Origin of the sequence: Paenibacillus polymyxa M1 (assembly GCF_000237325.1) — a bacterium.
Classification (GTDB): domain Bacteria; phylum Bacillota; class Bacilli; order Paenibacillales; family Paenibacillaceae; genus Paenibacillus; species Paenibacillus polymyxa_C.
Map to the genome: position 1 here is coordinate 4,480,001 of NC_017542.1, position 57,671 is coordinate 4,537,671.

Sequence of the window (57,671 nt, forward strand, 5' to 3'; positions counted from 1 at the left end):
ATGTTCTGCAAAGGAAGTATTCACAGGAGCATTCCCCCAATTCTGAGGAGATCCAATCCCCGGATACCACGAGTTCGGCATAGCATTTATTGGCGGACTGTAATCAAATGCCGGTTGCTGTAATGGCCATGAGGAATTCTCCATCGGCTTCGAGCTGGTGCAGCCACAAAACTTTTCGGTTACGGGTTGCTTCTCGATATGAACTGGAAACTGCGGTTTAGGTGCAATCGGTTGGGTGACTATAGGTTGCATTTGTTGAGGTGGGGCAGGTTGAGTAATTATGGGCTGCAATTGAGGTGGAGCAGGATTTACGGGCGCCATATTGACGGGTGCCATAGGAACTTCAGGCAGTTTTAATTCAGGAAGCTTAGGAGGATTCACTGTTTCTTTCGGCTGTGTCATTTCTTCTTTAGGACTAGGCATATTCTCCGGTTTAGGCTGTGTTAATTCCGCCTTGGGCTGGGTAAGCTCTTCCTTGGTTGGGGATTCAGGTTTAGGCTGTGTCATCTCTTCTTTCACTGCGGTATTTTTCTTATTCACAGAAAGATCAGATACGCTTTCTTTGTAGTGTGGAATATTAACTGTTTCTCCAACCAAAAGTGCATTCGGGTTTTTAAGCTGGGAATTGGCATCAATAATTAACTTAAGCGGTACATTCCACGCCTTGGACAACTTCCACAACGTATCACCTTGCTTAACTTTGTGTTGATAGACCGTTGACGGCTGTGTTTCCATCGTAACAGGATCTGTCGGAATTTTGATTTTCTCGCCGATGCTCAACTGATTAGGGTCTGCCAATTGGGGATTGGCGGCAATAACTTTCTCTAGTGTCACATTATACTTCTGTGCCAGTAAGTACAGAGTGTCACCTTTTTTGACGATGTGTATTTTCACAGGTCACAAACCTCCTAGACTTTCGTTCGGGCGGGATAAACGCCCGGCTTCTGTTATTACATCCTATGCACCTCCCGGGCGAATGACCCCCTACAAACAAAAAAATCCTCTCAACCGAATACTCTTACAAGCATTCAGTCAAAAGGATCTCGTATTCTTTTAGTCCTGCCACACTTTATAGCCATCCTGATCCACAATCTTCCGGAACTCGGCCAGGAGCTCTAAAGTCACTGGACCAGCAACACCGGAGCCGATCGTACGACCATCTACTTCATAAGCTGCAATCACTTCTGCAGCGGTTCCCGTAAAAAACACCTCATCCGCCACATATACATCATGCAATGTAAAAGGTTGCTCCTTAAGCGAATATCCAAGCTTGGCACACAAATCGATGATAGCATTACGTGTAATCCCCTCAAGCGCTCCCAAATAACAAGGCGGTGTATATAACACTCCATTTTTGACAATGAAAATGTTATCAGCAGAACCTTCCGTCACATATCCTTGGGAATTGAGCATAATAGCCTCACCTACACCAGCATAATTAGACTGGATCTTCACCAGGATATTGTTGAGGTAGTTCAATGATTTTATCTTTGGATTCAAAGCATCCGGGATGTTGCGACGTTGAGAGACAGAAATTGTCTTCAGACCTGTCAAATAAGCTTCTTCCGGATAAATGGCGAGCTGCTCGACAATAATGATGACACTCGCCTTTGCACAACGAAGGGGATCCAAACCTAGATTTCCAGCACCCCGGGATACAACCAATCGGATATATCCATTGCGCATTTCGTTAAGACGAATCGTTTCAGCCATTGCTTCCAACATTTCATCAGGAGACAACGGAATGTTCAACTGAATAGATTTCGCAGAATCATACAGCCGCTCTAAATGCTCCTTACATTTAAAAATATTGCCGTTATAAATACGAATACCCTCAAATATACCGTCTCCGTACAGGAAACCATGATCATATACGGAAACCTTTGCGTTCTCCTTAGTCACATGCTGTCCATCCAGATAGATCCATTGTTCTGCCATTACAACCACACCTCCGATTAATGTTCCTTCAAAATAGGTTCGATTGCTGCTTCAACATACTTGTAGCTTGGATAAGAGCCAAGAATACGTACATGGCACCCCAAAGCCTCGATCTCTGCAAAGGCTGCCGGAAGCAAAACGGAATGCAGAGATTCCAGAACTTCAATGTAAAAATAATAATTCCCCAATTGCTTTTTGGTCGGACGCGATTCAATACGAGACAGATTTAACCTGCGCCATGCAAATGCGGATAAAACCTGATGCAGCGCTCCTGGGAAATCCTGCGGCGGCGTAACCAGAATACTGGTTCGCTGGCCTTCAGGCGTACGCGGGAACCTTACAGGTTGATGTCCAATCAAGACAAAGCGGGTGAAATTGTTATCATGATCCGTCACTTTGCTGGCCAAAATATCTAATCCGTGTTTGATAGCCGCAAGCTTGGTTCCAAGTGCGGTCCAACCTTTACCTGGGTTATGTTTAACAATTTCGACGGCCTCTGCCGTACTTCCTGCACTCTCCAGCTCGGCTTGAGGAGCGAAAGTTTGTATGAATTCTTTACATTGGGGAAGCGCTACAGGATGGGACATAATTTTGACCACTTTGCTCAAATCAAGCTTGTCCTGATCCCCGAGAAATTCACTACGATGTCCAATAAGATTTTGAATTGAAGGATATACCCATTCCGCCTGCATTGGAATGTCTACCTCATGCACAAGCCAGTCCATATGCAAACTTACAGAGCCATCAATCGTATTTTCTATAGGAATTACACTATAGTCTGCCTGTCCCTTGTCTATTGCCTGAAATACGTCTGCTATATGCTTGTAAAACAGTAGTTCACAGGGTGTATCTCCTAACAAATATTTAATTGCTTCATGAGAAACAGTCCCCTCAGGAAGAAGTGCAATTCGCATCATATCGTAAGTTCCCCTTTAATCATATCCATAAAAGGGTGTGTATTCCCTTCCGTATATACTTTAGCCCCTTCAATCTCCGGGCGCAAATTTAAAACAGACGCCGTGATCCCTTCTTTGTTCATTGTCTCCGTTAAATACTGTTCAAGCTCCGCTTTACGATTTTCCCGTTGATCCGTCAATGCCAGCAATGTCGGTCCAGCACCGCTAAGGGCCACGCCCAATGCACCATAATGGTACGCATTCTGTAGGATCTCTGTCATACCCGGTACAAGTGCCGCGCGGTAAGGCTGATGAAGCTGATCACGCATCGCTTCGGCGATTAGATCTGTTCGCCCCGATGCCAATGCCGCTACCAGCATTGAAGCATGGCTAATATTATATACAGCATCCTTCAAGGATACATGGGTAGGCAGGACCTCTCTGGCCTTCGACGTGGACAGTTGAAAATCTGGAATAACTACCATTACCTCTAGATTAGCATCCGGTTCAATCCGTAAGTGCTTGGCATGTTTGCCATCCCACACGGCAGTAATAATACCGCCAAACAAAGAGGCCCCGACATTGTCCGGATGCTTTTCAATAGCGCTTGCCATATCAAATAGCTTGGAATCCGACAGGGGCGAGCCAATCAGCGTATTAGCAGCCACCAAGGCACCTACAATAGCGGAAGCGCTACTGCCCAAACCACGGGTAAGCGGAATATCCGAGTACATCGAAATTTCCAGCTCAGGAACAGATACACCTGCTTCACGAAAAACCATTTGTGCTACCTTGTAAATCAAATTGGTTTTATCTTGGGGAACGCCATTCATTTGATCCCCGTACAGATGGAAAGCTGTCTGCTCGGCCTCTTTTAATTCAATCCATGCGTATAGAGACAACGCCATGCCCAATGTATCAAAGCCAGGTCCTAGGTTAGCCGTACTCGCAGGCACGCGCACTCTTGCTGTTTTCAAAACGGTCATACAGATGATTCCTCCTGCTTTTATTAACTATCCCTCTACCCGATATACACTCTTGATGCGGCGAATCACGTCCAAAGTTTCAAAATGCTCCAAAACCTTTTTCATACTTGCTTTACTAGCTAAATGAGTCACGATAATAATCTCAGCATCGGGATTAGTCTCATTCGGCTGCTGCACGACAGATGCCAAACTGACATTGAATTCAGCAAATACCTGCGTAATCTGTGCCAATACCCCTGCTTTATCATCTACGTGTAAAAGCACGAAATTTTTGAAATACACGTCTTCGTCATTGCAAATTTTTTTAGGATTGTAGGGTACGATTGCTTTTAGCCCATTTACGCCAAGTTTGAGGTTTTTCACTACAGCTACCAGGTCAGCCACTACTGATGTAGCTGTTGGCATTTCGCCTGCACCTGCACCATAAAACATGGTTTCTCCCACTGCTTCACCATGTACATAAACTGCGTTGAATACCCCGTTCACCGATGCCAATGGATGCTGCTTGCGCACCATAGTCGGCTGAACATTAATCGTAAATTCATCACCTTGGCGTTCTGCAATACCAAGCAACTTCATTTGATATCCTAGTTTTTTAGCAAAGGCAATATCTTCACTGGTTACCTTTGAAATACCGCTCACGCTTACATCCTTGAGCTCTACATTAGAGCGGAAACCAAGGGTTCCCAGTATTGCCATCTTGCGCGCCGCATCCAATCCTTCGACATCTGAGGTCGGATCAGATTCTGCGTATCCAAGTTCTTGAGCTTCCCTAAGAACCTCCTCGTACGAGGCTCCTTCCTGACTCATTTTAGTTAAAATAAAGTTTGTTGTACCGTTCACAATCCCCATAATGCGGGTAATACGGTCAGAGGAGAACCCTTCAATGAGTGTACGAATGATCGGGATACCGCCTGCCACACTAGCCTCATAAAAAATATCACATTGTTTTTCCTGTGCTTTTGCCAATACTTCAGAACCGTGCAATGCCATTAAGTCCTTGTTGGCTGTCACAATGTGTTTGCCTCTCTCTAGCGCTTCTAGAATGTACTCCTTCGTCTGATCAATCCCACCCATGACTTCGATAATCACATCAATTTCAGGGTCTCGAATGACTTCCCACGGGTCCTCAGTAAGTTTGGCGGTGTCTACTTCTATGGAACGATACTTATCTATGTTTTTTACAGCTATTTTTTCAATGATGATCGGTGAACCTACTTGTCTGCTCAAGTCTTCCTGATTGCCCTCAACGATTCGAACGACTCCCGTACCTACAGTCCCTAAGCCTAACAATCCTACTTTGACCGGTTTCATCCATTCCCCTCCTGCTAACTTTTATCTAACGAACTGTATCGCCTCAGCCTTGCCCAATCAGGCGGACCCGCTTGACTCCAGAAATGCTTTCCAAGCCCTCCAGCAGAACACCCAATTCATCACTAAGCCTGGACATTTCGACTGAGATAACTACATTGGCTCTACCTTGCAGTGGAATACTTTGCTGGATCGTCAGCACATTACCTCCGTAATCCGCCACTCTGCCGAGCACCCTGGACAGCATGCCGGATTGATGCTCTAGATCGATAGAGATATTGACAATTCGCTCACGCTCCAACTGGTTAACCAAATGTATGCCATCTTTATATTTATAAAAGGCGCTTCGGCTTAGCCCAACTTGCTCCACAGCATCATGTACGGTTTTAACATCTCCCGAAGCCAGCAGCAGTTTTACCTGTATGGTCTTAACAATAGCTTCAGGCAAAATATCTTCCCGTACCAAGTAATAGCGCTCTTTCAAGAACGTCCTCTCCTCAAAGACTTATGTTTTTGTATAGAGGACATTATATCTAAACTCATGAAAATCGGCAAGCTAACAATACAAAAAAACGGCTACTGCCTTCTATAGAATTCCCTATAGTACAGTAACCGTTCAGGTTTTAAAGCTTTATTTAATTTTTAGTAGTAGCTGCTGCCTTCTACGAATTCGAACTCGAAATCAGCGATGCGTACAGATGTACCATCTGTGGCACCACGTTTGCGTAGCTCAGCATCCACACCCATATGACGCAATGTTCTTGCTAATTTCAAGATGGCATCATGCGAATTCATCTGCATGCGCTTCATCATGCGCTCAATTTTGGGGCTGTGCACCACGAATGTGTCGTTTTCACGTACAATCGTAAAGCCCTCGTCTTCGGCCGTATCCAACTTAAATACCTTGCGTTCATTGACTTCTGCTACTTCCTCAACAACCGGCTCGTCCGGTATTTGATCCAACAGATCAGCAGCCCGATAGAGCAGTTCCTTTACACCCTGACGTGTCAGAGAGGAAATAGGCATGATTTCAAGGTCAGGACGTATCGTAGCAATCTGCTCTTTGAAGTGAGCAAGATTTTCTTCAGCTTCCGGCATATCCATTTTATTGGCCGCCACAATTTGTGGACGCTCAGCCAGAGCTGCATTATATTGCTTTAATTCATCGTTTATTTTGGTCCAGTCTTCAAACGGGTCACGTCCTTCAGAGCCGGCCATATCCACAACATGGATAATAATTCGCGTCCGCTCAATGTGCCGCAGGAATTCATGGCCCAGTCCAGTACCTTCATGGGCTCCTTCAATCAAACCAGGCAAATCGGCCATCACAAAGTTCCGCTGATCGCCCACATCCACGACGCCCAGATTTGGGGTAATCGTTGTAAAGTGGTATGCGCCAATTTTGGGTTTTGCAGAAGATACAACTGACAACAAGGTAGACTTTCCTACACTAGGAAATCCGACCAAGCCTACGTCAGCCATCACTTTTAACTCAAGCGTAATATAACGTTCTTGCCCCTCCGCACCGTTTTCAGCCAATTCAGGCGCTGGATTACTCGGTGTTGCAAAACGAATATTGCCGCGTCCTCCGCGTCCTCCTTTAGCTACAACGACCTGTTGGCCATGACGAGTCATATCTGCCAGTACTTCACCTGTGTCATCATCCATGATAACTGTGCCCGGTGGTATACGGACAATCATGTGCTCAGCGTTGGCTCCGTGTTGGCTTTTGTTGCGACCTTTTACCCCACGCTGGGCTTTAAAATGCCGTTGGTACCGAAAATCCATCAAGGTACGCAAACCCTCATCTACACGAAAAATTACATCTCCACCGTTCCCTCCGTCACCACCAGCTGGGCCGCCATTAGGAACATATTTTTCACGGCGAAACGCAATTAATCCGTCTCCACCGTCACCGCCTTTAACAAAAATCTTCGCTTTATCTACAAACATGGTTACACCTTCCTTATGTCTGGCACTGCATTCGAATTTGAAGCATATCGCCCGTAGGGAGCTTCTCTGTTCGAAGGCGTTCACTTCCAAGTACGGATCTGACCTGCTTTAGTATATTTAAATCGGCAGGTATGTCACTTCCTTCAAACCGGACGATAACATCATCCTGATCCATACCGAAATAAAGTGTCAATCTGCGCACTTCTCCCCAGGACGACCGGCCCCCGCCATATTGATACGCACGCACCGTTTGTATGACAGCCGAGGCAAGCGACTCGCCGTCTTCGGGAGACATGACAGCGTCTAACTTTAAATCCTCCTCAACCTGTACCGACAATTGTAAATTTCCGGCGTTCACGCGAAAAGACTGCAAATAAAACACCAGCGAGGGAATACCCAGCTTAGATATTTTACTGTCTTCCGACACCCGCCCCTTTATTGTTTCCACATAAGCAGCTGATTTATCATGCTTATTCATACGAATATAGCCATAAAGCACCTGTAAATCATTCATCCAGTCATGCCGATGATGGTTAAGCGTTGCTATCGCTGTACGCTCAAAAGAACGCAAAGCAGCTTTCCGCTCATGTTCAACCTGTCTATGTGTATACCACATACCAAAACAAGCAGCAGCTACAGCCCACACAGCTAGTATGATAATCGTTAATGCTTTGGGATAGAGCAGTGAAAAAACCAAAGGAATCAGAATGGAACCCAACGCCAGATAAGGCGCTCTTTTCCGCTGGAACATGGCTTCTCTCCGTTCTGCGATAATTAAATGGACTAGTCAACAACCTTTATCCAGTATAGCACAGACTAACTTTCCAGTTCATTACCATCATGCAAAAAAGCCTCCGACAAAAGTGCCGGAGGCTTTTCAGCGTGTCTAAGCCGCTATTAAGCTTCTACAGTAGCTGCTACTGGAGCAACGTCGATCGGGTAGATGCTCACCTTTTTGCGATCACGGCCCCAACGTTCGAACTTCACAACGCCGTCCACTTTCGCGAACAGAGTGTCGTCCTTACCGATGCCCACGTTCGTGCCCGGGTGAATTTTCGTTCCGCGTTGACGAACCAAGATGCTACCGCCGGTAACTGCTTGACCGTCAGCACGTTTCACTCCAAGACGTTTCGATCTGCTGTCACGTCCGTTTTTTGTGGAACCTACACCTTTTTTCGATGCGAATAACTGAAGATCCAATGTCAATTTCAACATGATGTCTACCTCCTTCTTTGTTTATTTTCTATTTGAATATACTTACCGTATGATTCAGCAATGCTTGTCAGCATAATCACCATGGACTCCAACAACAGTTGGACCTGTGCGTTCGCATCATGATAATTTTCAGGAGAAAGATACGCGCTTAAAAAGCCGTTTTCCATTTCCGTTTCCATTTCAACGTCCGTAAGAGCTACAATCGAATTGACAGTTCCTACTGTTACCGCTGAAACACCAGCACATACGATATCCTCGCCAGATTTGGCAAAATTCGCATGACCTTTAACAGAAAACCCCTGTATGCTGCCATCCTCCAGCCGTATAATACGCACGATAATCAATTATCGCACCCTCTTACGCTTGGATTTTTTCAATCGTCACTTTCGTGTACGGTTGACGATGACCTTGCTTCACATGGTAGTTCTTTTTAGGTTTGTATTTGTATACAACGACCTTTTGACCTTGACCATGCTTCTCAACTTTAGCTGTTACAGAAGCTCCAGAAAGAAGCGGTGTACCTGCTGTCAAGCCATTGTCGCCGGACACTGCCAGAACACGATCGAACGTTACAGTTTCACCATCATTAGCTTCCAACTTCTCGATGAACAATACATCGCCCTCTTGAACTTTGTATTGCTTACCACCAGTTTCGATAATTGCGTACATTTGCTTGCACCTCCTTATGTCTCAGACTCGCCTAATTGCAGGTGGCAGTTTCCTTAGGATACTGCACTTCAGTACCTGATTGGAGCGGTTACAGCATGTGCAGCCAATCTTACGCATCACACATACTAAATGATTATAGCACAAGCTTCGTACACATTCAACCTTTAGTTTTGAAATAATTTTGATTACGCACGTTCTACACGAGAGTCTTTTCTTCACGCACTTTTTTGCGGGTCATTTCCAGTAAACCTAACCGCGTCCAACCGACAACATATGATTTAGTCCGGTCCTTTTTTAATCTTGCCTCCAGCACAGAAGATACTTCCCTACGATTCTCCTCTTGTTCCATATCGATGAAATCAATGATGATAATACCTCCAATATCACGTACACGTACCAGGCGGGCAATCTCTTCTGCTGCTTCAATGTTAGTCTGGGTCACCGTCTCTTCCAGATTACTGCCGCCCGTAAACTTCCCAGTGTTCACATCAACGACGGTCAATGCCTCCGTATGATCAATGACAATGTATCCGCCACCCTGAAGCCATACCTTTCGTGCAAAATCGCGCTCCAGCTGCTCATGAATGCCATAAGCTTTGAAAATCGTTTCTTCTGCACTGCGAAATATACTTACATGAGCTTTCGCAGAACCAATCTGCTGCAGCATTACTTCTGCATCCTTTGCTTGCTCCTCACTGTCAATGACCAGTTCATCCTGCTCAGGTGTAAACACATCGCGAATTAAACGCTGAACGATACTCAGATCTCGGTGCAATTCACACGGTGCGGAGTGTTCACCCGCTTTGCGCTGAATAGCCGCCCATTGCTTACGTAGTTGATTCAGATCATTTTCAATCGCCTCTATACTCATTTCCTCTGAAACCGTACGAATGATGACCCCTTCCTCACCCGTGCGCAGTTGCTCTCCCATGGCTTTCAAACGGGCACGTTCTCCCTCACGCTCAATCTTCTTGGATACGGCCACATAATCAGCACGGGGCATGTAAACAATCCAGCGGCCCGGAAGTGAAAAATGAGTGGTCACCCTGGCTCCTTTGCTACCAACTGCCTCTTTTAATACCTGTACTACGATTTCCTGCCCCACCTTTAACAGTTCAGAAATGGACGGCTTTACCTCTGGCTGCTTGTCCAAATGAGCATGAAGTACGTCATCCACATACAAAAAGGCATTCTTGCGCTGTCCAATGTCAACAAAGGCGGCTTGCATTCCTGGTAGCACATTGACCACCCTCGCTTTGAAAAAAGAACCTAGAATTCCCCGTTTTCGCGGTAGTTCAGCCGCATATTCAACCAATCGTCCCTCTTCCAACAGTGCCATTTGGGTCATCTGCTGTTGGCATTGTACAATCATTTGCTTCATGGTTTTTCAACCTCTCTGAATACAGCCTCTTCCTTATTTCATAAACATTATTTTGGTTTGGATTCTCCACCATTTGGCGGGCGTGCCGCAAAATAAGAACGTATAAGTCGTTGTTCCGGCAATACAGCTACAATCCGTCCCTGTTCATTCATAACGTAAACCATATGATATCGATCTCTTCTGAAAAGACGCAAAACAGGCTCCAAATGTTTCACGGGCAGGGATACAATAGGTAAGGCAATGCTTCCTTTAGCCGCTTCGCGGTAAAAAAGCTCGTCCCTCCCCAGCAAAAAACGTATAAAACGGTAAGGGATATTCCGATAATCCACAATATTAGAATAAAGCAAAAAAATCCCTACCGCCAGCAGATTTAAATGTAAAGGCTCATCTTGCCTTAATAACGGCGAAATACCATACAGGCAAAATAGCAGACTTGTTATGATACTGGCTCTAAAAGTCCATACTAATGTGCGGTGATAAGAGAAGAATAAGCTAATCAGCGACTGCAATATTTTTCCACCATCAAGCGGTAAAATTGGCAACAAATTAAACAATGCAATAACAGCATTTCCCTGAATTATATAATTTACATAATCATGCTCCAACCCACTCACATTCCTAAGCCACAAAAGAATGATGATCATGATTCCGTTTTGCAGGGGGCCTGCTAGAGCAATGACAATCTCCTTCCACGCATTGAGCTTCCCTTGATCCTCAATGACAGCCACTCCTCCAAAGGGTAACATCTGTATGGAAAGTAACCGCGCCCCCAACAACGAAGCAGCTGTCGCATGACCTAGCTCATGTATAAACACCAGTGTAAATAAGGTCATGATCTCGATGAAATGTCCAGTTAATACAGAGGTCAGCATAACCAGTACAAACAGTGGATGCAGTGATAAGGTCACCCCTCGGACATTAATCAAGGGCTACCACTTCCGACGGGTCAATGTATTGATCCCCTCTTTGAATTGCCAAAAATAAAGTCGCCGCCTCGCTACCGCCGTGACTTGCTGGCAATACACCGATCTCTTCACCCTCCTGAACCCAATCGTTCACTTTTAAGGTAGAGCGTGAGAGCCTTCCGTAAGTTGCTGTGATACCGCCAGTGTGACGAATTGTAACTGAAATCCCACTTTTGGGATGGTTTAATACGTCTAATACACGTCCTGCATCTATACTTTTAACAGCGATTGCCCCGTTATCGGCAACATTCGGCGTAATCTCTACTCCTTTAAGACTCAGTACAAACGGCTGTGTTATATTGCCTTCAATCGGTGGAGAGCCCTTTCGACTTGCGTCTACCTGTTTCGTTTCATGCTCCTCGCCAAAAATCGGTAAGAAGGAAGGAGCTCCGTCAAAATAAGTTTTATACCATTGTCCGGCGGCTGCAAAATCCATGTCCTTATTCAAGGCATCCGCGACAAACATTCTCAAATTTACTGCATAGGGAATATCCCAGCGAAATAAGCCCCACACCACTCCAAATAACACTGCTGCTATGACAGTTCTACGCCAAAAGGAACTCCAAAAAGACGGACCACGATTTGCCCCAAAAGATTGCTGCCAACGTTGTCGATCATTTTTCCACTCAGTTTCTGGGTCTCTGGGCGAGTTGGCACTGACTACAGGCATCGATTTCATTTCTCTGTACCCGTACCTGTTCTGATCTATGCCTGAGGAATACGCCTCCGCTTTGTTTCCCTCGATTAGCTGCTGTATACGTTCTTTTCTGCGCTGCTTGATTCCGGAATTTTTGTCCATCCTGTTCAGCCCCCTCAGCGAGGTAAGTTTATTACATCTTATGAGGACGGGCTTCAACTTATGTTGTCCGGTTGGGGATTACATACCCTAAAAATCAAAAAAACCGGCGCTAGCGCACCGGATATGTTTTGCATTTATAACATTTATGTAATGATCTAAATTTACGAACCAGAATCATAGAAATTTAAAAAAGCAAACCAAAAACACTTAAATAAGTGGTGACTTATTTAAGTGTCTAGTATTACAAATGAATGCTACTGTAACACTTCCCTTAGAAATCAGTGAAAATATCTCACTAGAAAGGGCCAAGCAACCACCAGCAATAACTTCCTGTTTTCCTTATCCACCCATACCAAAAAACTTCTTAAAGCGTGTCATCACACTCTTCTTCTGGTCCAGCTGCATAAGAGGCACAGTATCGCCCAAGATTCGTCTCGCAATGTTCCGGTAGGCAATCGCTGCCTGCGCATCCGGATTCATAACCGTAGGCTCTCCTGTATTAGCTGCTTTAATTACCATTTCATCATCCGGTACAATCCCAATAAGGTCTATGCTAAGCACTTGTAAAATTCCGTCAATATCTAACATATCTCCGGATTTAACCATACTATTGCGAATGCGGTTAACCACCAACTTAGGTGATATCACATGTGAACTTTCCAGTAAACCAATTACCCGATCTGCATCGCGTACAGCAGCATTTTCTGGAGTAGTCACAACAATGGCCTGATCCGCACCGGCAATGGCATTTTTAAAGCCTTGCTCAATACCCGCAGGGCAGTCGATCAATATATATTCAAAATCCTTTTTAAGCTCCAAAATAATATCCTTAACCTGCTCCGGCGTAACAGCACTTTTGTCCTTGGTTTGAGCAGCTGGTAGCATATACAGCTCCTCAAAACGCTTGTCCTTAACAAGTGCCTGGTTCAGACGGCAACGACCTTCCGCTACATCAACAAGGTCATAAATAATCCGGTTTTCCAGACCCATCACAACGTCTAGATTACGCAAACCGATATCCGTATCCACCAAACACACCTTTTTGCCGAGCAGTGCAAGCGCTGTTCCTATATTGGCTGACGTCGTCGTTTTGCCGACGCCGCCTTTTCCTGAAGTGACGACGATAGCCTCTCCCATGTGCTACACCCCTTTGAACACGTTAAAATCGCGGCCCAGACGCACAATATTGCTCATTTTATCTATTTGCATAGCGCCATCCTTGAGATACGCAAATTCCATGCCGGATTCACGTGTCTCCCATTCATCTGGTGGACGGCTAATCATTTCGGAAATTCGCAGCTGTGTTGGTGCAAAATAGGAGGCCGCGATAATCGCTTCACTATTTCCCTCCATCCCTGCATGCGCCATACCCCGCAGAGCGCCAAGGACATAGATATCACCGGTACAAGTTATAATTCCACCCGGGTTAACATCTCCCAAAAAGAGTAAGTTTCCATCGTGATGAAGCACTTGTCCTGAACGGATAATCCCTGTCACCGTGTGAATGGGGGGCTTGCCCTGCACTACCACAGGCAATCCGGGTGATTCTACAGACCTGATGAGCAGATTCCCCTTCTGCTTCAAAATCTCCAGAATACTTTCCTTTTGCTCCTCAGTTACTTCCCGACTTCCCAGTTTAATATCCACATGAATGATCGGACCAGTTAAAATATTTTGATGACTGTGCTCCAGCTTAAAACGCAGCTCACCCAGCAAATCCTCAAATTCGCATTGATCGTCCAGCAGGAATACCAGGCCATCTTTGATGCCTTTAATCGTGACATGATTCGATTTCACCGCCATTAGCCTGTCCCTCCTATCTCAATCATTTCGTCCCCGGGACGTCAAATCCCTGCTAACCCGGACAAAATGTGTGTAAAAAGACCTAGACAGTCTCTTCCTTTTTCACACGGGTACCCAAACGCTGCAATTGCTTGCGAACTGGGACATAAATGATGAGGGCGAACAGAAAATGGATAAACAAATCAGGAATCATATACTGAGCAAGTGCCCAATTGAAAGTCTGATGATTCAGTTGAAACAGCTGATCAATGGCAAAAAGCATAGAATCCAGCAGGAAACTACCGATCAATACGGCCGCCATCATAATGGGCATCGGTGCACGTCTAGCAGTAAACACAAGCCCTAATAAGTATGCAGACAACCCCATTGCAAAAGAATAAGGGCCAATGATAAACCCGTAGTACACTACATCATGAATAAGTCCAAAAACAATACCTAGCACCAACGCTGTATGACGGCTGTAATACACAGATACAAACAAAATTACGACATACACAAAATTTGGAACCATTCTTGAATGCCAACTATCCGGGAGAAGCCACGGAAGAATCGTTCCTTCAGCTATAAACAGGACAAACAGCAGCAGTATCAGAACCTGACCGCGCATCTTCATTATTCCGGTACCTCAGGAGTGTAGAGGACGAGCAGTTCTTTCCAATCCACAAAGCTGGCTGCCGGTTTAATAATCGCTGTCCGTGTTTTGCCGAACTCTCCAACCTGAATTTTCTCCACCGTTCCAATCATTAGGTTTTTGCGGAACTTCCCGCCTGCACCAGACGTAATAATCTGATCACCCTTTGCGATTGGATCTTTTTCTTCAATGCGAGTCATTTGAAATGTGTTCGTACCCGGATCATAGCTTTCAATCATACCAAACGATTGATTTTCCTTACCCAAGACTGTCGCTGCAATGGCATAAGAATTCGGATTTTTAGGATCCAATGTAGTCAACAGCGTAACGGTAGACGTAAAATTCCCCGTGCGGCTAATGACCCCAACAAACCCTTCAAGTGAACTGACCTCCTGACCGACCTTGGCTCCGTCCTTCTCACCAATATCAATCACGAGTGTTTTGGAATCATTGCTAACACTGTTCACTTGTGCAACACGATAATCATAATTATTTTTCGCCTTTTGCGTTTGGGTGAACTTCAGTTCATTCTGCAATCTAGCATTTGTTTCAACATAATTATGAGTCTGAATCTGGTCACGAGTCAGCTTGGCCACGGCTATTTTTAAGCGCTCATTTTCTTCGTAAATACTACGCATATTACCGATATCTTCAAAGAAGCCCGCTATTGCTGAAGCGGGCCTGTAAAAGATACCTTGCACAAAGCCAATTGAATCTCTGGCAAACTTCTCGGGCCAGGTTAAGGAATTTCTCTGTCCAAGTGTAATCCCCATAAGGGCAATAAACAGAACGATTCCGATCAATAGAACAAATAGTCTTTTATTGCCAAACAGCTTAAACAGTTCCTACACCCCCGATTCAACGTTTGGAACGGACGGCAGAACTGCTGCGCGATTTGAACAAATGGATATTTTCCAGTGCTCTACCCGTACCGATTGCCACACAATCCAGAGGATTTTCCGCTACGATCACCGGCATTCCGGTCTCACCTGCCAACAGCTTATCCAGGTTGCGCAGTAGTGCTCCACCACCAGTCAGTACAATTCCTCTATCCATGATGTCCGCTGCCAGCTCAGGAGGGCATTTTTCCAATGTTACTTTAACTGCATCCACGATCGCATTAACGGTATCCGATAATGCTTCGCTAATTTCATCGGAGGTAATCGTAATTGTCTTCGGCAAGCCTGTTACCAGATCGCGTCCGCGGATTTCCGATGTTTCCACTTGCTCTAATGGCATAGCTGAACCAACTTCCATTTTCAGCTGCTCAGAAGTCCGTTCACCAATCATCAGGTTGTATTGACGTTTCACGTATTGAATGATGGACTCGTCCATTTCATCGCCAGCTACACGTACAGAACGACTTGTTACGATCCCTCCCAAGGAAATGACCGCAACTTCGGTTGTACCTCCACCGATATCGACAACCATACTGCCTGTAGGCTCCCATACCGGCAGATCAGCGCCAATTGCCGCTGCAAACGGCTCTTCAATCGTGTACGCCTCTCTTGCGCCTGCTTGCTTGGTCGCATCTTCAACAGCACGCTGTTCCACTGCAGTAATGCCCGAAGGCACGCAAACCATCACGTTCGGATGGCGCGGAAACAATGAACGTTGTGCTTGCGCCTGACGGATGAAATATTTGATCATCGTTGCAGTCGTATCAAAATCAGCAATGACACCATCCTTCATTGGACGAATTGCACGGATATTTCCCGGTGTGCGACCGATCATTTTTTTCGCAGATTCCCCAACAGCCTCAATGGTTTTTGTATCTGTACGCAAAGCAACTACAGATGGTTCACGAACCACGATTCCCTTACCTCTTACGTATACAAGCGTGTTTGCCGTTCCTAAGTCAATTCCCAAATCTTTTGTAAAGCCACCCAGCATGATGTTAATCTCCTTTTCTCTTCCCTGAAATCTGTTATCCCTGTATAAACGGTTTATTCAGGCCGGTTTATCCGGTCATGTTTAAATGTTTGATTTAAATATTATATTATATCAGACCTTGTTCCTTCAAACTTACAAAGGTCCCGTCCCCGATCACAATATGATCAAGCACGTCGATGCCCACGATGTTGCCCGCTTCCATCAGGCGGCGAGTCAACTGGACATCTTCCGGGCTTGGCTTCGGATCACCGCTCGGATGGTTATGAGCGCAAATAATCGAAGCACTGCTACACTTGATTGCAGCCCGAAATACTTCACGAGGATGCACGATGGCGGAATTCAGGCTGCCCATAGATAGCGTTTCCTGAGCAATGACATGGTTTTTGGTATTTAAAAACAGGCAAACAAAATGCTCTTTCTGCAAATAGCGAAGCTGTTCAAACAGCAGATCTGCCACATCCCGTGGGCAACTAATCACCGGGGTCTCCAAGTGGCGTGACAATGCTAATCGACGCCCGAGTTCGATCCCCGCTTTTAGCTGTATCGCTTTAGCATTTCCAATGCCCTTAATCTGGGTCAACTCGCTCAGACTCATATCCACCAGTTGACGCAAATTCCCTGCTTGCTGCAAAATACGCTGCGCTAAATGCAGAGATGATTCACTTTGTGTTCCTGTACGCAGTAGTATTGCTAGCAACTCCGCGTTGCTCAAGGCATCCGCCCCATATGTCATCATGCGCTCTCTTGGTCGTTCTTCATGGGGGAGGTCGCGAAGCATCAGTATTGGCGACTCCAGCATATGTTTATCCCCTTTTATGGACGCAGCACATTCACTCCAAAATCGGACAGCATGTCCGACAGCAAAGAAAGCGGCAATCCTACGACGTTAAAATAACAACCCTGAATAGATTCCACCAACGTAGCACCCATGCCTTGAATGCCATACGATCCTGCTTTGTCAGACGGTTCTCCAGTATTTACGTATGCCACAATTTGCTCTTGGTTCAGAGGCTTCATTGTGACCTCCGTTTGGCGATGTCTAACAAGCATCTTGCCGGTTCCGGTATGTATGCAGGCTACCCCAGTGTACACACGGTGTGTTCTTCCCTGCAATGCAGTCAACATACGAACCGCGTCCGCATGGTCAGCAGGCTTGCCCAATACCGAATCCTCCAGCACGACAATCGTATCACTGCCAATCACCAATCCAGCTTCCTCGGACTGTGCGGCAGTGCGCACGACCGCTTCGGCTTTGCGGGCTGCAAGGGTCTCCACGATTTGCTGAGGCGTCCAGCTCTCAGGCGTGCTTTCATCCGCATGACTCGGCACCACCTCAAAGGGGAGTCTCAAATATGCGAGTAATTCCTTCCTTCTTGGTGAAGTCGATGCCAGAATAATGCGGGGCGTAATTTTCCCGTCCATAAGGGAAGCTCCTTTTCATCAGTTAGAGCCTGCGATACAGCCAGAATGCGGCGATGATGCCGATCAGACTAAGCAGGCTCAATTCAAAATTTATCGTTATGTTGTAGCTGATAATATCCAGATCCGCTCTCGGCGACCAAGATATCGTAGTGGGGTGGGTCAGAAAGGAAAGGACTTTGACCGATTGAAGGGCCTTAGCAATCCAGGCACCCAAAAGCCAACCGAGCAACAAAAACAGTATAAGCATTCCTACATTTTTTTTCATCCTGATCTTCCCTCGCCATTTTTTGACACCTTCATTATTATACGGTGATTTGTACTGCAATACAAACAGAAATCCGGCATGGGGAACTATTTCCAGTTCCTTGCCGGAAAGTATGGTTAGTCTACTGTTTTATGAATTGGATAAATTCCTTCTCACGCAAAACATATTCCATCATGGAGGACTGAATCTCCCAAATGTGTTCCTTGGCTGTGTTCTTGTTATATTCTCCAAGTGCAGAGACTGCGCTGTTCATCGCCTTTTCAAGCGAAGTTGCGGTGGCAGCCGCTTCCTTCGGAAGACCAGTGGGAAGTGCAGCGATATTTTGTGTCCACTGCTGATGCAGGTCGTTCAGCTCGCTCATGTCGGAGGCTGGCACCGTACTTGGGCCTTCTTCTCTGAGCAAAGTTGAGGAAAGTCCGCTCAGCTTGCCCACTAATGAGTTGCTTAACTGAAAAAAGGTAGTGAGTTTATCACCATTACCTCCGTAAGCCGCTTTTTCGAATCCGGGTAATTCGAGCTCGCGGACATACAATTCCACTCCTTGTGTCTTCAGTTGATTACTAAGCAACTTGGCTTGCTCCCTATCCGACGATATTCCTGCATATACTCGGTTTTGATCCTCGCTATCCCCTCCTGCTGCAATGCCTGCCTTCAACAGTTCTTCCTTTGCCTGTAAAGCCCTCTCTGGAGTGCTGAAAACCCCGTATTGCAGCAAGTAATAGGTTTGTGGAGACACTTGAGTAGCTACGACGGCGACAGGGGCAGCATTCTCTTTTGCAGACGTTGTATCGACATCAACAGATTCTTTGAAAACGGGTACAGCCTCATTATCCAAAGAATCAGATCCCGGGACCATACTACCTCCGTTAAACAGTAACAACATAATATATCCGAACATGCCCCCAGTCACCAACGCACTGGCTACAGAACCGATTAACCTCCATCTGGAAGGGTGAGGTGGACGCTTTCTATACTCTTGACCGGAATAATAGGCCTCCTCAACCTCAACATCATCCTCTTCTGGACTTTCCGGTAGAACGTCCGCATCTGACCAGGAAGCTGCCGAACGACCAAAAGGGTCGTCCCATCCCTCTTGTACCCTCAATGTTGGAGTAAAACGCCGAGTTGCAATGCGTTTATTCGTCTCCACAGGTTTGCCGAGCTCTGAATGTTGTGTAGTTCGAGTATGTTTCTCCATACTACTAGTCCGTTCCATTCCTTTACGCTGGTTATCAGTTTGATAAAGCTCATCATCGTGGTGTAACTCCGTATCTCTAATCATGTCACGCTGTCCGTTCGTAAACGACTCATTTTTGTTCGGAAGCACCTGTAGCTTATCCTCCCGGCTTGTTTCCGGCAACTGTTGATCGAACCGGAATGTCATCTTGGCCTTGTTCATGGATGCACTCCCTCCTTGTCCCATACTTCCTCATAGTCTGTTGTATGAATTAAAGCAAGGAATTATGTCCCGACATTACAAAAAAAGGGTATCCCGCCACTTTCGTGTTCGGAATACCCTTTTAAAATATTTAAAATTCATTAGTGTAATAGCTGCTGCTAATACGTATTACACTTGTTGCCCGCGAAGATGGCGTGCTAACGCGTCGCCAGCTTTCCAAATATCCCCTGCTCCCATTGTCAGCACTAGATCACCCGGCTGTAACCGATCTTTCAGCTCTTCGATCACGGCTTCTTTGGTCGGTAAATAGATTGCATTCGCATTGCTGTTTTGGACGATTAAATCCACCAGTTTGGAAGAATGCACACCTGCAATCTGTTTTTCTCCCGCTGGTGAATAAATATCGGTAATGATCACTTCATTAGCCTCGCTAAACGCACGGCTGAACGCATCCAACAGGAAAAAGGTACGGCTGTAGCGTTGTGGCTGGAACACGGCAATAATACGCTTCCCAGTCGCTCTCGCTGCACTGATCGTAGCCTCAATCTCTGTTGGGTGATGCGCATAGTCATCAATAATCAAAATGTCATTGCCTTCACCTAGCACTTGAAAACGACGTTTTGCTCCGTGAAATTCCACAATAGTTGCAGCAATTTGATCAAATGGAATCCCTGCTTCCAAACATGAAATCACGGTAGCCATCGCATTATACATGTTATGTTTACCCGGTACAGACAATTCAATAGTTCCGAGTGCTGTTCCCTTACGACTCATCGTAAAGCTTAATCGGCGGTCACCTAGTTGGATATCTGTCGCCATGTAATCCGCTTCATGCTCTACTCCATAAGTAATGACCCGAGTTTGGAGCTGAGGCAACATCTCTCGGATGTTCTGATCATCTGCGCATACAATAGCTGCTCCATCCGGCCGAATTTGACTTAAAAACTGTACGTAAGCACTTTTCAGCCGATTAAAATCTCCATCGTAATTTTCCAAATGATCCGCTTCAATATTGGTTACGATACCCTGCCAAGGATGATATTGCAGGAAAGAACCATCGCTCTCATCCGCCTCGGCAACGACAAACTCGCTTTTACCCGCTTTGGCGTTCGTTCCCAAATTCGTGATTTCGCCGCCAATAATATACGTTGGATCAACGTTACATCTCTCCATAACCAGAGCGATCATGGAAGAGGTCGTCGTTTTCCCGTGCGCACCCGCAACCGCTATTCCCTTACGTTCGTTAAGCAAGCGAGCCAGCATCTGCGAACGGTGCAGTGTTGGAATATTCAATTCTTCCGCTGCCACCCGCTCTACATTGTCACGTGACAATGCTGTTGAATAGACAACAATATCTGCGCCTGCAATATGTTCAGGCGTGTGTCCAATATATATTTTCGCGCCTTTTGCCGCCAGTTTTTCTGTCAGCTCCTGTGATGCCACATCTGAGCCAGTCACGGTATAACCCATCTCCAGCATGACCCGAGCAATCGCGCTCATCCCGTAGCCGCCGATACCGATAAAATGAACATGTTCCGAAGTAATCAACAAATTTCACCAACCTTTTTCCGAATCGGTTTGATACATAAGGGTAGCCCGTACATCCGCAATAAGATACAGCGTGCCGGACACCACCCCCAGATCTTCCGCTTCCGTATGTGACTGAAACAGACTTAAAGCCTTTTTCCAGTCACCTTCTACAATAATTTTTAAATCCGTTTTGGCATAAGACGGCCGCAGCTTCTCCACGAGATGAGCCAAATCAGCGGCATTCATTTTGCGGCGAAAATCGGGCTCGGTCAGTATAAGCGTATCCACTAGTGGCAGTATATGCTGCAAGTATGCCTCATGATGCTTGTTTGACAGCATTCCCATCATTAAAACCAATTTTTTGTACGAATACACTTGTGGGAGACTCTTGGCCAGCGTCTGAGCCCCTTCTGGATTATGAGCCCCATCAAGGACAATTCTCGGCGAGGTACTGACTTGTTCGAGACGCCCTGCCCAGGCAGCTTGCCTAAAGCCCTCCAGCAGATCCGCATCATCCAACACAAAAGCCATATACTGACGTAGGACTTCAAGTGCCATCATAGCTCCTGCCGCATTAGAACATTGATGCTCGCCTAACAACGTGATGTCGATTTCCATATGCCGGAAGGGTCCAGCGAATGAAAAGGTCTGACCTGTTTCATTCCCATTTAACCGTTCATACGTAAATTGTTCTCCTGCCAGGTACAAGGTAGCTCCTTGCTTGGCCGCCGTTTTACGTATGACCTGAATAGCCTCGGGCTGGGAAACACAACTGACGACAGGTACACCTGGCTTGATGATCCCAGCCTTTTCTCTTGCAATCTGTTCCAGTGTATCTCCCAAAATGTCCGTATGGTCATAGCCGACATTCGTAATGACCGAGACGATAGGACTCACGATATTAGTTACATCCATCCTTCCCCCGAGACCTGTCTCCCATACCACAACATCTGGAAAAGCTACCGTAGCATAGTACAAAATAGCCAACGCTGTGGACACCTCAAACATCGTGGGTGATCCCAACTCACTATCAGCGATTTCTTTCACCAACGGATACAAGCGATTGGCGAGTGAAACCAGCGTTTCATCTGGAATATCGGTCCCGTTGAATTGAAAACGGTTCGTAAATCGGGTGATGTACGGAGAAGTAAAGGTCCCAACATCGTATCCACATTTCAGAAGCACAGAGGTTAGAAAGGCACAAGTCGAGCCCTTACCGTTGGTTCCCGCAATATGAATAAATTTCAGATGTCGTTGGGGATCACCCAGTCTACTCATCAGCTGTTCGATTCGTTCCAGTCCGGGTCTAATGCCAAACGGAATCAACCCGTTAATCCATTCCACTGCTTCATCATAACTTTGTAAAGGGGCTATGTCGCCGCCCCTGATCGTATCTGACATCCTCTTCACCTTCAGGTCATTTTATTGTGAGTGAAATTATCCCTTGAGTTCTTCAATACGTGCGATAACTTTAGCGCGCTTATCTGAGTAATCGGCTTGCTTGGCCTTCTCTTCCTCGATGACTTTGGCTGGTGCCTTTGCCACGAAGCCTTGGTTGGAGAGCTTTTTCTCCACGCGCTCCACTTCACTGTTCAAATGCTGAAGTTCTTTTTCGAGTCTGCTAATTTCCTGGGCAATATCTAGCAGTCCGGCTAACGGCAGGTATAGCTCTGCGCCGCTAACAATAGATGTCATGGCTTTATCTGGAGCGGTGAACTCTAATCCCGCGTCGAATTCAGACGTATTACAGAATCGACGTACATACTCCCCATTGCGGTTAATGATATCAAGAACGGCTTGATCGCCAGGTTTTATGAGCAATTCAATTTTTTTACTCATCGGCACGTTGACTTCAGCGCGGATATTGCGCACAGCACGAATCACGTCGATCAGCAAATTCATTTCAGCGACCGCATCCTTATCCTCGAAAGCAGGATCGTAAGCAGGCCAAGCAGCCAGTGTGATCGTTTCTCCCTCATGCGGAAGATGCTGCCATATTTCCTCGGAGATAAAAGGCATGAACGGATGAATCATGCGCAGTGTCCGATCCAAAACATAGGCAAGGACGGATTGTGTTTTCTTTTTCGCCTCTGCATTATCGCCATATAGGGAAAGCTTCGCAAACTCAATGTACCAGTCGCACAAATCATCCCAAATAAAGTTGTACAGAAGGCGGCCTGTCTCGCCAAATTCATAAGCATCTATTAGACGCGTGATGTCGCGTGAAGTTTCGTTTAGACGGTGCAGAATCCAACGATCAACGGTGCTCAAGTCACCGGTAATGTCTATATCTGCCGCAGTGACGCCTTCCAGATTCATCAGCGCAAAACGTGATGCATTCCAGATTTTATTGGCAAAGTTACGCGCCTGCTCCACACGTTCCCAGCGGAAACGAAGGTCTTGTCCTGGCGTGCTGCTGGTGGAGATCATATAACGCATAGCATCGGTACCATATTGTTCGATCACATCGAGCGGATCAACACCATTGCCTAGGGATTTGGACATTTTTCTTCCGTCCGCGTCACGAACCAGACCGTGCATAAGTACGTCCTTGAACGGAATCTCTTCCGTAAATTCCAGCGCGGTAAAAATCATACGCGATACCCAGAAATAAATAATGTCGTAGCCTGTAACTAGAACATTAGTCGGATAATAGCGTTTGAGATCCTCTGTCTGCTCAGGCCAACCCAGGGTCGAAAACGGCCACAAAGCAGAGCTGAACCAAGTATCGAGTACATCCTCATCCTGTTTGAGCTTTCTACCAGCATATTCAGGCAAAGTGGTAGGGTCCTCCGCCGATACAATCACTTCTCCGGTTTCTTCATCATACCAAGCCGGAATACGGTGTCCCCACCATAATTGACGGGAAATACACCAATCTCGCACATTTTCAATCCAATGCAGATAAGTACGCTCAAAGCGATCCGGCACAAAGTTTACACCGTTGCCAGCCTTCTGTGCTTCAATCGCCTTAGCTGCCAGAGGCTTCATTTCCACGAACCATTGGGTGGACAGATAAGGTTCTACAACTACACCTGAACGCTCACTATGGCCTACTTGGTGTACATGCTCTTCAATACGAATTAGTACACCCTGCTCTTTCAAATCAGCGACGATTTGCTTACGGCAATCGCTGCGATCCAGTCCCTGATATTTGCCTGCTTCAGCATTCATGGTTCCCGTCTCGTCCATCACCGTAATTTGTGGCAACTGGTGACGTTGTCCCATTTCAAAGTCATTCGGATCGTGAGCCGGTGTGATTTTAACAGCGCCGCTACCGAAATCTTTATCCACATAGTCATCCGCAATGACCGGAATTTCACGCCCGATGATTGGAAGCACAAGCGTTTTGCCGATCATTTGCTTGTAGCGTTCATCTTCCGGATGTACAGCTACAGCCGTATCGCCCAGCATCGTTTCTGGACGTGTGGTGGCTACAGTAATAAATCCGCTACCGTCTTTCAGTGGGTATTGCAGGTGATACAGATTTCCATTCACCTCTTTGTATTCCACCTCAATATCCGACAACGCAGTACGTGCAGCAGGGTCCCAGTTAATGATGCGTTTACCGCGATAAATCAGGCCCTTTTTGTACAGTTTAACGAATACTTCGCGTACCGCTTTGGACAGTCCCTCATCCAATGTAAAACGTTCACGAGAATAATCGAGAGAAAAGCCCATTTTTTCCCATTGGTTGTGGATATTGTCCAGATAAAGATCCTTCCACTCCCACACTTTTTCCAAAAACTTCTCACGGCCCAAATCATAGCGAGTCAGGCCTTCTTCACGCAGCTTCTGCTCTACTTTTGTTTGAGTAGCAATACCTGCATGGTCTGCCCCTGGCAGCCACAAGGCATCATAACCCTGCATCCGCTTGGCGCGGATAATAATATCCTGCAAAGTAAAGTCAAGAGCATGTCCAATATGCAACATACCCGTAACATTGGGTGGTGGAATAACGATTGTAAAAGGCTCTGCCTCTGGATGTTGCCCGGCGCGGAAATAGCCCTTCTCCATCCACGTTTTGTACCATTTTTGTTCTGCTGATTTGGGATCATACGTTGTTGGCATTTCCAAGGTTGTCTTGTTGTCTTGTTCTGACATATCAGGATACCTCCATGATTTTTCAATTGGCAAATAAAAAAAGCCCTTCATCCTCAAAGGACGAAAGGCTGTTCTCTCGCGGTACCACCTTTGTTTCACCCCTAGTGTATGTATCCACTGATCCATTACACATGGTGTGACACTTTATGCAGATAACGGTTGCGGACCGGCCTTATTCTACCGTGAACCTCTTACCTTCCGAAGGAATGAAATGAGGAACCGTTCAAACAGGCGACTCCCGGGTGACTTCGGCCAGTAGCTTCCTGCGGAACCTCACAGCGCTGCAATTCCACTCTCTGAAGGGCTTGCTGCCTACTCTTCCCGATCTCAGTCTTTCAATAACTATACCACATCATACATTTCCCATTGACTATAGTCAACACCCATTTCTCATTGACTATAGTCAGCACTTCGTCGCATGTTTCAGCAACCGAATCAAGGGATGTACAATACTTGCCCTTCTTCTACATGATGCTCTGCCAATCTGTTATACAATTGAAGCTCCCGTGTGCTGAGTTGATAACGGTCTGCTATCGTTTCCAGTGTATCCTCGCGCTGTACAATGCATAACCTTACCTTGCGGAAAGGCGTTTCATCCTGTGTATGGAAAAAAAGATTTTTCCACTTGGCATCCTCACGCTCTTCGTCGACTTTCTGATCCTGACCTTGCGGTTCATGTTCCAGCTGCTGCTGGTGTTCCGCTTCTTTTACCGAACGGCTGGATTGAAGCAATGATGAGTAGACAACCGGGTCCGGCTCGTCTGCTCCTTCATCCTTTTTACTGTTAAAAGCCACGCGCATCTCTGGCTTTTCCTCAGTAAAGGTATCATGAACTTCATGGTTTACCTGTTCTGACGCCTCAGGCCTGAAGTCAAAGTCATTCCCCTGACTTGCTTCCAACTGCGGCTCCAAATAAATCTCCGACTCTGTGTCAGAATGCGGCTCCGACAGCAAAGAGTCGTATGCTACATTGGGAGATGTAGAAGATACTTTAGGCTCATCTCCTACCGTCCCTACTGCCTCTTGCTGAATTCCCCACACTTCCGGTGACTCCTGCTCATGCTTCACTTCGGAAGAACTGTCTTCAATTGCTTTTCCCGTCCATGGCTCATAATATCGATTCGGATCTACTATCGGGTCATAAGTCTGCTGCTCCAATGATGACATCTGTTCAAGTTGATCCTCTGACGACTGTTCCCAGTAAGCTGACTCCTGTTGCGCTGCTACTGTGTATGAAGTTTCCGAGTCTGTATAGTTGTTGAATGCCGAGTCTTGGGTAGAATAGGCCTCTTCGTGACGATGCTCCCCATCGCCGGAAAGAGATGGAGCCGGATGTTCAGGTGCATGCACCACAGTAAACTCCTCATCCAGCCAAACCGCTGTCTCCTCTGCATGAGAGCTTTCCACCCCATGCAAAGAAAGAACCCCTGTAATGTTTAGACTGCGTAAAGAGAGCAGGTCCACATCAAAATTTTCAATCTCCACAGAGATATCTTCCAATCTTCCTACCCGATTTAGCGGAATGGTAATTTCCACAGGGATCAAATGATGAAGCTCGCTCGTGATCTGTTCAGGTGTGCGGTACACGCCCTCCAGCAGCAAATGCCCTCGCAAAGCGGCATGGTCGCCGTGGGTTACAACCTGAATGCGTGGCAGAAGCTCAATTTCCTCCAACTCGGCAATCCCGGCAGCTTCCTCCGTCAAATGAATGCGTTCATAAATATCAAAACGCAAGCCTTGCGGCTGATCATTCTGTTGTTTATTCAAGGATGGCATCCTCCTTTGGGCAGCCTCCGCACATCCTCTGACTCGTGTCAGGCGCACGGAAACTCCATATTGCAAACCGTTTCTAGGTTCAAGTATATGCGCCAAAATAGAAGGCATGCCATCTTTTATAGCTGTTTGTGCAGCTTTTGAAAATCATCCGGCCAAGCATCCTCCACGGTTATCGTTTCGCCGCTCAGCGGATGACAGAAGGTAAGGCGCTCTCCGTGAAGGGCCTGCCTACCAAAATCAACAGCACGACCGCCGTATAAAACGTCCCCAAGCAAAGGATAACCAGCATGACTAAGATGTACGCGTATCTGGTGCGTCCGGCCTGTCTCCAGCGTCAGATACACGAGACTGACCGCACTCGGACCACTCCCCCATACTTCACCAACTTCCACATGGGTAACCGCCTTCTGCCCGGTTGGGGATACACGGCGGCGCTGTTTATGATGCCTATCCTTGCCAATCGGCCAATCCAACGTCCGCAGCGATGGAGGTACTTTCCCTCGTACCAAAGCTACATAACGACGACCGATGTCCTTAGCTCGCATTTGTTCGTCCAGCTTGAGCAACGCAAATTCATTTTTGGCATATAGCACCGGGCCTGTCGTGTCCACATCGAGACGATGTACATGCCGTACTGCTGTATGAATGTCGTTAATTTCATAATAGGATGCGACAGCATGATCCAACGTCAGCGGACTATCCTTTACACCACCGTCTGGATGGACCGCCATACCCGCTGGTTTGTGTACGACCAAGCAAAAATCATCCTCGTATAGTATCTTCAAATCATACCAACGTGGGATGACGCCGAGGTCCACTACAGGAAAAAGGGCCAGCCGCAGCCGGTCCCCTGTAAGTTCAATCCCTTTTTCATGCCGTAGCCTGCGCCACAGCTTGTCTGGTAATCCCAGACGGTTCAGCAACCAGCGGTCCACAGCTTCAGCGCGATTTTCATCAGTTGCAATTTCTCGCCCCGGTGTGACTTCCAGCCACGGCCCTCTTCTTTTCCAGCTGCCTTTCCAACTCATAGACGTTTGAGCGCGCGATAGTTCGCTTCAATGGTAGCATCAATATCCTCAACTGTATGCACACCTGATACGAACATGCCCTCAAATTGAGATGGAGCTACACTAACGCCCTCATTCACCATTTCAGTAAAGTAACGGCGGAAGTGGTCCTGATTACTCGTTTTAGCAGTGTCAAAATTGACAACCTTCTCGTCTGTGAAGAACGGACACACCATAGAACCTACACGGTTGATCGTGACAGGAATCCCCAGCTCTCGCGCGTTACGTTCGAATCCGGCCTGAAGTCGTGCTGCCCGCTCTTCCAGGCGATCATATATTTCTGATGTCAGCAATTTAAGCGTCGAATAACCTGCTGCCATAGCTAGCGGATTTCCGCTAAGCGTACCCGCTTGATAGATGGGGCCAGATGGCGCGATTTGCTCTAGAATATCGCGACGACCGCCATATGCACCTACAGGTAAGCCACCACCAATCACTTTGCCTAGACACGTAAGATCCGGCGTCACACCAAAGCGCCCTTGAGCGGAATGAAGTCCCACCCGGAATCCAGTCATCACTTCATCAAAAATTAGTAGACTTCCGTGCTGCTGGGTTACCTCACGCAAACCTTCCAAAAATCCAGGCTGTGGCGGTACAACACCCATATTGCCGGCCACCGGCTCGACAATAATAGCAGCAATCTCTTCACCAAATTTCTCAAAAGCCAGCTTCACCGATGCCAAATCATTATAAGGGACGGTGATTGTATGTGTGGCCACGACTTCAGGTACACCCGGACTATCAGGTAGACCTAAGGTCGCAACACCAGAGCCCGCTTTAATCAGCAAGCTGTCCGCATGACCGTGATAAGAGCCTTCAAATTTAAGAATTTTGCTACGTTTTGTAAATCCACGCGCGAGTCGTATCGCACTCATCGTCGCCTCGGTTCCCGAGTTGACCATGCGAACAATGTCCATAGAAGGAACACGCTCACATACGAGTTTCGCCATTTCCGTTTCCGCCAACGTTGGGGCTCCGAAGCTGGTTCCTTTTACAACAGCAGCCTGTAAAGCTTTAACCACTTCGGGATGCGCATGGCCCATAATAAGCGGTCCCCATGAACATACATAGTCTAGATAGGATTGACCGTCGATATCATATACACGCGATCCTTCTCCACGATCGATATATACCGGTGTTATACCTACGGATTTAAAAGCTCGAACCGGACTGTTCACGCCACCCGGAATATACTGTTTTGCCTCATCAAAAGCTGCTTTGGAACGCGTATCCTTGCGTACTGTTCGTTGTTCGTCGATCATTCTAATCACTCCTGTCTTCTAAAAAATACACTTATTGCTTCAACCATCTTGCCGCATCCTTGGCAGAATAGGTAATAATCATATCCGCACCGGCACGCTTCATGCTTGTCAGAATCTCCAGTACCATCGCTTTTTCATCAATCCAGCCTTGGAGGGCTGCCGCTTTGACCATTGCATATTCACCACTTACGTTGTAAGCCACCATAGGCAAATCAAATTGGTCCTTAATGGTGCGCATTACATCCAGATAAGAAAGAGAAGGCTTCACCATCAGCATGTCCGCACCCTCCATCACGTCAGACTCCGCTTCCCGCAACGCCTCACGTGCATTGGCAGGGTCCATCTGATAGGATTTGCGGTCACCGAACTGCGGTGCAGAATCAGCAGCTTCCCGAAAAGGACCATAAAAGGCAGACGCATATTTGACGGAATACGACATAATCGGAATATGTGAAAAACCTTCCAGATCTAGTCCTTGCCGAATCGCCTGTACAAAACCGTCCATCATATTAGAAGGAGCAATAATATCTGCACCGGCTCTCGCCTGAGAAACGGCTGTACGTACCAGCACCTCCAGAGATTCATCATTCAATACTTCACCGCATACCTCACCATCATGCTCATGCATGTGCACCATACCGCAGTGTCCATGGTCCGTAAACTCACACAAGCAAGTGTCTGCCACGACCAGCAGTTCGGGATAACGTGACTTGATCAAACGAGTAGCTTCCTGAACAATACCGTTGTCCACAAAAGCTGAAGTCCCTACACTGTCTTTGGTTTCTGGTATGCCAAACAGGAGCACAGCAGGAATGCCAAGCTCACTAATTTCTTTCAGCTCTTCTTCCAGCCGATCCAAAGAAAAACGGTATACGCCTGGCATGGAGCTAATCTCCTGTTTCACTCCAGTACCAAATGTTACGTAGATCGGTTGGATAAAGTCAGCCGGATTCAATACCGTTTCACGCACCATGCTGCGAATGGCAGCCGACTGGCGCAAACGACGATGTCTAGTAAAAGGGACACTCATAGTTACAAACCTCCATTTTTTATACATTCATTTGTAAAAATTAAAATTTATAATGTCATAACCGTACTTGATTGTTTCCAGTCACATAGCGATTGAATTAGACTTTCAATGGTCGCCTTCTCTGACATCAAACTGACAGTCAAGCCAGCTTGGGTTGCTGTCTCACCAGTCAAGGGACCGATCACAGCGATCGTAACTCCCTCCAGCAGGGAGACTGGATCACTGATCCCCATTTGTCTGAGGGCTTCCAGGAAAAAGGTTACGGTTGAGGAACTGGTAAAAGTAATCGCATGAATGGCACGCTCCTCCAGCAACTTGAGCAGTTCATCATCCTGTGTGTTGGCCGCCAACACCGTTTGATACAAATCAGCCTCGGTCACACGAAGTCCCATTTCCCTCAGCTGATCTGGCAGCCAGGAGCGAGCGAGATCACCTCTTGGAAGAAATACGTTTTGCCCTGCTTGCAAATCTTGCTCAAACGCTTCAAGTAAACCCTCTGCCTGAAAAGGACCTTCGATCTGTTCTGCTACAATTCCGTGCGCCCGAAGCGCGTCTGCTGTAGCTGGTCCGACCGCGGCAATACGAGCTTTGTATAGCGCACGTACATCCTTGCCCTGTTCCTTTAAGTGAGTGAAAAAGTACTCCACTCCGTTAACGCTGGTAAAAAACACCCAGTCATATTCAGGAAGCCGCGCAAACGCCTCTTTGATTTTCTGTTTTGCCTGCTCGTCCGAAGGGACTACGGTCTGGATAACTGGGAACTCATAAGGTTCACCGCCAAGCTCCTCAATCCGGTGAACCAGACTGCTGGCCTGCGCGCGTGCGCGAGTAACCAAAATTCGCTTCCCGAACAAAGGCATATCCTCTGCCCATTTTAACTGTTCACGCTGATTGACCACTTCTCCGACAACGATGACGGCGGGCGGTTGGAAATTCGCTGCCTTCACCTTGGCTTCAATATCCGCCAGCGTGCCCACTAGCGTATCTTGCTCGGCGCGGGTCCCCCAACGGATCAATGCAACTGGAGTATCGGACGACTTACCGTGCTTTATCAGCTGATCACTGATATAGCCGATCTTCGCTACACCCATCATAAAGATCAGTGTCCCCGTTGCGTTCGTTACTTTATCCCAATGAATACTTTTATCGAGTTTATCCGGACTTTCATGACCTGTAATAATAGACAGCGACGAAGCCATATCCCGATGTGTAACGGGAATGCCTGCATAGGCAGGCACGCTGATAGCTGATGTGATGCCAGGTATGATTTCATAGGAAATGCCGTGTTTACGCAGCAGCCCGGCTTCCTCGCCAACTCGGCCAAAAATAGTGGGATCTCCCCCTTTGAGCCGGACGACTGTCTTTCCTTCCAAAGCTAAATCCACCAGCAGCTGATTAATTTCCTCTTGCTTCATGGTGTGACGATCTGGCAGCTTGCCGACATATATTTTTTGGGCCCCTGGCTTCATCAGCCCCAAGAGGCGAGGGCTTGCCAGTCTGTCATACACAATGACATCGCCCAGTTGAATGCACTCCCAACCCTTAACCGTAATTAATCTTGCATCTCCGGGTCCTGCACCTACTAAATATACCTTTCCCACCATTCCATTATCCCCTCACCTGCGCCAGAATCTGTTCCGCTCCTTTGGCTATCAAACTGGCCGCCACCGCTTCTCCCAGCTTCTGCGGATCATTTCCCTGGAGCGTTTCCTTCAAAATAACCTCGCCATCTGGCGAGCCTACCATCCCTGTGAGGCTGATTTCTTGACCAGCCCAGACTGCATGAGCGCCGATTGGCACTTGGCATCCCCCATTTAACACACCCAGAAAAGTTCGTTCTGCCTCAACCGTAGCCGAGGTATCCTGGTGGTTGTAGAGACGCAGCAATGCCAACAGCTCTTCATCGCTCGCACGGCATTCAATACCGAGCGCTCCCTGTCCCACTGCCGGCAAACATGCCTCCTCTGGTATATAGGACGTAATTCGGTCTTTCCAGCCCATCCGGTGCAAGCCTGCTGCTGCCAAAATGATGGCGTCAAAACCTTCCGTCTCCAGCTTTTTCAGACGGGAATCAATATTGCCACGTACTGGCTCCAATTGTAGATCAGGACGCATGGACTTGATTTGACTGGCTCTGCGCAAGCTGCTTGTGCCCACCTTGGCTCCTGAAGGCAAATCCTCCAGACTCTTGGCGCCCAATGTGATTAGGCAATCGCGTGGGTCCTCACGGCGCGGTACAGCGCCATTGACAAGACCCTCCGGCAATTCGGACGGCATATCCTTCATACTATGTACTGCCATATCAATTTCACCAGCCAGCATGGCCTGTTCAATCTCTTTGACAAAAAGCCCTTTGCCACCCACTTTGGACAAGGTTACATCCAGTATCCGGTCACCCTTGGTCAGGATTTTTTTGATGACAAATTGCAAATCCAATCCATGCTCCGCGCACAGCGCATTCAAATCCTCAATGACATGCCCGGTCTGAGTTAACGCCAGAGCGCTCTGTCTGCTGCCTACCACAATTGTTCGCATGTTATTCCTCCTGATTTTGCGCAATCCATAGATCTATTTCTTTTTCGGTCCAAGCCATAAATTCATGACGTCGTATTTGTTCCAAAATTTCGCTACTCGCCAAGCGTCTTAATAGTTTGGTCCTTTGCTGTGGGGAACTTATCTTGCGTTTGATGATCTGTCGCATATCGTGCATGAAATCCAGATAAGGCTCATATTCGCTACCGAACAACGTATCCAAGGCTGATGTAATATCAGCGGTCACAGCGGGGCCTGCCCCTTCTGTGGAAATACTAATCGTCAGTCTCCCTCGTCGGATGATGCCCGGCGTTATAAAATCTCCCTCTTCCGAGTGATCCGCCACATTTACCAGTATACCCCTTTGTCTGGCCTCATGCGCAACCTTATTATTCACTTCTCTCTGGTTCGTAGCGGCATATACAAGAAAGGCTCCCTGGAGGTCACCCTCGCGATATACGCGATTTACCCAGTGGAGCTGCTTGTGATCGGCCAGAACCTGTAAATCCGGCGTTATATTCGGGCTAATGACGGTAATGGACGCCCCACTTTCCATCATCCCCTTAACCTTTCGTTCCGCAATCCTGCCGCCGCCTACAACACAACAGAGCTTATTGTTACAATTCAACGAAATCGGGACAAAATGCTGCAAGTGGCTTTTCACTCTCCCGTCCACTGATGAAATACAGACCAGGAATTCAGCAAAAAATTAAGAATTAGTAGCGTGTAGCCAACCAAAGACCACTTTGCCATGACAAGGCCTGAACGCTGGTTCAATCTTTTGCTCACTAAAAATACAATATACACGCATAAGGCAATCGCTGTCATTAGCACTTTGGTATCTAGTAAAAGACGCCAGCGTTCCTCGGCAATAATAGAAATGACAGCCACGACAATAGAAACTCCCAGCAGAGGAGTACCAATTAACAGCGCCATATGTGTATACCGATCCATCATTTCCAGACTCGGCAGGCGCTTGATCGTGTCATTCCATTTCTTTACTTTCAATTTACGATGCAAAAACAGATACAATCCCGAAAATACAGCTGCTACCGTCATCGCGACAAATCCAAGATTAGCCAGCGCAATATGAATCAGAAGCAGCCCATGTACGGTATGCCAATTTCCAAGCGGGTTGTCGATCGGCTCCATCCATATATTGTTGAGCACAAGAACAGCAAAGCTAATGATATTAAGCAGCAATACTGCAAATTCCGATCGCTGATAACGTGACAGAAACAAAGAAATCAGCACCAGAATAAATGAGAACAGAAACAGAAAGTCGTAGGTCACGAAAATGGGAAGATGCCCTTCATTCCAGGTTCTCATTCCCATAAAAACAAGCTGGAGCACTACAACGACAAGAAGAAGCCCTGTACCTGTCCGTTTAGCATTCGCATTGCGACGAATTCCATCCGAAAATACAAACAGAAGGCTCAGGGCAAAAACATAAATCATTGAATCATATATAAGCATGCCTGAGGCCATGTCTGTTCACCCACCTTTACAGGCTGGCCGGCGCAAACGACGCTGGCAAAGCCTGAGCCTGACCGGTTTTTCCATGAACACCAGCCTCCGGTTTTATCAACGCAGATGCATCGCTTTTATCTACTTTCTGAGCGGCGTCCTCCAAACGATCCTCCAGAGCAAAAATGTGGCTAAACATGTCTAACGCCTCATTTCCCTGCTTTTGGACAGCCAGTTCCTTAACCCGATTGATCGGATCATGCATCATCTGATTCAGCATACTTTTCGTCAAGCGGCTTATCACTTTACGCTGCCGTTCATCCAGCTCGGGAAGCTTGTTATACAAGCTTTCCAGCGTATCCTGATGTATAGACTCCGCTTTTTCCTGTAATGCACGAATCACCGGACGCACTCCCATCGTTTTCAACCATTGATAAAACTCGCTAAGCTCATCTTCGATCATATGCTCGATTTTTGCAGCTTCAGTACGACGCATTTCCAGGTTGCTCTCCACGATCCCTTCCAGATCATCAATATCATATAGGAAAACATTCTGCAATTCGCCAATAGCCGGATCCAAATCGCGCGGAACCGCGATATCAATCATAAACAAAGGACGAGACTGACGACGTTTCATACTGGCTTCGACACGGTTGCGATCCAGAATATACCCCTGAGCACCAGTCGAGCTAATCACAATATCCACATCCGCCAACCGATTCATGCCTTCCTCCATCGTAACTGGTGTTCCGTTAAACTTGGAGGCCAGATCCTCGGCGCGGGACAAAGTTCGATTTGCTACAATAACCTCGGCAGCTCCGCCGCTGTACAAATGCTTAACGGTAAGCTCACTCATTTTACCAGCACCGAGGATTAGTACCTTTTTATCCGTAAACATCCCGAAAATCCGTTTGCCCAGCTCAACGGCTGCATAGCTAACAGATACGGCACTTTCTCCAATAGACGTCTCCGAATGGGCACGCTTGCCCAATGTGACGGCCTGCTTAAATAGCATATTAAACCACGTTGCTGTAATTTTCTGAGATTGAGCCTGGAGAAAAGCATTCTTTACCTGACCCAAAATTTGTGTTTCTCCGATGACCATGGAATCCAGACCACAAGTCACACGGAACAAATGCCGAATTGCCTGCTCGTCTTCATATATATATAAATGTTGTGTAAACTGATCACGAGGAATACCAAACCATTGCTCCATAAAACTGCGTATAAAATAACCGCACATGTGAAGGCGGTCGACCACAACATATATTTCAGTCCGATTGCAGGTTGCGACAACTACGCCCTCCAACACACTTTTGGTAAGTTTGAGTTGCTCCAGCGCTTTTGGCAAATCCTGTTCTGCAAATGTAAACCGTTCTCTGACTTCCACAGGCGCCGTACGATAATTCAACCCAACAACGACGATGTGCATTGTAAAATTCACCTGCCTAAACTGTAATAAGAATACTCATTGTTATCATAAACTATGTTAATTATATCACAGAAGTCCGAATCCCCTTCGGCTGTTTTATGAATTGTTTATGAAAATTGGATAGCTTTCATAAACATCCAGCACGTTCTGTATGTTTTAGTTTAGTTTGAACTACTTTTAAAACAAATAACCATGGAATTGTTCCATGGTTATAATATAGGACGCACAAAAGGCTCCATAAAAAAAGATTTATACCAACTCAGCTAACTTGCACTTCGGTGATTCCACCTGAAGTTCTCCCAAGCCGCGAATTAGCTTCTTCGCATATGTTTTTTTCGGTTTTAGAACGGATACCAGGTAATCAATAGCCAGCTGCGGATCAACAGTCTCACCGCAAGTATAACAATCAATAGCGGCAAACCCTCTCTCAGGATACGTATGAATAGAGAGATGACTCTCCGACAACAGTACAAGCACGGTAGCTCCCTGTGGTTCGAATTGCTTGGATTGAACGGACATCACCGTTGCTCCGCAAGCTTCAGCAGCTTCAACTAATTGAGCCTCCAGAAACTGCGCATCATTCAGTAATTCAAACTCAACACCCCAAGTATCTACGGCAACGTGTCTTCCGAAAGTTGAGTATTCCAATTCCATCTTTCGGTTCCCCCTTCCTAGGAATAAAATGTTTGAAAAAAATTTCATCCGCTAGGACCTACGTCATTCACTTCCCGAGGGATAACCTCTCGCAACATTCAATGTCCTGAGTGAATCCTGGTTCCTATATTCATTTTCAACGAGATTAAAAATAACATCTATGTGCAGCAAATGCAATCATTTTTTTGGAATAAAAAAGCCCCTTTCGGCAAAGAAAGGGACTACACTGTATAACAATTCATTCCATATATTCAGCCTTTTAAGCTTCCAGTGCAAATAATTTGGAGCAACTCATCCGAAGCTTATGGTCAATCTGTTCCAGCTCAGAGAAAGTACGCGCCAAATTCCGTTCGTCAAGTAACGAATTAATGAGGTTGTATATATCTGCTATTTCATTTTCGACGTTCTGATGTTGAAAAAGCTGCTGCAGTTCTTGCACTGTATTTCTATATTCAAACACCAGCCTAGAGCCTTCCGCATTCTTTTCCATAATTTTGCGGACCGCACCTTCATTATAAAAATACACCATAGTGAATCCTTGATACATGCGGTAAACAATACCTTCACCCTTAAAGCGAACAAATAGTTGGCGTATAAACAGGGTTAGCTGTGGATGAACTAAGCGGCAAGTTAATTCACAAACAAACGCTCCCTCTTTGGCTTCAAAAAATAAATGAACTTCCTCACCCGCAATATGCTCTAGAACGATTTCCTGTCTTCCGTTATCCAGAACTTTAATGCGGTAATGCACCTGGGGATCATCCACTGCCTGCAAAAATTCGTCCATTTGGGTTTCTGACAAGGTCAAAGTGGTTTTTACATACTCTGTGGCTAACCGCTGTGCCATACCAATCTCCTCAATTCTTTCCTGAACCTTTAGTGTAAGCTTTATACTTTATTATACATCAGACCTGTTGCGCTTTCTTGCGTATCAAATCATAAATATCCGCCATTCATCGAAGATAAACGGAAAATACCGTAATCGCAGCTGTATTATCCTCCATATGCTCACTTTTATGCTTAAATCCCACGATTTCCTTTGTTTATTATATATTATTCCTACCTTTTTAGTGAGTTTAATGTTTTTGAATCCAACATCATAAAAAAAAGGCGCCCTTAAGGACGCCCCTAACCTTACAATTCCGTCTGCTCTTCGTCGTCATTCTCGATATAACTGGAGATGACCGACCACAGCTCTTCCTTGCCCATGCCTTCTTCGGATGAAAAGGGGATAAACAAACCCCCGGGAAGTATTCCAAGTTCCTGCTTGATTACCTTATAGTGCTTTTCTCGACGTGTTTTAGGGATTTTATCTGCTTTTGTACCTACAACACAGACAGGAAGCCCGTTATGGCGCAGCCAGTCGTACATCATGATATCATCCTTGGACGGTGGGTGGCGCAAATCTACCATTTGTAGCACCAGCTTGAGCGGCTCACGTTCCAGCAAATAAGACTCAATCATTTGTCCCCAAGCCTTACGTGACGTTTTGGATACCTTAGCATAACCGTAACCGGGAAAATCGACAAAGTAAAGCTCATCATTAATCCGGTAATAATTGAGTTGCTGAGTTTTACCCGGCGTAGAACTGGTACGCGCCAAATTTTTACGGTTAATCATCCGATTAATCAGTGATGATTTTCCAACATTGGAGCGCCCCGCCAGAGCAATCTCTGGCAAAGCGTCCACTGGAAACTGATCCGGACCAACCGCACTTATTATAAATTCTGCTTTTGTTACTTTCATTGTGTCTTTAATTCCTCTCTAATGTACCCTTGCCTGCTCAACCAAAGCATGCTTTAACACCTGATCCATATGGGCAACGGGGACAAATTCAACATCCTGCCGGATACTGTCGGGAATATCCTTCAAATCCCGTTCATTATCTTTGGGAAGCAGAATTTTTTTGTAACCTGCCCGATGGGCAGCCAGCGATTTTTCTTTCAAACCACCAATCGGCAATACGCGACCGCGCAGGGTAATTTCGCCCGTCATCGCTACATCCTTGGATACATGACGGTTGGTCAAAGCCGAAATTAATGCAGTAGCAATCGTGATTCCGGCAGATGGACCATCCTTCGGAATTGCTCCCTCAGGAATATGAATATGGATATCATTTTTCTCATAGAAATCCAATTCGATGCCCAGATCGACTGCTTTGGAACGAGTGTAGCTGAATGCCGCCTGCGCGGATTCTTTCATGACGTCTCCTAGTTTACCCGTAAGAATCAGTTTCCCGCTCCCAGGCACGACCGTCACTTCAATCATCAGTGTTTCACCACCGACCTCTGTCCACGCCAAGCCTGTAACCGTACCGATCTGATCCTCCAGTTCTGCTACACCGTAACGGAATTTGGCGATACCCAAATAATCTTTCAAATTATCCGGTGTGATTTCAATCGGCCCTTCGCCACCGGATACAACTGACTTCGCCGCCTTGCGGCATAGAGAAGCCATTTGCTGTTCAAGATTACGCACACCAGATTCACGGGTATATTCACGAATGACACGCAGCAGCGTATCCTCCCCAATAACCAACTGTTCCTCTCCCAAGCCATGCTCTCTCTTCTGCTTGGGCAGGAGATACCGATTGGCAATTTCCAACTTCTCCAGTTCGGTGTAGCCGGGAATATAGAGCGTCTCCATACGATCCATCAGCGGACGCGGGATATTATGTGCAGCATTGGCTGTCGTTACAAACATCACGTTGGACAGATCAAACGGCAACTCAACAAAATGGTCACTGAACGTGTTGTTTTGTTCAGGATCGAGCACTTCGAGCAATGCCGCCGATGGATCGCCCCGGAAGTCGGAGGCCATTTTATCAATCTCATCCAGCAAAAAGACTGGATTAGATGTTCCTGCGGTCTTCATTCCCTGAATAATCCGACCCGGCATCGCGCCAACATAAGTCCGGCGGTGACCACGGATTTCCGCTTCATCCCGCACACCTCCGAGAGAGATGCGGACAAATTCCCGACCCATGGATTTGGCAATCGAGCGAGCCAGCGAGGTCTTGCCGACTCCTGGCGGACCTACGAGACACAGAATGGGTCCCTTAATGGTCTTCACCAGTTTGCGCACGGCCAAATACTCCAACACCCGCTCCTTGGGCTTATCCAGCCCGTAATGGTCGTTATCGAGTATTTCTTCTGCTTTGACAATATCAAGATCATCATCGGTGAACTTGTTCCACGGCAAGCTTAACAGCCAATCGACGTAATTGCGGATGACACTACCCTCGGCAGAGCTTGCCGGCATTTTTTCCAGACGGTCAATTTCCTTTTCGACCTTCTCCTTCACCGGAACCGGCAACTCTCGTTCACTTAGCTGGTTGCGTAGTTCTTCAACTTCTCCTGCGCGACCTTCCTTCTCACCAAGTTCCTTCTGAATCGCCTTCATTTGTTCACGCAGATAATACTCCTTCTGCGTCTTTTCCATCTGCTTCTTCACACGCTGGTTGATTTTACGTTCCAGCTCCAACACTTCACGCTCATTGTTTAAAATATCTAGAAGCTTCTCCAGACGCTGAGTTACGTCGATCGTCTCCAATATATCCTGCTTTTCCTTAATTTTGAGCGTCAAATGGCTTGTGATCACATCAGCCAGGCGTCCTGGCTCCTCAATATCAGATACCGCAGCGAGAGTCTCCGGGGTTACCTTTTTGGACAAATTGATATAATGCTCGAACTGAGTTAATACAGTGCGCATAAGCGCATCCGTTTCAGGCTGCACATTTTCTGCCTCGTGCAGTTCCTTCGCCATTACCTCGTAATATTCTTCATTGTCCGTATATTGAATAATCTCAGCACGTTCCAGCCCTTCCACCAATACTCGAATGGTTCCGTTGGGAAGCTTGAGCATTTGGCGTACTTTGGCTACCGTGCCGACTCGAAAAATATCCTCTTGTGTGGGTTCTTCAATATTAACTTCTGATTGAGAACACAGGAGAATCAAATTGTCTTCAACCATCGCTTTTTCCAAAGCCTTGACCGATTTTTCCCGGCCCACATCGAGATGTAGAACCATGCTCGGGTAAACCAGAAGTCCTCTTAAAGGCAGCAAAGGAAAACGACGACCTTTTGTCTTGGTGGGTCCCATCGCTTTCGCACCTCCAGTGATTCTCAGGTTCCGGATTTTACAATCCTCACGTTGCTATCTTTCATATTTTATCAAATGTTTTATAAAAAAACCAATGAAAGACTAGTTCATTAGCAAGATCCTGTATCTGAAATCGTCCCATTATGCGTTCCATCCGCCTGTAACAAGGAGGACTGGGATGGGCGAAAAGTCTCAATTGGCGCATGTACAGGCGCATCCGTCGTCATCTCTTCTCCGAACACATGACGGAACACTTCGGTCACCGACTGTACAGGGATGACTTTTAGGCCTTCAATGCTATCAAAAAGAGCTTGCCAGTTGTCCTGCGGAATGATTACTTTTTTGGCTCCAGCCTGAAAAGCAGCTTCGACCTTGGCTAATACGCCGCCAATCGGCTTGACTCGGCCATGGATGCTAATCTCGCCAGTCATGGCAATTTCATGATCCACCGGAATTCCTCGCATCGCGGAGGCAATAGCTGTTGCCATTGCAATCCCTGCCGACGGACCATCTACTGGCGTCCCCCCAGGAAAATTGATATGCAGATCGTAATTGGAGGGGGATAAACCGAGCGTACGCAAAACAGTCAGAACATTTTCAACAGAGCCTTTAGCCATGCTCTTACGACGCAGTGTTCGGGAGTTACCTCCGATCTCTTCTTCATCCACAACGCCCGTAATATTATAGCTTCCCTTTCCTTCGGGAACCGGAACCGCAGTAACTTCAATTTCCAGCAGCATGCCCATGTTCGGACCGTATACAGCTAATCCGTTAACAAATCCGATTTGCGGCAAGCCCGGTATTTTTCGATCAGGACGGGGTTGAATTTGGCTGCTACCCGCTACCCATTCCACGTCCGAAGCATCGAGTCGTTCCCTTTTCTCGGTAAGTGCCAAACCAGCAGCAAGCTGGATCATATTGACCGCCTCCCGGCCGTTGGTCGCGTAACGCTGTACAACCTCTACTGCCTCTGGACAAGGACCAAAGCCTAGCTTGTGTACAGCATCTTCAGCAATACGAGCAATCTCCTGCGGCTGCAGGGCACGGAAATAAATTTCCATGCACCGGGATCGAATAGCAGGTGGCAGCTCGTGCGGCGAACGGGTCGTCGCACCTACCAAGCGGAAATCCGCTGGCAAACCGTTTTGGAAAATATCGTGAATATATGCAGGAGTATGCGAATCTTCAGAATTGTAATATGCACTTTCCAAAAATACCTTTCGATCCTCCAGCACTTTCAACAGCTTATTCATCTGCGTTGGATGCAGCTCGCCAATCTCATCAATGAACAACATCCCTCCATGAGCCTTCGTTACAGCTCCGGGTTTAGGTTGAGGGATACCTGCTACCCCCATCGCTCCTGCCCCTTGGTAGATTGGATCATGTACTGAACCAATTAACGGGTCCGCAATACCACGTTCGTCAAAACGGGCCGTTGTGGCATCAATTTCCGTGAATTTAGCATCCCCTTTGAATGGGGAGGACTGATTCTTCTTGGCCTCTTCCAGCACCACACGTGCGGCAGCCGTTTTCCCTACACCAGGGGGGCCATAAATAATGACATGCTGCGGATTCGCACTGCATAACGCCGCCTTGAGCGCACGCAGCCCGTCCTTCTGACCGACGATATCCTGTAACGTGGCAGGACGTGTGCGTTCAGCTAGCGGCTTAGTAAGTGAAATAGAGCGCAATTTGCGCAACTTATCCAATTCCTTCCGAGATTCCCGATCCACCGCACTACGGTTCGTTTTCTGGCTCCGTAGAAGGTTCCAGAAATACAGACCAATAACAATCCCAAAAAACATTTGCACCAATAACAATATCATAGTCAAGTCCATCGTATTCCCTCCGTTTCTCATCTCAGCAATTTGAAAATGCTGTTCTATGAAAGACAGTATTTCCTTTTCCACGAGAGCTAAACGGCTGTCTTTCAAAAGATCAGAGAGAAATACAAAAACACCGCGAAGAACAGTTCTGTAGCAGAGCTGCTCTCCACGGTGTTTAAACAATGACAATAGTTTATGATTATACCTATTTTTAAAATAACCGCTTATGCCTACACTTTCTCGGCAGTGTGACGCTCTTCACGTCCGGGTATTTTACCTGTTTCCTCATAAGCTTTGACGATGATATCAATTTCTTTTTTCAATTCGTCAACCATTTCAGCCTCAGGGACTTTGCGAATCATCTTTCCATAACGGAACAATAGACCTTCTCCGCGTGCTCCGGCAATTCCGATATCAGCTTCCTTCGCTTCACCCGGGCCGTTAACTGCACACCCTAGTACAGATACTTTAATCGGCACCTTGAGTTTTGCAATGTAATCCTCTACCTCGTTCGCAATAGAGAACAGATCAATATCCAGACGCCCACAAGTCGGACAAGAAATCAATGTAGCTGCGTTCGTGATCAACCCAAACGTTTTGAGCAACTCCCGTGCTACCTTCACTTCTTCTACCGGATCGGCACTTAGCGAAATACGCATGGTGGACCCGATACCTGCTGCCAACAGAGCTCCCATACCTGCCGCGCTTTTAACCGTTCCAGTAAAGAGTGTACCGGCTTCGGTGATGCCCAAATGGAGGGGATACTTAATAATTTCAGCTGCCTTCGTGTAAGCGGCAATCGCCATTGGAACGTCAGAAGCCTTCAGTGATACGATAATATCATGGAAATCAAGCTCTTCCAGTATCCCGATATGGTACAGTGCACTTTCTACCATCGCTTCTGGCGTAGGGTAGCCATACTTATCCAGTAAATGCTGTTCCAATGATCCGGCGTTTACACCAATCCGAATCGGAATCCCCTTTTCTTTACATGCCTTAACGACAGCTTCCACTTTTTCACGTCGTCCAATGTTGCCTGGGTTAATGCGAACCTTGTCAATCCCATTTTCAATTGCCAGTAGAGCCAGCTTGTGATTAAAGTGAATATCTGCAACCAGCGGAATATGAATCCGCTTCTTAATTTCTTTAATAGCTGCGGCAGCTTCCTCATTGTTGACGGTAACCCGCACTATCTGACATCCGGCTTCTTCCAAACGAAGAATCTCGGCTACTGTAGCTTCCACATCTGCCGTCTTGGTTGTGCACATGCTTTGGATGATGACTTCATTGCTGCCGCCAATCGTCAGATTCCCGACTTGAACGGGACGTGTGTCTTGTCTTAAGAACATATACTTTTCTCTCCCATTAACGCCAAACCTCCACCCCATAAAACCTCATACAGGTTTCGTGAAGTGGAGATCTGGCTTCTCATGTTGTAGAGATCGCGAAGTATCAATCCTTAGGCGCTCTCTTCTTGTTTTTTATCCTTATCTGTACCACCGAGTTCCGGTGCAATTTTGTCTTTTACTACCTGCTCGTTGATGACGCAAGTCGTCACATCATCACGGGAAGGAACTTCGTACATAACGTCAAGCATAATACCTTCAATAATTGCGCGAAGGCCACGAGCACCCGTGTTACGCTTGATCGCCTCACGAGCAATGGCTTCCAGAGCATCTTGTTTAAACTCCAGCTGCACATTGTCCAGTTCCAGCATCTTCTGGTATTGCTTGGTCAACGCATTTTTCGGTTCAGACAAAATACGAACCAATGTCTTCTCATCAAGTGGCTCCAGCGTCGAAATGACTGGCAAACGTCCTACGAATTCCGGAATCAGACCGAACTTCAACAGATCCTCAGGCAATACCATGGAGGTATATTCGCCTGGTTTCAGATCTTTTTGTTCACTAGTCGCGTTAAAGCCGATGACCTTCTTACCGATACGACGTTTGATCATTTGCTCCAGACCATCAAAGGCACCGCCACAAATGAACAGGATATTCGTAGTATCAATTTGAATGAATTCTTGATGTGGATGCTTGCGACCGCCTTGCGGAGGTACAGAAGCAACCGTGCCTTCCAAAATCTTAAGCAATGCTTGCTGTACACCTTCACCCGATACGTCACGCGTAATGGACGGGTTTTCAGATTTACGAGCTACTTTATCAATTTCGTCAATGTAGATAATGCCGCGTTCTGCTTTTTCTACATCATAATCGGCAGCTTGAATCAATTTCAGCAAAATGTTTTCAACGTCTTCACCCACATAACCCGCTTCCGTAAGGGAAGTGGCATCTGCGATAGCAAATGGGACGTTCAAAATTTTAGCCATGGTTTGCGCAAGCAACGTTTTACCCGAACCTGTAGGTCCAAGCATCAAAATGTTACTTTTTTGCAGTTCCACATCATCAATTTTGTTTTGTGTATTAATACGTTTGTAGTGATTATATACCGCAACAGACAATGATTTTTTCGCTTGATCCTGACCAATAACATATTGGTCCAGAATTTCACGGATTTGCATTGGTTTTGGAATATCTTTCAGATCTACTTCTTCTTCATGACCCAATTCTTCCTCCACAATTTCCGTGCACAACTCGATGCATTCATCACATATATATACGCCCGGTCCGGCAACAAGCTTGCGAACCTGATCCTGAGATTTACCGCAGAAAGAACATTTTAATTGTCCTTTTTCATCATTAAATTTAAACATAGAGCCACCCCTTTACAGATTAATCGGTTTAGACAGCACCTGGTCAATGATACCGTATGCTTTTGCCTCTTCCGCTTCCATGAAGAAATCCCGGTCAGTATCACGTTCGATTTTTTCGAGGGGCTGACCTGTACGCTCTACATAGATTTGATTCAGCTTGGCACGTGTTTTGATAATCCAGTCCGCATGAATCAGCATGTCGGAGGCTTGCCCCTGAATGCCGCCGAGCGGCTGGTGGATCATAACTTCACTATTGGTAAGTGCATATCTTTTGCCTGGTGCACCAGCTGTGAGCAATAAAGAACCCATACTAGCAGCCATACCTACACAAATCGTCGATACATCCGGCTTAATGAATTGCATTGTATCATATATACCCATGCCTGCAGTAACAGAACCGCCTGGCGAGTTAATGTACAAATTAATGTCCTTCTCCGGGTCTTCCGCAGAAAGGAACAATAGCTGTGCAATGACGAGATTGGCGACATCGTCATCAATCGGGCCACTTAGGAAAATGATGCGATCCTTAAGCAACCGCGAGTAAATATCGTAAGATCGTTCTCCTCGATTCGTTTGTTCCACAACCATAGGGACGAGACTCATCACGACCAACCTCTTTTCTTTATTAAAATGAACACCTGTATTCATCCGCTTCCTTTTGTCCCATTAAAACGGAAGCGGCAATCATGAAACGTGAACACCTTACAAAATATTTTAACATGTTCAGAGTCTCGTGTCATATTTGCCTGCTCATATATGAAGTGCAGGCTATTTACAGACACCCTGCCGAGACCTTCTCATATTTAACCATGTTTCGTATGTATGTGCAAATGTACGGTAGTGACTTATGTAAAACAGAAAACACCATTCACAGCGCTTTCCATAAACGACTAAAATTTGGGTTGTCTAAGGTAAAAATAAGGCACGTAACTTTCACTACGTGCCTTATCCTTATCTAATTACTACGTTGCAGCCTGTTATAGCCTACACCGTATATTTTATCGTTTAAATTACTCAGCAGCTGCAGCTGGCGCTTCAACTTCTTTGCTGTTTTCCACCAGCAAAGCGATTGTTTTGCGCAGGGAGATCTCTTCTTTCAAGTTAGCGAACGAGCCGTTACTTTCCAGAATGCTGCGGATCTCTTCTACAGAACGTTTGTAAGTGTCAGCCATGTTTTGCAGTTCTTCATTAATTTCCGCTTCGGAAACTTCGATGTTTTCTGCTTTAGCCACTTGCTCCAGCACGAGGTTGTTGCGTACGCGCTTCTCAGCATCTGCTTTCATTTGCTCTTCCAGGTCTTCTTTGCTTTGACCGGAGAAGCCGAGGAACATTTCAAGGTTCATGCCTTGGCTGCGCAGACGGTTGTCGAAATCGCGAACCATGTTTTGCACTTCACTCTTGACCATTGCTTCAGGAATGTCGATTGTTGCATTTTCAGCAACTTTCTCCACTACAGCGCCCTCACGAGCTGCTTTAGCTTCGTTTTCTTTGCGCTCCAGCAATTGCTTTTTCAAGTCTTCCTTGAATTCAGCAAGTGTGTCAAATTCACTTACATCTTTAGCAAATTCATCGTCCAATTCAGGAAGAACTTTGCGTTTCAGTTCATGAACTTTTACTTTGAATACAGCTTGTTTACCAGCGAGGTCAGCAGAATGGTAGTTCTCAGGGAACGTTACTTCAACGTCCTTGGAATCACCAGTGTGCAAACCAATCACTTGGTCTTCAAAGCCAGGGATGAAGGTATTTGAACCCAGTTCCAGAGAATACTTCTCAGCTTGTCCACCTTCGAATTGTACGCCGTCTACGGAACCGTCGAAGTCAATGATAGCTGTATCGCCGGATTGAGCAGCATCTTCATCAACAACAACCAATTCAGCATGACGTTGTTGCAGGCGCTCCAGCTCTTGAGCCAGTTCTTCGTCGCTTACTTCGTTTTTGCTTACAGGCACTTCTACGCCTTTGTAATCGCCCAAAGTTACTTCAGGTTTAACCGTAACTTTTGCTTTGAATTTGAAAGATTCGCCTTTAGCAAATTGATCAATTTCAACATCAGGGCTATCTACTGGGAAGATGTCTGTTTGCTCTACAGCTTGGCTGTATGCTTCTGGCAACAGGAAGTCAATTGCATCCTGGTACAGACTTTCGATACCATAACGTTTTTCAAAGATAGGACGTGGTACTTTACCTTTACGGAATCCTGGTACACTTACTTGTTTAACCACTTTATTAAAAGCTTTGTCGAGTGCAGCGGCTACACGATCCGCGTCTACCTCAACTTCAAGAACCCCAAGGTTCTTCTCTATTTTCTCCCAAGTTGCTTTCATTTTATGCTTTCCCCTCCAACAAAATCTTCACTTAGTTTTCATTACAATCAACGCACACAAAATAACCACTATAGTATATCTAACATTACTGTCTTTTTCAAGGGCAGCCCTTGAATGCTTTAACAGGTAAACGTTTCCGGTCATTAAGGAGTGTTCATTCCCGCCGCGACGAATAATCGCATCGACCGATACGCTTGCTCAAAACGGAAGCGTAGTGCATCTGTAATGCCATATATAGCGCGGGTTTCTTCCTCATTATTGTTCCCGTTCAAACTTTCCGAAACGGTCTGATGGAGTGCTGCTGCCCAAATATCCGGCATCCCGTCCTCTTCCACCAACATTGATCTATAATCTTTCGTACCGTACACTGCCATCACAAACTGTGACCATAGCTCCTGTGCAAAATAGAATAGTGTAGGCTCATGCACTTCAGTCTGGTCAGCTACCCGTTCCAAAATACGCATAATCGCCTCTGGAAACTCATCGGGCTGTAACGGAACCGTTTCAATATCGATTTCCGTCTCTTCATCACCCCGTCTGATTTCTATCGTCCCTTCCATTCCACGGCGTCTCATTGTCTGTAGAACACGGAATTGGAGAAGAGGATGGATTTCCCGTTCAGTAATCCAGCGAAGCAAGGCATCGTCGATCTCCGGCAGTTCCAAGTAGGATAGCTGTTCCAAAGCTAGAATCGTCTGTTCGGATAACGGTTGATCCATAGCCATCTGCAAAAGCTTGTTACCGTAGCCTGCATCCTGTTCCTGCTTAAAGCGTGCATGACGGCGAGCCAACTCAACTTCACTGACTTCGTCTTCTTCCACATTGTCCGTTGCCGTCCCGCTGTCAGCGTACTGTGGAAATGCAGCTTCCAGCCATTGTAACAGAGCGTTCCATTCATCGTATTGTTTCTGCTCCTGTCCCTGACACTGCATCAAAAAACGCAGCATCGCCATCGCCTCTCCGTAACGTTCGTTCTCAAGCATCACCGTAAGTTGAATTTGATAGTAGTCCAGTGTCTTCGGAAACAATACGATATTATTTTCTTTTGTCGTCACCTTGGAGTCCTTTATTTTCAAGGCACCCCCTCTCCTCCGCAAGCTAAAGTATTTGTAGATTATATGAGAAACAGCAGCCGAAGTTCAACCACTCGTCTTCAACATATTCACCTGTATTCTAACATACCCTTTTATAAGGCAAAAAAAACGATGTGTATTCTGAATTTATGTGGTGTAGAGGCCAAATAAGCGATATATGCAAAATAAGACTTGTATCTTTTTCATCCATATGATATATTAATATTCGCTTGAATTTTATGTCCCAGTAGCTCAGCTGGATAGAGCAACGGCCTTCTAAGCCGTCGGTCGGGGGTTCGAATCCCTCCTGGGACGTATAGCCGAAGCTTCCTGTTTAGGAAGCTTTTTTTATTTTCCAGCGAAATAGGACCCACTGTGGATGTTGGAGCCTAGCATCGTATTACAACCTATTTTAATGTAGAAAAGGCTGTTTCCGCAGCGCTGTTTGAGCGCTTGTCTGGGACAGCCTTTTATCGAGGGTATACCATTACACCGCTTGACTGCGTGGAGTAGTAAGGAGTTTAATCAAATGAAATTAATATCTTGGAATGTAAATGGCTTAAGAGCCTGTGTAACCAAAGGATTTTATACTTATCTAAAAGAAACGGATGCTGATATTTTTTGCGTACAGGAAACGAAGCTTCAAGAAGGACAAATCCTCATGGAGAACATGGAGGAATACGCACAATACTGGAATTACGCTGAGAAAAAAGGGTACTCCGGCACAGCTATTTTCACCAAAATCAAGCCGCTCTCTGTGCATTATGGACTTGAAGAAAATGAAGAGCCAGAGGGTCGAACTATTACACTAGAATTCGAAAAATTTTACCTCGTCAATGTGTACACACCAAATACGAAACGAGACTTATCGCGATTGCCATACAGACTGGAATGGGAAGACCGTTTTCGCAGCTATCTGCAACAACTAGACGCTCAGAAGCCTGTCATCATTTGCGGAGACTTGAACGTGGCTCATCAGGAGATCGACCTTAAAAATGCTAAAGCCAACTACGGTAATGCTGGCTTCACGCCCGAGGAACGAGACCGCATGTCACAGCTGCTCAACGCCGGATTTATAGATACCTTCAGATATTTTTATCCTGATCGGACAGATGTTTATTCCTGGTGGTCCTACATGCCAAAGGTGAGGGAACGGAATATCGGCTGGCGGATTGATTACTTCCTCGTCTCAGAGAGGCTTCGTCCGCTATTAATGGATGCGAGTATTGATTGCCATATTACAGGCAGTGACCACTGCCCTGTTATATTGGATTTGCAAGATATTTCTGCATAGATCCCCTACCTGACGCAAGTATTTTATAAAATTAAAAAGCCGTCATGCTCTGTTTTACAGCATGACGGCCTACATAAATTGAAGCTATCGCTAACTTGCACCTGGTTTTCTGTTTAAAACCCGTTCTTCTCCATCATTTGCTTGAACCACAGCGCACTTTGTTTGGGGGTCCGTTCCTGCGTCTCATAATTGATATGTACAATACCAAAACGCTTGCTATATCCCCAGGCCCATTCAAAGTTATCAAAGAAAGACCAGACAAAATAGCCCTTGAGCTGACCTCCCTCCCGGATAAAGCGATGACACGCCTTTAAATGCTCTTCAATATAGCGCTGACGCCCGGTATCTTCAATCTGTCCATTCACCAGTTCATCCTTCATCGCTGCTCCATTTTCCGTAATCAGAATGGGTAAGCCCTTGCTAAAATCCTTCTCAATCCGCGTCAGCAGCTTATAAAAGGATTCAGGGTGAATCTCCCATCCCATGTCTGTTACTGGCTCCTCCATGTGAACCTGCTCTACTTGCAGCAATGAGGCGTCGTTAGTTGCTCGAATGATACTGCGGGTATAATAGTTAATGCCTACAAAATCTCCCGGCTGCTGAATCAGCTCCAGATCACCAGGCTGTACAAAATCCAATCCATTCAGATACGTTCCGTACCATTCCACCATATCTTCAGGATACTTTCCGTTAAACAATGGCTCAGCAAACCAACGATTAATAAAGCCATCCCTTCTGGCGGCAGCAGCTATGTCCTCGGGTCGCTCGGAAGCGGCATCCACATGTTCCATGTTTAGCGTAATGCCAATTTTACCTGTTAATCCTTTTTCCTTATGCAAATTGATCGCAATCCCATGACACATCAAAATATGATGGGCAGCAGTAAAGGCTTCGCTCCAGTTCTCATGCCCAGGGGCATGCTCCCCTGTACCATATCCCAAAATAGAAGCGCAATAAGGCTCGTTTATCGTATTCCACCAGTTAATTCGCTGGCCAAATCGGTCCATGATTACAGAGGCATACGTTTTAAAATGTTGGATAATCTCTCGCTGCGTCCATCCACCTTCGTCCTCAATCCACTGCGGTAAATCCCAGTGATACAGAGTCAGCATTGGAATTAGCCCGGCCGACTCAAGCTCATCCAGCAGATGCTCATAGAAGAGCAGCCCTTGTTCGTTGACCACGCCGGGCGCGGGCATAATGCGCGGCCAAGCCACAGAAAAACGATAATGTAAAAAACCAAGCTGTTTCATTAATTGCACGTCTTCTTTAAAGCGGTGAAAATGGTCACAAGCCACATCTCCACAATCCCCTTCGATCACCTTCCCGGGAATTTGACAGAAAGTATCCCAAATGGAGGGCGTTCTACCGCCCTCATTTGTGCCACCTTCAATTTGATAGGAAGAGGTTGAAGTTCCCCACATAAACGTATCAGGAAATACAAAGATATTCTCGCTCATACTCGGTACCTTCCTTTCAGAAATAAAGACTTCACAGCTCCGGCCATTGCACCGCCGACAATAAAGCGCTGGAGGAAAATATGCAAAATAACCAGTGGTAAATGCATTCACTTTTACGAAAGCGGTTTAGTTAATTGCAGCTACTATTATGTATCGAATAACCTGTATTTGTAAATAGAGAATTATGAAATATCAAAAAAATATAATCACCGTTAAATTATCGTTGTTACTCCTTAAAATATTAGGATAAATCCTTTATTAACTCTGTTGACTCCCATCTATGAGGTAGCATAGAATACGAGTAATCATTGAATTTGAAATACAAAGTCAATTTAACTAAATCAGTTTAGTTGTGGAGGATTCCATGAATATAAAAACAATAGCTAGTATGGCAGGCGTTTCAGTAGCGACGGTTTCGAAAATCATAAACAATTACACAGATATCAGTGAGGAAACCCGGCAGCGAGTACTTAAAATTATGGAGGAAACAGGCTATAGACCTTCCTCCTCGGCTAAAACACTTGCTACCAAAAAATCCAATCTGGTAGGCGTTATATTCGCTGGCAAGCTGAATGTCGATTTTAGTCATCCTTTTTTTGTGGACATCATTAATGTTTTCAAAAAGCAGATTGGCTTGCTCGGTTATGACCTGCTGTTTTTTTCAAATGAAAAATTTCTGGATTATGGAGAGGACTATTTGGCTCGCTCGAAATATTTTTCAGTGGACGGGTGCATTATTATTGCTGGAGACGAAGTGGAGAAAAGTGTTTTCGATCTCGACGCCAGTCCTATCCCCTGCATCGGTGTCGATATTGAGCTAACCGGAGCCAGTTCCTGCTACATTATGTCCGACAATCAAAAGATCTCAATGAAGGTTGTTGAGCACTTTTACATGAATGGATACCGCGAGATGGGTTTTATAGGCATTGAACGCCCCTCCTTGGTTATTAAAGAGAGAGAGGAAGCGTTTATCGCTTCACTAAAGCGGTTTAGCCTTGATTTCAGACCTGAATGGATCGTGTATGGTAAGGACTATGCGGCAGAGGATGGATACCAGATTGCGAAGGCGTGGATACAGCAAGGAGATTTACCAAGAGCTGTTTTTGCGGCTACCGACCTGCTTGCCCTTGGTGCCATCCGTGCTTTTAAGGAAAGCGGCTTGAGGGTACCCGAGGATATTGCTGTAGTAGGCTGTGATGATATTGAAGCCTGTCGTTATACCGATCCTCCATTGACGACTGTAAAACAAGACAAGCAAAAAATAGGTCGTCTAGCCGCCATGGTGCTGTTTGACCTGATGAATAAACAAATGGATACGAAATGTATTAAAGTAGAGCCCGAACTAGTCATTCGTACCTCTTGCGGAGCCCGGCAAAATTGGAACCATACGAGGATCAAGGGATAGCATATACCTCAAAAAGGTGACTCCTGTTGAATTCAGAAGTCACCTTTTTACAGTTTAAATATATAGAGCCTCTTCGTTTAAGCTATTACTTATAGGCCATCGTTGCATTCACGGCCTTTTTCCAGCCTTCATACAGGCTGTCACGTGTTGCTTCATCCATCGTAGGGGTAAAGGAAGTTTCCACCCTCACTCGCTTACGAAGTTCATCTGTACTCTTCCAGTATCCAACCGCCAAGCCTGCCAGACATGCGGCACCCAGCGCTGTTGTCTCATGGATGACCGGCCGTTCCACCGTCGCATCCAGAATATCGCTCTGGAATTGCATCAGAAAATTGTTCAACACAGCTCCACCATCCACTCGCAACATCTTCACCGTAATACCTGAGTCAATCTCCATGGCTGTAAGCACATCCTTGGTCTGATAAGCGAGCGACTCCAAGGTGGCGCGGATAAAATGCTCTTTTGTGGTTCCCCGCGTCAGACCGAACATCGCTCCACGCACCTCGCTATCCCAGTAGGGGCTGCCTAGTCCGACAAAAGCGGGTACAAGATACACCCCTTCTGTAGAGGAAACACGGGCCGCATAAGGCTCACTGTCCTTCGCCTCACGGAACATGCGCAGCCCGTCTCGCAGCCACTGGATCGCCGAGCCCGCAACAAACACACTCCCCTCAAGTGCGTATTGCACTTTGCCTTCCTCCAGTCCCCAAGCGATGGTCGTGATCAGACCGTGCTTGGATTCAACAGGCTGATCCCCCGTATTCATCAGCATAAAGCAGCCTGTGCCGTAAGTGTTTTTGATCATTCCTTTTTCATAACAAGCCTGACCGAACAAGGCTGCCTGCTGGTCACCTGCTGCACCAGCGATCGGTACATTCTGACCAAAAAAATGATAATCCACGGTGTGCGCATATACCTCGGAAGAGGGCCTTACCTCAGGCAGCATGATTTTTGGAACACCCAGAATGTCCAGCAGCTCTTCATCCCACTTGAGCTCATAAATATTGTACATCAGCGTTCTGGCCGCATTGGAGTAGTCTGTTACATGAGCCTTTCCACCGGATAGTTTCCAGATTAGCCACGAGTCAATCGTACCGAATAACAAGTCACCTCGTTCCGCCTTTTCACGCGCGCCTTCTACATGATCCAGTATCCACTTTACTTTAGTGCCTGAAAAATACGGGTCGATCAATAACCCTGTTTTGCTGTGAAACAACTCCTCATGCCCTTGCCGCTTCAATTCTTCGCAAATATCCGCGGTTTGGCGTGATTGCCATACGAGTACGTTATACACGGGTAATCCTGTATTTTTGTCCCACACGACCACCGATTCACGCTGATTGGTAATGCCTATGGCAGCAATTTGGTTAGCTTTTACACCCGATTCGGAAAGACAGGAGGCAATAACGCCCAGAATAGAGCTCCATATTTCATTCGCATTCTGCTCTACCCAGCCAGGGTGAGGAAAATATTGCGGAAATTCCCGCTGGGCCGAGTACACCACATCTCCTTCGCTATTGAACAAAATCGCTCTTGAACTTGTCGTTCCCTGGTCTAGTGACAAAATATATTTTCCCATGTTCATCTCTCCCCGTGTAAATCCATCGTTTTTACGCTGTAAGCTTATGATTCATTTTATGATTTTTATAAGTGCGACTGATACGGAAGGTAATCAAGAGTACCACCGCGATGACCCCTAATAAAATCCAGAAAGCCGGAGTCACACTTCCCTTAAAAACGGCCTGATAAAATGGCCCTGCGAAAGATCCCCCCAATAGCGGTCCTACAATGGGCACCCATGCGTATCCCCAGTTGGATGCTCCCTTCCCGGGAATCGGTAGCAAATAATGCATCAGACGCGGTCCAAAATCCCTCACTGGATTGATGGCATAACCCGTTGTACCTCCAAGGGATAAACCGATACTGACAATCAAAAAACCAACAATCAGCGGTTTCAGACCGTCTGTAAATGAATTGGCACCAAACGACAGTAAGGCAAGGACAAAGATAAAAGTACCTATCATTTCACTAAGCACGTTGGCAAACGGATGATCAATAGCTGGTCCTGTCGCAAATACACTGAGTTTGGTTGCTGCGTCCTCCGTCTCTTTCCAGTGGGGCCAATAATGCAAAATGACGATCACTGCACCCGCCATGGCCCCAAAAAGCTGGGCCACAATATAGCCGGGAACATCCTGCCATGGAAAACTACCCTGAAATGCCAACGCGAGTGTAACTGCCGGATTCAAATGCGCTCCGCTGATTTGACCCACCGCATACACCGCAATAGCTACCGCGAGCCCCCACCCCATTCCGATCACAATCCAGCCGGAAGCGTGAGCAAATGACTTTTTCAGGGACACCCCTGCGCACACTCCGCCACCTAGGGCAATAAGAATCATTGTCCCTATGAATTCGGCTGCGTATGGCGACATACAACCAACCTCCTCAATAGATCCTCCGATTTTGATCGTTTTCATCGCGCAAAAAAAGAAAAGCCATCACAAACCAACCCTGTGCTGTACCATGGGATGTCTGCGTGGCTCTCTCGTCTCCGTCACGATTATTAACTTAAATTTGATATTATATAAGCATGTAAGCGATGTCAACTACGGATTTACGTCTTTTTGTATTCTAAAATAATCGTTGACCATGTTAGATTGCGCGATTTATGATGTAAAAAAATGGCTGGACGTAAGGATTTCAGGATGAATACGACACTCCCAAACTTGATGAAGAAGGGAAGAATGTTATGCTGAAATTTCTACAAAAAATCGGCAAGTCGTTAATGCTTCCAGTAGCTACTTTACCCGCCGCAGGGATCTTGCAAGGGCTAGCTCTCATTAATTATGAAACGGACATTCCGCTTGGTCCTGGAGTCGGTGGATTTCTGAATCATTATGTCACTCCTTTTCTGAACGAAGGAGCGGGTGCCATCTTCGGCAACCTGGCGCTCATTTTCTCCATCGGTGTTGCCATTGGCCTGGCAGGCGACGCGGTAGCCGCACTTTCGGCAGTCATTGCCTACTTGGTGCTGACCCGTATTTTGGCGGCCGTACCGGGTATATTTGCGTATATTCCAGACGACGTCAAGCTGGACATGGGCGTATTGGGTGGTATTTTTATCGGCGGATGGTCTGCTTACCTGTTTAAAAAATATCACAATATTCAGCTTCCAGATTGGCTTGGCTTTTTTTCGGGCAAACGTTTTGTCCCCATGATTACCGCCTTCACGACCATGATTCTAGCCATTCTGCTCGGCATGATCTGGAGTCCGATACAAGATGGAATTGCAGCCTTCGGCAACTGGATTGTCGGCTTTGGCGGAATCGGCTCAATGGTGTTCATGATTGCCAATCGGCTGCTGATCCCGCTCGGTTTGCATCATGTGTTGAACTCGATCGCATGGTTTCAAATTGGTGACTATACCAATGCTGCAGGTGAAGTTGTTCATGGTGATCTGACGCGTTTTTTTGCAGGTGATACATCGGCAGGTATGTTCATGTCCGGCTTCTTCCCCATTATGATGTTCGCTCTGCCGGCAGCGGCTCTCGCATTCATCCATACGGCCAAACCGGAAAAACGTAAAGCTGTCGCTTCCATCTTTATTGGTTCTGCGCTAGCGTCGTTCCTGACCGGAATTACTGAGCCCCTCGAATTTTCGTTTATGTTCATTGCACCATTGCTTTACGGCGTTCATGCTCTGCTGACAGGGCTGAGCGGTCTGGTCGTATACCTATTGGATGTCAAACTCGGCTTTTCTTTTTCAGCAGGTCTCATTGACTATCTGGTCAATATGAAGCTCTCCACTCACCCTTTGCGAATGATCCCGATCGGGCTTGTCTTCGCCTTCGTGTATTATTTTCTATTCCGCTTCATCATTCTCAAATTCAACCTAAAGACTCCCGGGCGTGAAGACGATGTAGATGACAATCTCCTATCTGAGGCTAACGAATCCATACCCCACGGAAAGGCAAGCACCCTATCCGACATTCAGTCCAGTCATGCAGACAAGGTCCTAACCTATCTCGGCGGTTCAGACAACATCCAAAGCATTGATGCCTGTATCACACGGCTACGCCTTGTCGTCAAAGACGACAAAGTGGTTAACGATCAAGCTCTTAAGAAGCTCGGAGCTTCAGGAATTATCAGGCTTGGGAACGGTACCCTGCAGGTTATTTTCGGTACTCGGTCCGAAACTCTGAAAGATGAGATACAACGATTGATGTCATGAAGCTAATCCCCTGACTTAAACACGTGCGATCTTCCTATAACAGACGCACGTGCTTTTTTTTATGGATAAACGTTTCAAATTTTTTGTTTTTGGTTAAGGCAATGCACATAAATGGGTAACAGCTTCATATGATGGAGCTAAACCATTTACAACTTGTTCAGTAGGCAGATTATTCAGATAGCAAGGAGGGAAATGATGTGAAGACAGTACAATGGCTGATATTATGTCTTGCTTTTCTCACTATGATTAGTGGTTGTAGTGGGTCCCTGTCCTCTGAAGGCCAACCATCTGAAACTAATTTGTCAAACGGAAAAAAGATAACGCTTACATTATGGTATTGGAATCGTTCTATTGATGATGAATTGCTCGCCCAGGCGGAAAAACAGTTCCCCGACATTGAATTAAAAACTCAAAAAATAGGCGGTGACTTTAAAGCCAAACTGAAGACAACGCTCGCAGCTCGTTCCGGTGAACCAGACATCGTAGCTCTGAACGACTGGATGGTGGAGCTGTTCCCCAGTGCAGATCGTTTTTATGATTTAAGGGAACTCGGAGCAGATCGCCTGAAGGATCAATATTTGGAATGGAAATGGAATCAGGGGATCACTCCTGATGGTAAAATGATTGCATTTCCTATGGATACTGGACCCACCGCCCTCTTCTATCGTAGCGACCTGTTTGAACAGGCGGGCTTACCTAGTGATCCTGAACAGGTCAGTTCCTCTATCCGTACATGGGATGATTACATGGCAGCCGGAGAACAACTTCGTCAGAAATTCGGAAGTCGTTCGTTTTTGGCTGATAATATTGTAAACGTTTACAATCAAGTGCTTGCTCAGCATACGAACCTATACTTCA

Annotated in this window: 52 protein-coding genes, 1 tRNA gene and 2 other annotated features (2 of these 55 running past the window's edge); of the genes, 5 read left to right on the plus strand and 48 right to left on the minus strand. The window is 46.3% G+C overall.

Features of this window, described 5'->3' with window-relative positions:
• The 45 genes from PPM_RS20160 to PPM_RS20380 all read right to left on the minus strand — a co-directional run.
• On the minus strand, positions 1–894 hold the 5' portion of the coding sequence (locus tag PPM_RS20160; protein ID WP_013372654.1) for a LysM peptidoglycan-binding domain-containing protein. It extends 735 nt beyond the left edge of the window; 894 of the gene's 1,629 nt are visible here — the first part of the coding sequence; the start codon lies at positions 892–894; its stop codon lies beyond the left edge, outside the window.
• A 159-nt stretch (positions 895–1,053) separates the two neighbouring features.
• Complete coding sequence (ilvE, locus tag PPM_RS20165) at positions 1,054–1,938, minus strand: branched-chain-amino-acid transaminase (protein ID WP_013372655.1); 885 nt, start codon at positions 1,936–1,938, stop codon at positions 1,054–1,056.
• 17 nt (positions 1,939–1,955) lie between these two features.
• Positions 1,956–2,855, minus strand: coding sequence for a prephenate dehydratase (gene pheA / locus PPM_RS20170; RefSeq protein WP_013372656.1), 900 nt, complete (start codon positions 2,853–2,855; stop codon positions 1,956–1,958).
• Positions 2,852–3,820, minus strand: a complete 969-nt coding sequence (gene thrB, locus PPM_RS20175) for a homoserine kinase (RefSeq protein WP_013372657.1) — start codon at positions 3,818–3,820, stop codon at positions 2,852–2,854. Before thrB ends, pheA begins: the two co-directional genes overlap by 4 nt.
• A gap of 27 nt (positions 3,821–3,847) precedes the next feature.
• Positions 3,848–5,134: a homoserine dehydrogenase gene (locus PPM_RS20180; RefSeq protein ID WP_013372658.1), complete on the minus strand. Its 1,287-nt coding sequence runs from the start codon at positions 5,132–5,134 to the stop codon at positions 3,848–3,850.
• A 43-nt stretch (positions 5,135–5,177) separates the two neighbouring features.
• Complete coding sequence (locus PPM_RS20185; protein ID WP_013372659.1) at positions 5,178–5,615, minus strand: ACT domain-containing protein; 438 nt, start codon at positions 5,613–5,615, stop codon at positions 5,178–5,180.
• Positions 5,616–5,773: 158 nt separating this feature from the next.
• Positions 5,774–7,084, minus strand: a complete 1,311-nt coding sequence (gene obgE, locus PPM_RS20190) for a GTPase ObgE (protein WP_013372660.1) — start codon at positions 7,082–7,084, stop codon at positions 5,774–5,776.
• Between the two features lie 13 nt (positions 7,085–7,097).
• Positions 7,098–7,835, minus strand: a complete 738-nt coding sequence (locus PPM_RS20195; protein WP_013372661.1) for a Spo0B domain-containing protein — start codon at positions 7,833–7,835, stop codon at positions 7,098–7,100.
• A 146-nt stretch (positions 7,836–7,981) separates the two neighbouring features.
• Positions 7,982–8,299, minus strand: coding sequence for a 50S ribosomal protein L27 (gene rpmA / locus PPM_RS20200; RefSeq protein ID WP_013311590.1), 318 nt, complete (start codon positions 8,297–8,299; stop codon positions 7,982–7,984).
• 5 nt (positions 8,300–8,304) lie between these two features.
• A complete protein-coding gene (locus PPM_RS20205; RefSeq protein WP_013372662.1) occupies positions 8,305–8,643 on the minus strand; it encodes a ribosomal-processing cysteine protease Prp in 339 nt (112 codons plus the stop codon).
• A gap of 13 nt (positions 8,644–8,656) precedes the next feature.
• Complete coding sequence (gene rplU / locus PPM_RS20210) at positions 8,657–8,968, minus strand: 50S ribosomal protein L21 (RefSeq protein WP_013372663.1); 312 nt, start codon at positions 8,966–8,968, stop codon at positions 8,657–8,659.
• Between the two features lie 13 nt (positions 8,969–8,981).
• Positions 8,982–9,068, minus strand: a sequence feature (ribosomal protein L21 leader region).
• A 96-nt stretch (positions 9,069–9,164) separates the two neighbouring features.
• Positions 9,165–10,349, minus strand: coding sequence for an Rne/Rng family ribonuclease (locus PPM_RS20215; protein ID WP_016324654.1), 1,185 nt, complete (start codon positions 10,347–10,349; stop codon positions 9,165–9,167).
• 47 nt (positions 10,350–10,396) lie between these two features.
• A complete protein-coding gene (locus PPM_RS20220) occupies positions 10,397–11,275 on the minus strand; it encodes a M50 family metallopeptidase (RefSeq protein WP_013372666.1) in 879 nt (292 codons plus the stop codon).
• Entirely contained in the window at positions 11,268–12,113 is an 846-nt protein-coding gene (locus tag PPM_RS20225) for a peptidoglycan DD-metalloendopeptidase family protein (RefSeq protein WP_013372667.1), read from the minus strand. The genes PPM_RS20220 and PPM_RS20225 overlap by 8 nt, the downstream gene beginning before the upstream one ends.
• 339 nt (positions 12,114–12,452) lie before the next feature.
• On the minus strand, positions 12,453–13,250 hold the full coding sequence (gene minD, locus PPM_RS20230) for a septum site-determining protein MinD (RefSeq protein WP_013372668.1): 798 nt from the start codon (positions 13,248–13,250) through the stop codon (positions 12,453–12,455).
• Positions 13,251–13,253: 3 nt separating this feature from the next.
• Positions 13,254–13,916, minus strand: coding sequence for a septum site-determining protein MinC (minC, locus tag PPM_RS20235; RefSeq protein ID WP_013372669.1), 663 nt, complete (start codon positions 13,914–13,916; stop codon positions 13,254–13,256).
• An 82-nt stretch (positions 13,917–13,998) separates the two neighbouring features.
• Positions 13,999–14,529, minus strand: a complete 531-nt coding sequence (gene mreD, locus PPM_RS20240; RefSeq protein WP_013372670.1) for a rod shape-determining protein MreD — start codon at positions 14,527–14,529, stop codon at positions 13,999–14,001.
• Positions 14,529–15,350, minus strand: a complete 822-nt coding sequence (gene mreC / locus PPM_RS20245; protein WP_013372671.1) for a rod shape-determining protein MreC — start codon at positions 15,348–15,350, stop codon at positions 14,529–14,531. Before mreC ends, mreD begins: the two co-directional genes overlap by 1 nt.
• Positions 15,351–15,405: 55 nt before the next feature.
• The gene (locus tag PPM_RS20250; RefSeq protein ID WP_013311600.1) at positions 15,406–16,440 is read right to left on the minus strand and encodes a rod shape-determining protein; all 1,035 of its coding nucleotides are present in this window, start codon (positions 16,438–16,440) and stop codon (positions 15,406–15,408) included.
• A 106-nt stretch (positions 16,441–16,546) separates the two neighbouring features.
• Positions 16,547–17,239, minus strand: a complete 693-nt coding sequence (radC, locus tag PPM_RS20255; RefSeq protein WP_013372672.1) for a RadC family protein — start codon at positions 17,237–17,239, stop codon at positions 16,547–16,549.
• Between the two features lie 14 nt (positions 17,240–17,253).
• On the minus strand, positions 17,254–17,862 hold the full coding sequence (locus PPM_RS20260; protein ID WP_013372673.1) for a Maf family protein: 609 nt from the start codon (positions 17,860–17,862) through the stop codon (positions 17,254–17,256).
• 22 nt (positions 17,863–17,884) lie between these two features.
• Positions 17,885–18,127, minus strand: coding sequence for a DUF4321 domain-containing protein (locus PPM_RS20265; RefSeq protein ID WP_013372674.1), 243 nt, complete (start codon positions 18,125–18,127; stop codon positions 17,885–17,887).
• Positions 18,128–18,248: 121 nt separating this feature from the next.
• A complete protein-coding gene (locus PPM_RS20270; protein WP_013372676.1) occupies positions 18,249–19,526 on the minus strand; it encodes an SPOR domain-containing protein in 1,278 nt (425 codons plus the stop codon).
• A 168-nt stretch (positions 19,527–19,694) separates the two neighbouring features.
• A complete protein-coding gene (murC, locus tag PPM_RS20275) occupies positions 19,695–21,074 on the minus strand; it encodes a UDP-N-acetylmuramate--L-alanine ligase (RefSeq protein ID WP_016324656.1) in 1,380 nt (459 codons plus the stop codon).
• 6 nt (positions 21,075–21,080) lie between these two features.
• Positions 21,081–22,457 (minus strand): bifunctional folylpolyglutamate synthase/dihydrofolate synthase, encoded by a 1,377-nt coding sequence (locus tag PPM_RS20280; protein WP_013372678.1) that lies wholly within the window; start codon positions 22,455–22,457, stop codon positions 21,081–21,083.
• 36 nt (positions 22,458–22,493) lie between these two features.
• Positions 22,494–25,160 carry a valine--tRNA ligase gene (locus tag PPM_RS20285; RefSeq protein ID WP_013372679.1) on the minus strand — a complete coding sequence of 889 codons (2,667 nt, stop codon included), beginning with the start codon at positions 25,158–25,160 and terminating at the stop codon, positions 22,494–22,496.
• A gap of 53 nt (positions 25,161–25,213) precedes the next feature.
• Positions 25,214–25,498: a binding site (T-box leader), on the minus strand.
• A 97-nt stretch (positions 25,499–25,595) separates the two neighbouring features.
• On the minus strand, positions 25,596–26,927 hold the full coding sequence (locus PPM_RS20290) for a LysM peptidoglycan-binding domain-containing protein (RefSeq protein WP_013372680.1): 1,332 nt from the start codon (positions 26,925–26,927) through the stop codon (positions 25,596–25,598).
• Between the two features lie 125 nt (positions 26,928–27,052).
• Positions 27,053–27,964, minus strand: a complete 912-nt coding sequence (locus PPM_RS20295) for an RluA family pseudouridine synthase (protein WP_013372681.1) — start codon at positions 27,962–27,964, stop codon at positions 27,053–27,055.
• Positions 27,961–29,265, minus strand: coding sequence for a glutamate-1-semialdehyde 2,1-aminomutase (gene hemL / locus PPM_RS20300; protein ID WP_013372682.1), 1,305 nt, complete (start codon positions 29,263–29,265; stop codon positions 27,961–27,963). The genes PPM_RS20295 and hemL overlap by 4 nt, the downstream gene beginning before the upstream one ends.
• Before the next feature lie 31 nt (positions 29,266–29,296).
• Positions 29,297–30,295, minus strand: coding sequence for a porphobilinogen synthase (gene hemB, locus PPM_RS20305; protein ID WP_013372683.1), 999 nt, complete (start codon positions 30,293–30,295; stop codon positions 29,297–29,299).
• A gap of 47 nt (positions 30,296–30,342) precedes the next feature.
• Positions 30,343–31,899 (minus strand): uroporphyrinogen-III C-methyltransferase, encoded by a 1,557-nt coding sequence (gene cobA, locus PPM_RS20310; protein ID WP_013372684.1) that lies wholly within the window; start codon positions 31,897–31,899, stop codon positions 30,343–30,345.
• A gap of 4 nt (positions 31,900–31,903) precedes the next feature.
• The gene (gene hemC, locus PPM_RS20315; RefSeq protein WP_013372685.1) at positions 31,904–32,830 is read right to left on the minus strand and encodes a hydroxymethylbilane synthase; all 927 of its coding nucleotides are present in this window, start codon (positions 32,828–32,830) and stop codon (positions 31,904–31,906) included.
• 1 nt (position 32,831) lies between these two features.
• Positions 32,832–33,479, minus strand: a complete 648-nt coding sequence (locus PPM_RS20320; RefSeq protein WP_013372686.1) for a precorrin-2 dehydrogenase/sirohydrochlorin ferrochelatase family protein — start codon at positions 33,477–33,479, stop codon at positions 32,832–32,834.
• Positions 33,480–33,487: 8 nt separating this feature from the next.
• The gene (gene ccsA, locus PPM_RS20325; RefSeq protein ID WP_013372687.1) at positions 33,488–34,315 is read right to left on the minus strand and encodes a cytochrome c biogenesis protein CcsA; all 828 of its coding nucleotides are present in this window, start codon (positions 34,313–34,315) and stop codon (positions 33,488–33,490) included.
• 16 nt (positions 34,316–34,331) lie between these two features.
• Entirely contained in the window at positions 34,332–35,726 is a 1,395-nt protein-coding gene (gene hemA, locus PPM_RS20330; RefSeq protein WP_013372688.1) for a glutamyl-tRNA reductase, read from the minus strand.
• A 249-nt stretch (positions 35,727–35,975) separates the two neighbouring features.
• The gene (speD, locus tag PPM_RS20335) at positions 35,976–36,374 is read right to left on the minus strand and encodes an adenosylmethionine decarboxylase (RefSeq protein WP_025678464.1); all 399 of its coding nucleotides are present in this window, start codon (positions 36,372–36,374) and stop codon (positions 35,976–35,978) included.
• Between the two features lie 265 nt (positions 36,375–36,639).
• A complete protein-coding gene (locus tag PPM_RS20340) occupies positions 36,640–37,227 on the minus strand; it encodes a hypothetical protein (RefSeq protein WP_013372690.1) in 588 nt (195 codons plus the stop codon).
• A 287-nt stretch (positions 37,228–37,514) separates the two neighbouring features.
• Complete coding sequence (yihA, locus tag PPM_RS20345) at positions 37,515–38,126, minus strand: ribosome biogenesis GTP-binding protein YihA/YsxC (protein WP_013372691.1); 612 nt, start codon at positions 38,124–38,126, stop codon at positions 37,515–37,517.
• An 18-nt stretch (positions 38,127–38,144) separates the two neighbouring features.
• A complete protein-coding gene (gene lon / locus PPM_RS20350) occupies positions 38,145–40,481 on the minus strand; it encodes an endopeptidase La (protein WP_013372692.1) in 2,337 nt (778 codons plus the stop codon).
• Positions 40,482–40,591: 110 nt separating this feature from the next.
• The gene (gene lonB / locus PPM_RS20355; protein WP_016324658.1) at positions 40,592–42,319 is read right to left on the minus strand and encodes an ATP-dependent protease LonB; all 1,728 of its coding nucleotides are present in this window, start codon (positions 42,317–42,319) and stop codon (positions 40,592–40,594) included.
• Between the two features lie 218 nt (positions 42,320–42,537).
• Positions 42,538–43,656: a flavodoxin-dependent (E)-4-hydroxy-3-methylbut-2-enyl-diphosphate synthase gene (gene ispG, locus PPM_RS20360; protein ID WP_013372694.1), complete on the minus strand. Its 1,119-nt coding sequence runs from the start codon at positions 43,654–43,656 to the stop codon at positions 42,538–42,540.
• A 110-nt stretch (positions 43,657–43,766) separates the two neighbouring features.
• Complete coding sequence (gene clpX, locus PPM_RS20365) at positions 43,767–45,023, minus strand: ATP-dependent protease ATP-binding subunit ClpX (RefSeq protein WP_013372695.1); 1,257 nt, start codon at positions 45,021–45,023, stop codon at positions 43,767–43,769.
• A 12-nt stretch (positions 45,024–45,035) separates the two neighbouring features.
• Positions 45,036–45,626 carry an ATP-dependent Clp endopeptidase proteolytic subunit ClpP gene (gene clpP, locus PPM_RS20370; protein WP_016324659.1) on the minus strand — a complete coding sequence of 197 codons (591 nt, stop codon included), beginning with the start codon at positions 45,624–45,626 and terminating at the stop codon, positions 45,036–45,038.
• Between the two features lie 407 nt (positions 45,627–46,033).
• Positions 46,034–47,347 (minus strand): trigger factor, encoded by a 1,314-nt coding sequence (gene tig / locus PPM_RS20375; protein ID WP_013372696.1) that lies wholly within the window; start codon positions 47,345–47,347, stop codon positions 46,034–46,036.
• A gap of 143 nt (positions 47,348–47,490) precedes the next feature.
• Entirely contained in the window at positions 47,491–48,423 is a 933-nt protein-coding gene (locus PPM_RS20380; protein ID WP_013372697.1) for a hypothetical protein, read from the minus strand.
• A 238-nt stretch (positions 48,424–48,661) separates the two neighbouring features.
• Here PPM_RS20380 and PPM_RS20385 point away from each other — a divergent pair.
• Both PPM_RS20385 and PPM_RS20390 read left to right on the plus strand, forming a co-directional pair.
• Positions 48,662–48,735: transfer RNA gene (locus PPM_RS20385), tRNA-Arg, on the plus strand.
• Between the two features lie 214 nt (positions 48,736–48,949).
• Positions 48,950–49,714, plus strand: coding sequence for an exodeoxyribonuclease III (locus tag PPM_RS20390; protein ID WP_013372698.1), 765 nt, complete (start codon positions 48,950–48,952; stop codon positions 49,712–49,714).
• Positions 49,715–49,827: 113 nt separating this feature from the next.
• On the opposite strand, the gene PPM_RS20395 is transcribed toward PPM_RS20390, so the two are convergent.
• A complete protein-coding gene (locus PPM_RS20395) occupies positions 49,828–51,174 on the minus strand; it encodes a GH1 family beta-glucosidase (RefSeq protein WP_013372699.1) in 1,347 nt (448 codons plus the stop codon).
• Positions 51,175–51,538: 364 nt separating this feature from the next.
• Here PPM_RS20395 and PPM_RS20400 point away from each other — a divergent pair, with 364 nt between their 5' ends.
• Positions 51,539–52,579: a LacI family DNA-binding transcriptional regulator gene (locus PPM_RS20400; protein ID WP_013372700.1), complete on the plus strand. Its 1,041-nt coding sequence runs from the start codon at positions 51,539–51,541 to the stop codon at positions 52,577–52,579.
• A gap of 85 nt (positions 52,580–52,664) precedes the next feature.
• Here PPM_RS20400 and glpK read toward each other — a convergent pair whose 3' ends face one another.
• Together glpK and PPM_RS20410 are read right to left on the minus strand one after the other, a co-directional pair.
• On the minus strand, positions 52,665–54,158 hold the full coding sequence (glpK, locus tag PPM_RS20405) for a glycerol kinase GlpK (RefSeq protein ID WP_013372701.1): 1,494 nt from the start codon (positions 54,156–54,158) through the stop codon (positions 52,665–52,667).
• Positions 54,159–54,189: 31 nt separating this feature from the next.
• Positions 54,190–55,014: an MIP/aquaporin family protein gene (locus PPM_RS20410; RefSeq protein ID WP_013372702.1), complete on the minus strand. Its 825-nt coding sequence runs from the start codon at positions 55,012–55,014 to the stop codon at positions 54,190–54,192.
• Between the two features lie 317 nt (positions 55,015–55,331).
• Here PPM_RS20410 and PPM_RS20415 point away from each other — a divergent pair, with 317 nt between their 5' ends.
• Positions 55,332–56,813: a PTS transporter subunit EIIC gene (locus PPM_RS20415; RefSeq protein WP_013372703.1), complete on the plus strand. Its 1,482-nt coding sequence runs from the start codon at positions 55,332–55,334 to the stop codon at positions 56,811–56,813.
• A gap of 197 nt (positions 56,814–57,010) precedes the next feature.
• Positions 57,011–57,671 carry the 5' portion of an ABC transporter substrate-binding protein gene (locus tag PPM_RS20420; protein WP_016324661.1) on the plus strand. It continues 623 nt past the right edge of the window, so the window shows 661 of its 1,284 coding nt (coding positions 1–661); its start codon is at positions 57,011–57,013; the stop codon falls past the right edge of the window.

Excerpts from the sequence above, each read along its gene's own strand:
- ispG (WP_013372694.1), bottom strand. The coding sequence starts at position 43,656 with ATGTTCTTAAGACAAGACACACGTCCCGTTCAAGTCGGGAATCTGACG.
- hemA (WP_013372688.1), bottom strand. The coding sequence starts at position 35,726 with ATGCACATCGTCGTTGTTGGGTTGAATTATCGTACGGCGCCTGTGGAA.
- PPM_RS20180 (WP_013372658.1), bottom strand. The coding sequence starts at position 5,134 with ATGAAACCGGTCAAAGTAGGATTGTTAGGCTTAGGGACTGTAGGTACG.
- rpmA (WP_013311590.1), bottom strand. The coding sequence starts at position 8,299 with ATGTTGAAATTGACATTGGATCTTCAGTTATTCGCATCGAAAAAAGGT.
- obgE (WP_013372660.1), bottom strand. The coding sequence starts at position 7,084 with ATGTTTGTAGATAAAGCGAAGATTTTTGTTAAAGGCGGTGACGGTGGA.
- cobA (WP_013372684.1), bottom strand. The coding sequence starts at position 31,899 with ATGGTGGGAAAGGTATATTTAGTAGGTGCAGGACCCGGAGATGCAAGA.
- PPM_RS20390 (WP_013372698.1), top strand. The coding sequence starts at position 48,950 with ATGAAATTAATATCTTGGAATGTAAATGGCTTAAGAGCCTGTGTAACC.
- minD (WP_013372668.1), bottom strand. The coding sequence starts at position 13,250 with ATGGGAGAGGCTATCGTCGTCACTTCAGGAAAAGGCGGCGTCGGCAAA.
- PPM_RS20395 (WP_013372699.1), bottom strand. The coding sequence starts at position 51,174 with ATGAGCGAGAATATCTTTGTATTTCCTGATACGTTTATGTGGGGAACT.
- tig (WP_013372696.1), bottom strand. The coding sequence starts at position 47,347 with ATGAAAGCAACTTGGGAGAAAATAGAGAAGAACCTTGGGGTTCTTGAA.
- minC (WP_013372669.1), bottom strand. The coding sequence starts at position 13,916 with ATGGCGGTGAAATCGAATCATGTCACGATTAAAGGCATCAAAGATGGC.
- PPM_RS20250 (WP_013311600.1), bottom strand. The coding sequence starts at position 16,440 with ATGCTGGGTGGCTTTACAAAAGATTTGGGAATTGACTTAGGAACGGCA.
- clpP (WP_016324659.1), bottom strand. The coding sequence starts at position 45,626 with ATGAGTCTCGTCCCTATGGTTGTGGAACAAACGAATCGAGGAGAACGA.
- PPM_RS20270 (WP_013372676.1), bottom strand. The coding sequence starts at position 19,526 with ATGAACAAGGCCAAGATGACATTCCGGTTCGATCAACAGTTGCCGGAA.
- PPM_RS20295 (WP_013372681.1), bottom strand. The coding sequence starts at position 27,964 with ATGAGTTGGAAAGGCAGCTGGAAAAGAAGAGGGCCGTGGCTGGAAGTC.
- ilvE (WP_013372655.1), bottom strand. The coding sequence starts at position 1,938 with ATGGCAGAACAATGGATCTATCTGGATGGACAGCATGTGACTAAGGAG.
- PPM_RS20340 (WP_013372690.1), bottom strand. The coding sequence starts at position 37,227 with ATGGCACAGCGGTTAGCCACAGAGTATGTAAAAACCACTTTGACCTTG.
- hemB (WP_013372683.1), bottom strand. The coding sequence starts at position 30,295 with ATGAGTGTCCCTTTTACTAGACATCGTCGTTTGCGCCAGTCGGCTGCC.
- PPM_RS20415 (WP_013372703.1), top strand. The coding sequence starts at position 55,332 with ATGCTGAAATTTCTACAAAAAATCGGCAAGTCGTTAATGCTTCCAGTA.
- clpX (WP_013372695.1), bottom strand. The coding sequence starts at position 45,023 with ATGTTTAAATTTAATGATGAAAAAGGACAATTAAAATGTTCTTTCTGC.
- PPM_RS20195 (WP_013372661.1), bottom strand. The coding sequence starts at position 7,835 with ATGTTCCAGCGGAAAAGAGCGCCTTATCTGGCGTTGGGTTCCATTCTG.
- PPM_RS20400 (WP_013372700.1), top strand. The coding sequence starts at position 51,539 with ATGAATATAAAAACAATAGCTAGTATGGCAGGCGTTTCAGTAGCGACG.
- pheA (WP_013372656.1), bottom strand. The coding sequence starts at position 2,855 with ATGATGCGAATTGCACTTCTTCCTGAGGGGACTGTTTCTCATGAAGCA.
- PPM_RS20265 (WP_013372674.1), bottom strand. The coding sequence starts at position 18,127 with ATGAAAAAAAATGTAGGAATGCTTATACTGTTTTTGTTGCTCGGTTGG.
- PPM_RS20410 (WP_013372702.1), bottom strand. The coding sequence starts at position 55,014 with ATGTCGCCATACGCAGCCGAATTCATAGGGACAATGATTCTTATTGCC.
- radC (WP_013372672.1), bottom strand. The coding sequence starts at position 17,239 with ATGCTGGAGTCGCCAATACTGATGCTTCGCGACCTCCCCCATGAAGAA.
- yihA (WP_013372691.1), bottom strand. The coding sequence starts at position 38,126 with ATGAAAGTAACAAAAGCAGAATTTATAATAAGTGCGGTTGGTCCGGAT.
- glpK (WP_013372701.1), bottom strand. The coding sequence starts at position 54,158 with ATGGGAAAATATATTTTGTCACTAGACCAGGGAACGACAAGTTCAAGA.
- PPM_RS20280 (WP_013372678.1), bottom strand. The coding sequence starts at position 22,457 with ATGTCAGATACGATCAGGGGCGGCGACATAGCCCCTTTACAAAGTTAT.
- lon (WP_013372692.1), bottom strand. The coding sequence starts at position 40,481 with ATGGGACCCACCAAGACAAAAGGTCGTCGTTTTCCTTTGCTGCCTTTA.
- thrB (WP_013372657.1), bottom strand. The coding sequence starts at position 3,820 with ATGACCGTTTTGAAAACAGCAAGAGTGCGCGTGCCTGCGAGTACGGCT.
- PPM_RS20260 (WP_013372673.1), bottom strand. The coding sequence starts at position 17,862 with ATGGACGGGAAAATTACGCCCCGCATTATTCTGGCATCGACTTCACCA.
- PPM_RS20215 (WP_016324654.1), bottom strand. The coding sequence starts at position 10,349 with ATGAAGCAAATGATTGTACAATGCCAACAGCAGATGACCCAAATGGCA.
- rplU (WP_013372663.1), bottom strand. The coding sequence starts at position 8,968 with ATGTACGCAATTATCGAAACTGGTGGTAAGCAATACAAAGTTCAAGAG.
- PPM_RS20285 (WP_013372679.1), bottom strand. The coding sequence starts at position 25,160 with ATGTCAGAACAAGACAACAAGACAACCTTGGAAATGCCAACAACGTAT.
- hemL (WP_013372682.1), bottom strand. The coding sequence starts at position 29,265 with ATGATCGACGAACAACGAACAGTACGCAAGGATACGCGTTCCAAAGCA.
- lonB (WP_016324658.1), bottom strand. The coding sequence starts at position 42,319 with ATGGACTTGACTATGATATTGTTATTGGTGCAAATGTTTTTTGGGATT.
- hemC (WP_013372685.1), bottom strand. The coding sequence starts at position 32,830 with ATGCGAACAATTGTGGTAGGCAGCAGACAGAGCGCTCTGGCGTTAACT.
- ccsA (WP_013372687.1), bottom strand. The coding sequence starts at position 34,315 with ATGGCCTCAGGCATGCTTATATATGATTCAATGATTTATGTTTTTGCC.
- PPM_RS20225 (WP_013372667.1), bottom strand. The coding sequence starts at position 12,113 with ATGGACAAAAATTCCGGAATCAAGCAGCGCAGAAAAGAACGTATACAG.
- mreD (WP_013372670.1), bottom strand. The coding sequence starts at position 14,529 with ATGAAGATGCGCGGTCAGGTTCTGATACTGCTGCTGTTTGTCCTGTTT.